This is a genomic window from Bacillus sp. SRI_025 (assembly GCF_057592095.1).
The window spans coordinates 1-57,239 of the sequence record NZ_JBYEGB010000005.1 but is presented as its reverse complement, the minus strand read 5'-3'; the positions used below and the strand labels follow the sequence as shown (position 1 = coordinate 57,239).

The 57,239-nt window shown below is 41.3% G+C and carries 59 protein-coding genes and 2 pseudogenes; 42 read left to right on the top strand and 19 right to left on the bottom strand.

The window, feature by feature from the left end:
- Positions 1-695 precede the first annotated feature (695 nt).
- From AC20OE_RS14805 to AC20OE_RS14790, 4 genes are all read left to right on the top strand, one after another.
- Positions 696-6,839 (top strand): SpaA isopeptide-forming pilin-related protein, encoded by a 6,144-nt coding sequence (locus tag AC20OE_RS14805; RefSeq protein ID WP_487268933.1) that lies wholly within the window; start codon positions 696-698, stop codon positions 6,837-6,839.
- A 21-nt stretch (positions 6,840-6,860) separates the two neighbouring features.
- Complete coding sequence (locus AC20OE_RS14800; RefSeq protein WP_058837499.1) at positions 6,861-7,463, top strand: class D sortase; 603 nt, start codon at positions 6,861-6,863, stop codon at positions 7,461-7,463.
- Complete coding sequence (locus AC20OE_RS14795) at positions 7,456-7,782, top strand: hypothetical protein (protein WP_059377662.1); 327 nt, start codon at positions 7,456-7,458, stop codon at positions 7,780-7,782. Before AC20OE_RS14800 ends, AC20OE_RS14795 begins: the two co-directional genes overlap by 8 nt.
- A gap of 286 nt (positions 7,783-8,068) precedes the next feature.
- A complete protein-coding gene (locus tag AC20OE_RS14790; RefSeq protein WP_487268932.1) occupies positions 8,069-8,881 on the top strand; it encodes a leucine-rich repeat domain-containing protein in 813 nt (270 codons plus the stop codon).
- 40 nt (positions 8,882-8,921) lie between these two features.
- On the opposite strand, the gene AC20OE_RS14785 is transcribed toward AC20OE_RS14790, so the two are convergent.
- The 3 genes from AC20OE_RS14785 to AC20OE_RS14775 form a co-directional block, all read right to left on the bottom strand.
- A complete protein-coding gene (locus tag AC20OE_RS14785) occupies positions 8,922-9,236 on the bottom strand; it encodes a DMT family transporter (RefSeq protein ID WP_025093486.1) in 315 nt (104 codons plus the stop codon).
- A gap of 1 nt (position 9,237) precedes the next feature.
- Positions 9,238-9,582 (bottom strand): DMT family transporter, encoded by a 345-nt coding sequence (locus AC20OE_RS14780; protein WP_024425239.1) that lies wholly within the window; start codon positions 9,580-9,582, stop codon positions 9,238-9,240.
- 80 nt (positions 9,583-9,662) lie between these two features.
- A complete protein-coding gene (locus tag AC20OE_RS14775; protein WP_059377721.1) occupies positions 9,663-10,241 on the bottom strand; it encodes a TetR/AcrR family transcriptional regulator in 579 nt (192 codons plus the stop codon).
- 176 nt (positions 10,242-10,417) lie between these two features.
- Between AC20OE_RS14775 and AC20OE_RS14770 the strand changes: the two genes are divergently transcribed.
- From AC20OE_RS14770 to AC20OE_RS14740, 7 genes are all read left to right on the top strand, one after another.
- On the top strand, positions 10,418-10,963 hold the full coding sequence (locus AC20OE_RS14770; protein WP_059377654.1) for a VanZ family protein: 546 nt from the start codon (positions 10,418-10,420) through the stop codon (positions 10,961-10,963).
- Complete coding sequence (locus AC20OE_RS14765; protein WP_041087307.1) at positions 10,964-11,428, top strand: DUF6884 domain-containing protein; 465 nt, start codon at positions 10,964-10,966, stop codon at positions 11,426-11,428.
- Between the two features lie 152 nt (positions 11,429-11,580).
- Positions 11,581-12,210, top strand: coding sequence for a rhamnogalacturonan acetylesterase (locus tag AC20OE_RS14760; RefSeq protein WP_059377652.1), 630 nt, complete (start codon positions 11,581-11,583; stop codon positions 12,208-12,210).
- Positions 12,211-12,364: 154 nt separating this feature from the next.
- Positions 12,365-13,405 (top strand): NAD(P)/FAD-dependent oxidoreductase, encoded by a 1,041-nt coding sequence (locus AC20OE_RS14755; RefSeq protein WP_487268931.1) that lies wholly within the window; start codon positions 12,365-12,367, stop codon positions 13,403-13,405.
- Positions 13,406-13,474: 69 nt separating this feature from the next.
- Positions 13,475-15,079 (top strand): helix-turn-helix domain-containing protein, encoded by a 1,605-nt coding sequence (locus AC20OE_RS14750; RefSeq protein ID WP_064497751.1) that lies wholly within the window; start codon positions 13,475-13,477, stop codon positions 15,077-15,079.
- 110 nt (positions 15,080-15,189) lie between these two features.
- On the top strand, positions 15,190-16,116 hold the full coding sequence (locus AC20OE_RS14745) for an ABC transporter substrate-binding protein (protein ID WP_039177229.1): 927 nt from the start codon (positions 15,190-15,192) through the stop codon (positions 16,114-16,116).
- Between the two features lie 12 nt (positions 16,117-16,128).
- Entirely contained in the window at positions 16,129-17,844 is a 1,716-nt protein-coding gene (locus AC20OE_RS14740) for an ABC transporter ATP-binding protein (RefSeq protein ID WP_059377648.1), read from the top strand.
- 62 nt (positions 17,845-17,906) lie between these two features.
- Here AC20OE_RS14740 and AC20OE_RS14735 read toward each other — a convergent pair.
- Positions 17,907-18,233: pseudogene (locus tag AC20OE_RS14735) on the bottom strand (YnfA family protein).
- 336 nt (positions 18,234-18,569) lie between these two features.
- On the opposite strand from AC20OE_RS14735, the gene AC20OE_RS14730 reads away from it, so the two are divergent.
- The 6 genes from AC20OE_RS14730 (at position 18,570) to AC20OE_RS14705 (ending at position 22,416) form a co-directional block, all read left to right on the top strand.
- A complete protein-coding gene (locus tag AC20OE_RS14730; RefSeq protein WP_041087311.1) occupies positions 18,570-19,136 on the top strand; it encodes an RNA polymerase sigma factor in 567 nt (188 codons plus the stop codon).
- The gene (locus AC20OE_RS14725; RefSeq protein WP_487268930.1) at positions 19,133-19,879 is read left to right on the top strand and encodes an anti-sigma factor; all 747 of its coding nucleotides are present in this window, start codon (positions 19,133-19,135) and stop codon (positions 19,877-19,879) included. The genes AC20OE_RS14730 and AC20OE_RS14725 overlap by 4 nt, the downstream gene beginning before the upstream one ends.
- Positions 19,880-19,978: 99 nt before the next feature.
- A complete protein-coding gene (locus tag AC20OE_RS14720) occupies positions 19,979-20,482 on the top strand; it encodes a hypothetical protein (RefSeq protein ID WP_487268929.1) in 504 nt (167 codons plus the stop codon).
- A gap of 90 nt (positions 20,483-20,572) precedes the next feature.
- Positions 20,573-21,598 carry a zinc-binding alcohol dehydrogenase family protein gene (locus tag AC20OE_RS14715; protein ID WP_487268928.1) on the top strand — a complete coding sequence of 342 codons (1,026 nt, stop codon included), beginning with the start codon at positions 20,573-20,575 and terminating at the stop codon, positions 21,596-21,598.
- Complete coding sequence (locus AC20OE_RS14710) at positions 21,595-22,122, top strand: YfiT family bacillithiol transferase (RefSeq protein ID WP_099663060.1); 528 nt, start codon at positions 21,595-21,597, stop codon at positions 22,120-22,122. Before AC20OE_RS14715 ends, AC20OE_RS14710 begins: the two co-directional genes overlap by 4 nt.
- Before the next feature lie 12 nt (positions 22,123-22,134).
- Complete coding sequence (locus tag AC20OE_RS14705) at positions 22,135-22,416, top strand: hypothetical protein (RefSeq protein ID WP_099663061.1); 282 nt, start codon at positions 22,135-22,137, stop codon at positions 22,414-22,416.
- A 24-nt stretch (positions 22,417-22,440) separates the two neighbouring features.
- Here AC20OE_RS14705 and AC20OE_RS14700 read toward each other — a convergent pair whose 3' ends face one another.
- On the bottom strand, positions 22,441-22,920 hold the full coding sequence (locus AC20OE_RS14700) for a MarR family transcriptional regulator (protein ID WP_024425228.1): 480 nt from the start codon (positions 22,918-22,920) through the stop codon (positions 22,441-22,443).
- 169 nt (positions 22,921-23,089) lie between these two features.
- On the opposite strand from AC20OE_RS14700, the gene mprF reads away from it, so the two are divergent.
- The 3 genes from mprF (at position 23,090) to AC20OE_RS14685 (ending at position 27,102) form a co-directional block, all read left to right on the top strand.
- A complete protein-coding gene (mprF, locus tag AC20OE_RS14695) occupies positions 23,090-25,660 on the top strand; it encodes a bifunctional lysylphosphatidylglycerol flippase/synthetase MprF (protein WP_099663062.1) in 2,571 nt (856 codons plus the stop codon).
- Positions 25,661-25,752: 92 nt separating this feature from the next.
- Complete coding sequence (locus AC20OE_RS14690; protein ID WP_487268927.1) at positions 25,753-26,301, top strand: thioredoxin family protein; 549 nt, start codon at positions 25,753-25,755, stop codon at positions 26,299-26,301.
- Between the two features lie 333 nt (positions 26,302-26,634).
- Complete coding sequence (locus AC20OE_RS14685; protein ID WP_039177256.1) at positions 26,635-27,102, top strand: thiol-disulfide oxidoreductase DCC family protein; 468 nt, start codon at positions 26,635-26,637, stop codon at positions 27,100-27,102.
- A gap of 36 nt (positions 27,103-27,138) precedes the next feature.
- Here the strand turns inward: AC20OE_RS14685 and AC20OE_RS14680 are convergent, their stop codons facing one another.
- A complete protein-coding gene (locus tag AC20OE_RS14680) occupies positions 27,139-28,395 on the bottom strand; it encodes a transcriptional regulator (protein WP_039177258.1) in 1,257 nt (418 codons plus the stop codon).
- Between the two features lie 275 nt (positions 28,396-28,670).
- On the opposite strand from AC20OE_RS14680, the gene AC20OE_RS14675 reads away from it, so the two are divergent.
- On the top strand, positions 28,671-29,258 hold the full coding sequence (locus AC20OE_RS14675; protein WP_058837447.1) for a nitroreductase family protein: 588 nt from the start codon (positions 28,671-28,673) through the stop codon (positions 29,256-29,258).
- A gap of 38 nt (positions 29,259-29,296) precedes the next feature.
- On the opposite strand, the gene AC20OE_RS14670 is transcribed toward AC20OE_RS14675, so the two are convergent.
- The 3 genes from AC20OE_RS14670 to AC20OE_RS14660 all read right to left on the bottom strand — a co-directional run bounded on the left by AC20OE_RS14670 (position 29,297) and on the right by AC20OE_RS14660 (position 30,573).
- On the bottom strand, positions 29,297-29,452 hold the full coding sequence (locus AC20OE_RS14670; RefSeq protein ID WP_041087330.1) for a YfhD family protein: 156 nt from the start codon (positions 29,450-29,452) through the stop codon (positions 29,297-29,299).
- A 61-nt stretch (positions 29,453-29,513) separates the two neighbouring features.
- The gene (locus AC20OE_RS14665; RefSeq protein ID WP_017358836.1) at positions 29,514-29,624 is read right to left on the bottom strand and encodes a YfhE family protein; all 111 of its coding nucleotides are present in this window, start codon (positions 29,622-29,624) and stop codon (positions 29,514-29,516) included.
- 52 nt (positions 29,625-29,676) lie between these two features.
- Complete coding sequence (locus tag AC20OE_RS14660; protein ID WP_058837446.1) at positions 29,677-30,573, bottom strand: TIGR01777 family oxidoreductase; 897 nt, start codon at positions 30,571-30,573, stop codon at positions 29,677-29,679.
- A gap of 94 nt (positions 30,574-30,667) precedes the next feature.
- Here AC20OE_RS14660 and recX point away from each other — a divergent pair, with 94 nt between their 5' ends.
- Together recX and AC20OE_RS14650 are read left to right on the top strand one after the other, a co-directional pair.
- Positions 30,668-31,459 (top strand): recombination regulator RecX, encoded by a 792-nt coding sequence (recX, locus tag AC20OE_RS14655; RefSeq protein ID WP_058837445.1) that lies wholly within the window; start codon positions 30,668-30,670, stop codon positions 31,457-31,459.
- A 3-nt stretch (positions 31,460-31,462) separates the two neighbouring features.
- On the top strand, positions 31,463-31,777 hold the full coding sequence (locus AC20OE_RS14650; protein WP_039177269.1) for a YfhH family protein: 315 nt from the start codon (positions 31,463-31,465) through the stop codon (positions 31,775-31,777).
- 23 nt (positions 31,778-31,800) lie between these two features.
- Here the strand turns inward: AC20OE_RS14650 and AC20OE_RS14645 are convergent, their stop codons facing one another.
- Both AC20OE_RS14645 and AC20OE_RS14640 read right to left on the bottom strand, forming a co-directional pair.
- Complete coding sequence (locus AC20OE_RS14645) at positions 31,801-31,974, bottom strand: YpzG family protein (protein ID WP_008360604.1); 174 nt, start codon at positions 31,972-31,974, stop codon at positions 31,801-31,803.
- Positions 31,975-31,999: 25 nt separating this feature from the next.
- Positions 32,000-32,149: a small, acid-soluble spore protein K gene (locus AC20OE_RS14640; protein ID WP_003217849.1), complete on the bottom strand. Its 150-nt coding sequence runs from the start codon at positions 32,147-32,149 to the stop codon at positions 32,000-32,002.
- Between the two features lie 116 nt (positions 32,150-32,265).
- Between AC20OE_RS14640 and AC20OE_RS14635 the strand changes: the two genes are divergently transcribed.
- From AC20OE_RS14635 to AC20OE_RS14625, 3 genes are all read left to right on the top strand, one after another.
- Positions 32,266-32,538, top strand: a complete 273-nt coding sequence (locus tag AC20OE_RS14635) for a YfhJ family protein (protein WP_024425219.1) — start codon at positions 32,266-32,268, stop codon at positions 32,536-32,538.
- 298 nt (positions 32,539-32,836) lie between these two features.
- Positions 32,837-33,820, top strand: a complete 984-nt coding sequence (locus AC20OE_RS14630; RefSeq protein WP_024425218.1) for a glycosyltransferase family 2 protein — start codon at positions 32,837-32,839, stop codon at positions 33,818-33,820.
- An 87-nt stretch (positions 33,821-33,907) separates the two neighbouring features.
- Positions 33,908-36,502, top strand: coding sequence for a YfhO family protein (locus AC20OE_RS14625; protein ID WP_341083350.1), 2,595 nt, complete (start codon positions 33,908-33,910; stop codon positions 36,500-36,502).
- 63 nt (positions 36,503-36,565) lie between these two features.
- Here AC20OE_RS14625 and AC20OE_RS14620 read toward each other — a convergent pair whose 3' ends face one another.
- The 3 genes from AC20OE_RS14620 to AC20OE_RS14610 all read right to left on the bottom strand — a co-directional run bounded on the left by AC20OE_RS14620 (position 36,566) and on the right by AC20OE_RS14610 (position 38,478).
- Positions 36,566-36,985, bottom strand: coding sequence for a regulatory YrvL family protein (locus tag AC20OE_RS14620; RefSeq protein ID WP_041087342.1), 420 nt, complete (start codon positions 36,983-36,985; stop codon positions 36,566-36,568).
- Between the two features lie 69 nt (positions 36,986-37,054).
- The gene (locus AC20OE_RS14615) at positions 37,055-38,218 is read right to left on the bottom strand and encodes an oxalate decarboxylase family bicupin (RefSeq protein ID WP_341083354.1); all 1,164 of its coding nucleotides are present in this window, start codon (positions 38,216-38,218) and stop codon (positions 37,055-37,057) included.
- Positions 38,219-38,313: 95 nt separating this feature from the next.
- Positions 38,314-38,478 (bottom strand): YvrJ family protein, encoded by a 165-nt coding sequence (locus AC20OE_RS14610; protein ID WP_073204399.1) that lies wholly within the window; start codon positions 38,476-38,478, stop codon positions 38,314-38,316.
- 166 nt (positions 38,479-38,644) lie between these two features.
- Between AC20OE_RS14610 and AC20OE_RS14605 the strand changes: the two genes are divergently transcribed.
- Both AC20OE_RS14605 and rsoA read left to right on the top strand, forming a co-directional pair.
- Positions 38,645-39,247 (top strand): sigma-70 family RNA polymerase sigma factor, encoded by a 603-nt coding sequence (locus AC20OE_RS14605; protein ID WP_059377628.1) that lies wholly within the window; start codon positions 38,645-38,647, stop codon positions 39,245-39,247.
- Positions 39,195-39,416 (top strand): sigma-O factor regulator RsoA, encoded by a 222-nt coding sequence (rsoA, locus tag AC20OE_RS14600; RefSeq protein ID WP_039177285.1) that lies wholly within the window; start codon positions 39,195-39,197, stop codon positions 39,414-39,416. The genes AC20OE_RS14605 and rsoA overlap by 53 nt, the downstream gene beginning before the upstream one ends.
- 25 nt (positions 39,417-39,441) lie before the next feature.
- Here rsoA and AC20OE_RS14595 read toward each other — a convergent pair whose 3' ends face one another.
- Entirely contained in the window at positions 39,442-40,422 is a 981-nt protein-coding gene (locus tag AC20OE_RS14595; protein ID WP_034623275.1) for a metal-dependent hydrolase, read from the bottom strand.
- A 191-nt stretch (positions 40,423-40,613) separates the two neighbouring features.
- Between AC20OE_RS14595 and mutY the strand changes: the two genes are divergently transcribed.
- A complete protein-coding gene (gene mutY, locus AC20OE_RS14590; RefSeq protein WP_099663067.1) occupies positions 40,614-41,714 on the top strand; it encodes an A/G-specific adenine glycosylase in 1,101 nt (366 codons plus the stop codon).
- Here the strand turns inward: mutY and AC20OE_RS14585 are convergent.
- Positions 41,701-41,925, bottom strand: coding sequence for a hypothetical protein (locus AC20OE_RS14585; protein WP_003217808.1), 225 nt, complete (start codon positions 41,923-41,925; stop codon positions 41,701-41,703). The two genes, mutY and AC20OE_RS14585, sit on opposite strands and share 14 nt — an antisense overlap.
- An 81-nt stretch (positions 41,926-42,006) precedes the next feature.
- Between AC20OE_RS14585 and fabL the strand changes: the two genes are divergently transcribed.
- The 10 genes and pseudogenes from fabL (at position 42,007) to AC20OE_RS14535 (ending at position 51,554) form a co-directional block, all read left to right on the top strand.
- Positions 42,007-42,759, top strand: coding sequence for an enoyl-[acyl-carrier-protein] reductase FabL (fabL, locus tag AC20OE_RS14580; protein WP_024425211.1), 753 nt, complete (start codon positions 42,007-42,009; stop codon positions 42,757-42,759).
- 75 nt (positions 42,760-42,834) lie between these two features.
- Positions 42,835-42,984: pseudogene (locus tag AC20OE_RS14575) on the top strand (gamma-type small acid-soluble spore protein); the annotation flags it as partial.
- A gap of 174 nt (positions 42,985-43,158) precedes the next feature.
- The gene (locus AC20OE_RS14570) at positions 43,159-43,419 is read left to right on the top strand and encodes a YgaB family protein (RefSeq protein WP_039177303.1); all 261 of its coding nucleotides are present in this window, start codon (positions 43,159-43,161) and stop codon (positions 43,417-43,419) included.
- Positions 43,420-43,566: 147 nt separating this feature from the next.
- Positions 43,567-44,097, top strand: coding sequence for a nucleoside tri-diphosphate phosphatase (gene ntdP / locus AC20OE_RS14565; RefSeq protein ID WP_024425209.1), 531 nt, complete (start codon positions 43,567-43,569; stop codon positions 44,095-44,097).
- Positions 44,098-44,192: 95 nt separating this feature from the next.
- Positions 44,193-45,935, top strand: a complete 1,743-nt coding sequence (locus AC20OE_RS14560; protein WP_099663068.1) for an ABC transporter ATP-binding protein — start codon at positions 44,193-44,195, stop codon at positions 45,933-45,935.
- A 112-nt stretch (positions 45,936-46,047) separates the two neighbouring features.
- The gene (locus tag AC20OE_RS14555; RefSeq protein WP_039177320.1) at positions 46,048-47,070 is read left to right on the top strand and encodes an ABC transporter ATP-binding protein; all 1,023 of its coding nucleotides are present in this window, start codon (positions 46,048-46,050) and stop codon (positions 47,068-47,070) included.
- Positions 47,039-48,016 carry an ABC transporter ATP-binding protein gene (locus AC20OE_RS14550; protein ID WP_099663069.1) on the top strand — a complete coding sequence of 326 codons (978 nt, stop codon included), beginning with the start codon at positions 47,039-47,041 and terminating at the stop codon, positions 48,014-48,016. The genes AC20OE_RS14555 and AC20OE_RS14550 overlap by 32 nt, the downstream gene beginning before the upstream one ends.
- Entirely contained in the window at positions 47,991-49,577 is a 1,587-nt protein-coding gene (locus AC20OE_RS14545; RefSeq protein WP_099663070.1) for an ABC transporter substrate-binding protein, read from the top strand. The genes AC20OE_RS14550 and AC20OE_RS14545 overlap by 26 nt, the downstream gene beginning before the upstream one ends.
- A 61-nt stretch (positions 49,578-49,638) precedes the next feature.
- A complete protein-coding gene (locus AC20OE_RS14540; protein ID WP_024425205.1) occupies positions 49,639-50,640 on the top strand; it encodes an ABC transporter permease in 1,002 nt (333 codons plus the stop codon).
- A 17-nt stretch (positions 50,641-50,657) separates the two neighbouring features.
- A complete protein-coding gene (locus AC20OE_RS14535; protein WP_041087363.1) occupies positions 50,658-51,554 on the top strand; it encodes an ABC transporter permease in 897 nt (298 codons plus the stop codon).
- A gap of 229 nt (positions 51,555-51,783) precedes the next feature.
- Here AC20OE_RS14535 and AC20OE_RS14530 read toward each other — a convergent pair whose 3' ends face one another.
- On the bottom strand, positions 51,784-52,857 hold the full coding sequence (locus AC20OE_RS14530) for an FUSC family protein (protein ID WP_039177329.1): 1,074 nt from the start codon (positions 52,855-52,857) through the stop codon (positions 51,784-51,786).
- A gap of 247 nt (positions 52,858-53,104) precedes the next feature.
- Positions 53,105-54,400, bottom strand: a complete 1,296-nt coding sequence (locus AC20OE_RS14525; RefSeq protein ID WP_059377610.1) for a glutamate-1-semialdehyde 2,1-aminomutase — start codon at positions 54,398-54,400, stop codon at positions 53,105-53,107.
- A gap of 129 nt (positions 54,401-54,529) precedes the next feature.
- On the opposite strand from AC20OE_RS14525, the gene bcp reads away from it, so the two are divergent.
- Together bcp and perR are read left to right on the top strand one after the other, a co-directional pair.
- A complete protein-coding gene (gene bcp, locus AC20OE_RS14520; protein ID WP_024425791.1) occupies positions 54,530-54,997 on the top strand; it encodes a thioredoxin-dependent thiol peroxidase in 468 nt (155 codons plus the stop codon).
- A gap of 157 nt (positions 54,998-55,154) precedes the next feature.
- Complete coding sequence (gene perR / locus AC20OE_RS14515; protein ID WP_003217782.1) at positions 55,155-55,592, top strand: peroxide-responsive transcriptional repressor PerR; 438 nt, start codon at positions 55,155-55,157, stop codon at positions 55,590-55,592.
- Positions 55,593-55,628: 36 nt separating this feature from the next.
- Here the strand turns inward: perR and AC20OE_RS14510 are convergent, their stop codons facing one another.
- The gene (locus AC20OE_RS14510) at positions 55,629-55,976 is read right to left on the bottom strand and encodes a YgzB family protein (protein WP_047203845.1); all 348 of its coding nucleotides are present in this window, start codon (positions 55,974-55,976) and stop codon (positions 55,629-55,631) included.
- 189 nt (positions 55,977-56,165) lie between these two features.
- Between AC20OE_RS14510 and AC20OE_RS14505 the strand changes: the two genes are divergently transcribed.
- The gene (locus AC20OE_RS14505; RefSeq protein ID WP_024425790.1) at positions 56,166-57,044 is read left to right on the top strand and encodes a nucleotidyltransferase-like protein; all 879 of its coding nucleotides are present in this window, start codon (positions 56,166-56,168) and stop codon (positions 57,042-57,044) included.
- Positions 57,045-57,239 lie beyond the last annotated feature (195 nt).

The following is a 57,239-nucleotide window of genomic DNA, read 5'->3' as shown; positions in this document are numbered from 1 at the left end:
ACAACTAACTCCTTCCCTTGGCTTGCCTCTATATTATGAAGTTCACTTAAAGAACATTTGATTTTCTAAATAGGCATAAAATGATTTTAATGTTTAGGCTAAATCGTTTTGTCTTCACTTTTCATGATAAAAGAGAAAAAAATTAGACGAAAACAAATATTATTCGTTAATTCTCCATATTTTTCTTTTAAAAGGTGATAATTATGCCATGAATCCTATAAAAATGGATCATTTTAGATATTTTGTTTATTTTTTTGCTGTTGAAACGGTAAATGAAAGAATAAAATGCAGCAGATTTTTGATTACCATATGAAAGGGAGTAGAAAGGAATGCGGTCTATATGATGCTGAACTGTCTAACCATACATACCATATGATACATGCTTGTTTCATATGAACGAACTATATGTGAATACATGCTTATATATGCATGTACACATCGTTTATTGTTCATTCAAGTATCAATAGAAAAATTCATATTTATTCTTTCATGATCCCTCTCACTATTCCCCATTTCTATGGACCCCAATCCAGTTATTGAATCCACTATCATGATTGATCAACTCATTTTATTCATAGGGTCGTAAGGTGCAATTTTTTAGAAAATATTTGATCAGAAGCGGAGTGATTGATCGGACAGTATACAACTGATTTTTTATCATTGCTGAAAATTAATTTTAGAAAAGGGTGGATGTATTGAAAAGAATATTGTCGCTGGCACTCATTACAGTGCTAGTCATACAGTCTAGTATATTAGGAGTCTTGCCTTTAGCAGGGGCACAAGCAAAAGAAATTCAAGAAAATATTTATGGGGATATTGAGTTTGCTGATAGCGAAGGCAATAAGTTATCAAGCATGGAAGATCAGCAAGTAAGAAAGGCCACTGTGCATTGGTCAATAAAAGGAATTGATCTAAAAAAACAATATCCGTATGTTCTCACTCTTCCTTCAGCCATCCAGGTAGAGAAGGAGCAGAAGGAACCCATTACTGTAGGTGACATACCTGTTGGCGAGTATACCGTTTCAAAACAAAATGAAGTGACGGTAAAATTTAAAGAAGATGTTGAGATCGATCCAAATTTAGAAGGATCAATTGACATCGATGTCACCAGTATAACTCAGCAAGAAGAGAAAACAAAGCAAAATGAGGGTGAAGAAAGCCTTCCAAAAGATGACTCAACCTCATCTGAGAAAGATAAAGCTTCTAACAATCAAGAAGCCGCTCAAACGAAACAAAATGAAGAAGATGAATTACTAAAAAATAAAGTGAGCGTGTCTAAGCGTGCAGGGCTGCAAAGTGTTACAAAACAAACGCTGATACAAGAAAATCTCCTCACTGATGCGAAATTAATATTTGAAGATCCGGAAGGAAATTCAATTGAGAAACCTGATATCAACTCGCTGATTTCCATTAACTATGAGTGGGCCATCCCGAATGGGCATAGCTATAATGGCGGAGATGAATTCCATTTCAAGGTTCCAGAGGAATTAGTGATTTACGAAAAAATCGATCGTCTCGAGATGAAATTTAATCAGGCAACCGTTGGTTATTTCTCTGTAGATGAGAGCGGAAATGCCTCCATCGAGTTCACCGATTTTATTAAACAATATTCAAATATCCATGGAACACTTCAAGTTTGGACGCAATTAGATCAACAAACAGTCATCACGGAAGAAAAAGATGTCATCATTACCCCGATTGAAGGCAAGGATACGGTATCTATTCCGATTCAATACATTCCAAATGGTCCAAACGTCTCTAAAAAGGGAAAACCAAATCGATCTTACAATGCTGAAACCATTCAATGGACAGTAGATTTTAATATGGACTTAGACGATGTGAAACAAGCGAAGCTATTAGATCCGATTCAAGAAGGTCAGGCATTGAAAAAAGATTCAATCAAGCTTTATCGTATTGATACAAAGCTAAATGGGGAAACATCGATTGGCCAGCTGATTGACGAAAACCACTACACAATCGGCCAAACAGCAGATGGTCAAGATTTCACGATTGAATTTAAAGATGACGTGCATCTAGCTTACCGTTTAATGTATGAAACGGACATTACAAATCAAGATCAGTCTGCATTTCGTAATAAAGCGTCCCTAGTTTCCGGTGATAAAGTGATCAGTTCAGCAGAAGGCACAGTGAATGTGACAAGAGGCAGTCCTTTAAATAAAAAAGCCGCTCACTACGATCCAGTCACACAAACGATTACTTGGGAAATTCGATATAACTATAACGAAAAAAAGCTGGCTCAAAAGGATGCTTTGTTAGAAGACTACTTTAATGGCACACAGGCGCTGATTTCTGATTCATTTCAAGTCAAAGAAGTCACAATTGATCAAAATGGCAACGAAGCAGGGACAAAAGCGTTTGAAAATTATGTAGTTCAACCTCAAAAAAAGGATGAGAAAAACGGGTTTACCTTGCAATTCAATCAAGATATTCAATCAGCTTATCTCATCACCTATGAAACAAAAGCAACCGAGCGGGTTTTTGAAGCTGAAGAGATCATCAATACCGTAACAGCTGGCAAAGAGAGCAAACAAGGGAAGCAAAGAATTGACCAGCAAATCCTAACGAAAAATCATGGAACACCAAATTACAAGACCAAGACTATTCCATGGCGTATCACCTTCAACAAAGATCAACAAACGATGAACAATCTAATATTAAAAGATACGTTTACAAACGAAGGATTGACGCTGCAAAAAGATAGTTTAAAAGTGACGACAGGCAATTCAGTGCTTGAAGAAGGCACAGATTACCTAATAATTGAACATGAAAATGGATTTGATATTCAATTTACGAAAGAAATTAAGACAGAACATATCGTCACATATACAACGTCTTTTGATTATGAAAAAAGAGCAGATAAAGACCAAAAGAATCTGCGTAATCATGTAAAGCTTGAATGGATAAATGAAGATGGCAAGGATTTGACGAAGGAAAATCAATCTGTCTTCACGCCTGACACATACACGCAGTCAAATGGTTTTAAGAACGGAACTTATGATGCAAAGAAAAAAGAGATCACATGGAATATCGGTGTGAACTATAATTTGAAACATCTAGAAGAGGCGAGAATCGAGGATTTCATTCAAGGAAATCAGCGTTTGCTTAAAGATTCAATCATCGTCTATTCGCTTGATTTACAAGGCGGGGAAAATGGAGCAGAAGAAAAAGAGGTATTAGCGAAAGAACATTATGACATCAAATTCCTTGAAAATGAAAAGGGAGAAACAGGCTTCGAAGTCATCTTCAAAAAAGCCATTGATTCCCCATACAAAATCACGTATCAAACAAGTGTTGAAGGAATGGATTTAGTACAGAAAACCTACGAAAATAAAGCGACCCTTTATGATGGACAGACAAAAGAATCAGATGTGAATGCTGTGGTGTCCATTCCAAATGGAGGGAAATACACGAGCAAATCAGGAAATCAACAAGGGAAAGTTATTGATTGGAAAGTAAATATCAATTTTGGTCAATCAACAGTCCAAGATGCGACGATTATAGACCATCCAAGCAGTAACCAAGCCATAATTGAAAACTCATTTCATCTCTATTCGACGACAATAGATGAAAAGGGGCAAGTGACAAAAGCAGAAGAGCTGGAAAAAGGGAAGGATTATGAACTAGACCTTGAATTCGACCCAGATTCTTTTCAAATCAAATTTAAAGAAGAAATCACGAGACCATATATTTTGGAATACCAATCTCTCATTTTAGATAAGGTGGGAAGTACACTTCAAAACGAAGTAACGTTTAGAGGTGAAAATGTAAAAGAAATCAAAAAGGAATCCGAAGCCTCAATTGTGGTCAAACGCACAGCTGGCATGGGGGACGGCACAGGAGCGATTGGTGCTTTAACCGTTAAAAAGGTAGATGCGAGTACTGGAAAAGCGCTAAAAGGAGCAACCTTCTCTCTGACAGATGCTGCGAGCGGCATCGTCATTGGTACAAAGACAACAGATGAAGAAGGATCTCTTCGATTTGATCGTCTTCTGTATGGTGATTATATCGTGACAGAAGAGAAAGCACCTGATGGTTATATTAAAACCAAGGATCCGATCCATATAACGATTGATCAGCCTTACGAATCTGGAGATCAAGCGAAAACAGGAAATAGCATGACGGTGCAAAACCAAGAAATCCGCCAGCATGTCAAGTTAACGAAAAAAGACAAAGAGACGGGTGCAGCATTAGAGAATGCAGAATTTGAACTGAAAAATGAATCTGGAGATACCGTCCAAACCGATTTGAAAACGGATGAAAAAGGAGAAATCCTTTTCAAACATCTTGAGCCAGGTTCCTATTATTTTGTTGAGACAAATGCACCGAAAGGCTATCAATTAAATCAGCAAAAATGGCCGTTCACCATTAAAGAAAATCAAACAGAAACAACAATTGTAACTGCAGTAAATGACATCATCAAAGGCTCAGCAGAATTGAGCAAAATAGGTGAAGGCGGAGAGCGACTAGAAGGTGCACAGTTCAAGCTTTTAGATCAAGATGGGCATGAGCTAAAAGGTTCGCTTGTCACAGGAGAAAATGGCAAGATCACGATAAACGAACTAAGGCCGGGCACGTATCAGCTCATTGAAACAAAAGCACCCGATGGTTATGTATTAGATGAAACGCCAATCAAATTTGAAGTACCACTTGATCCAAAGGAACCAGTCGTCATTTCGCAAAAGAACTTCTATGAAACAAGTGCATTAGAAGTGAAAAAAGAAGGGGAAGATGGCAAGAAGCTTCAAGGTGTTCAATTTGAAGTCTTGGATCAAAATGACAAAGTCGTACGTAAAGATTTGACAACAGATGAAGATGGGAAGCTTTTGGTTGATGACCTCAAACCGGGCAAATATCAGCTCGTGGAGACAGAGAGTATTGATGGTTACCAAAAGAAAAATAAATCTTATCCTTTTACCATCGAAATCGCACAAAAAACACCGGCAGAAATCAAAGTGATCAATGATCTCAAAACTGGATCTGTCCAGCTCACGAAGCTCGGTGAAAAGGATGATGTGCTTGAAGGAGCAGAATTCAAGCTTGTAGATGCAAATGGAAAAGAGATGAAAACAGGTCTTGTCACTGATCAGAACGGGAAGATCATCGTCAACGATCTGAAGCCTGGAACCTATCAGTTTGTTGAAACGAAGGCGCCATTTGGTCACGAGCTTGACGAAACACCTGTCACTTTTGCTATTCCATTTAACCCTGAGAAGCTGGTCAGTGTGACAAAAGAAAATAGCCGCAAAACAGGCGGAGTGCTGCTCCACAAAAAAGGCGAAGATGGGAAATCATTAGAAGGGGTTGTCTTTGATCTATCTGATGATAAAGGAAAGATAGTGGCAGGAGGAGAAGGAATTACAACCAATCAGGATGGAAAGATCACCTTCACAGGGCTAAAACCTGGAACCTATCAATTTGTTGAAAGAAAGAGTCTTGAAGGCTATGAATTGAGTACGAAACCACTTGTCTTTGAAGTTGAATTAGGTCAAAAAGAATTGATTCAAGTGGAGGCAATCAATCAGCTTAAGAAAGGTTCTGTAGAACTCACAAAAATAGGGGAAGAAAAAGAAAGATTGAAAGGCGCAGAATTTACACTTTTCAATGACGATGGCAAAGAAATGATGTCAGGTTTAACAACAAACGAGAAAGGCATCATCACTGTCAACGATTTGAAACCAGGCGCTTACCAATTGGTTGAAACGAAGGCTCCGTTTGGACATAAACTAGATGCAGAACCAGTAGAATTTAAGATTGATTTCAACCCAAATCAACTGGTGAAAGTGACAAAAGAAAATATTCGGACGACAAGTGCTGTGAAGCTTCAGAAAAAAGGAGAGGATGGTCAGTTGCTGGCTGGGGTGACCTTCGATCTGATGGATGAGCATGATCAGCGTATTCAGAAAGACTTAAAGACAGACAAAAACGGTCAACTGACAGTCGATCAACTGAAGCCAGGAACCTATCGATTTGTCGAAACAGCAAGCATTGCCGGCTATGAATTGGATCAGACACCTGTCTCATTTACGATTCGTTTAGGTCAAGACAAACCAGCAAAAGTAGAAATGATCAACAAACTGACGCCGGGAGCAGTGGAACTGACCAAAATCGATGATGAGGGACATCCGCTGGAAAATGCAGAGTTTGCTCTTCTGAGTAAAGAAGGAAAAACGTTGAAGAAATCACTTGTAACGGATCAAAAAGGAAAGCTTCACATCAACGATCTAAAACCGGGAGAATATCAATTCGTTGAAACGAAAGCACCTCATGGTTATGAATTGGATAATAAGCCGATCCTGTTCACAATTGAGAAAAATCAGCAGAAGCCGCTTCAATTAACAGCGAAGAATCACTTGATCTTAGGAAGTCTGCGTATCATAAAGGTAGACCAGCAGACAGATAGAACCTTAAAAGGGGCAGCCTTTGACATTCGTACAAAAGCTGGGAAAACCATAAAATCTGTGACAACAGGAAAAGACGGAGAAGCCATTGTCAAAGGGCTTAAACCTGGAGAGTATCTACTCACAGAGACGAAAGCACCAGATGGTTATGTAGCTTTAAAGAAACCGCTCGCTTTTACAATTCAAATAGGCGAAGTGGAGATCAAGACAATGATTGTGAAAAATGCACCTGTGAAGAGTGAAGAGGACCACACGAATCCTCCAGCCTCAGATAAAGGGGATCAACATCCGCCTCATGACTCAAACGGAGAGCTGCCAAAGACTGGAGAAGAATGGCTGCGTTACTTGATGTATGCAGGGATTTTACTAGTAGCTTCTGGAACTGTTCTTCTTGTTCTTAGAAGAAGAACCATTCAGTAAGAGGAAGGAACGAGTGTATTGATGAAAAAAAGAACCTTATTAGGCAGCTTTTTGGTGGTCACGGGGCTGATGCTCATCTCCGTTCCTTTTCTATATGAGTGGCGAACTTCTCAAGAGACAGCAGCAATGGAACAGGCATTAAAGATGATTGAAGAAAATGAAAGTGATGCCCTTTCTTCAATTCCACATTTAACTGTGTCAGAAGAAGACCTGCGAGATGTGATGGAGCTAGAGATCCCGTCAATTGATTTAAACGAAAAAGTGCTGCCTGTTACAACAAAAGAAAATTTAGGCATTGCACTGACTCAAATCAAATCTCATCAAATGCCAGGTGAAGGAAATTTCACGATTGCAGGCCATAGAGGGTATAGAGGCGACCGGCTTTTCCGGCAGCTGCCAGAGGTACCTAAAGGAGAAAAAGTCGTCTTACATCATCAAGCTGAAACATACGAATATAAAATTGTCAGCTCTGCTACGATAGAACCGACGGATGTGGATGTATTAAAGGATCGCGGGAAAAATGAACTGACATTGATCACTTGTACACTTGATGGTCAGAAACGCTTTGTCTTAAAAGGAATACGAATCAACGCTTCAAAGGGTGAACAGCTGTCGGATGTATAACACCAACATAATAAATGATGGATGCGATGGAAAAGCAGCGCTCACGACCGATATGTTACACCAATTGTTATCAGAGCAATATCCAACTTTAAAAAACGAATGTTGGGATGTTGATGTAGATACAATTCGGGCTTCACCTATTCTTCACCCTTTATTAAAAAGAAAGCTGCCAGTTGGTATTGAAAAATTCACATGTGTTTTGTTCACGCAACAGACAGCAGCTTTTGGAGAACCTTTGATTGTGTACTTTCTGTTGGATGAGAAAGGCGAATCGATTTACGCAATGGATCTATTGCTTGAGCAGCAAGATACCCATTAAACGAGAAAGATTTTAAGGTAGAAAAATAAAATCAGTCATATCATGAGGACTCTAATTCGTATACGAATTAGAGTTCTTTTATTTGTTTATATATAGGCGTTTTACTAACTTTATTATCTACTAAAATTAGCATATCAATTGGTAGAAGTCCGCTGACTAGCAGGTAGTCTCCAATGACTGCATCATAAGAAATAGTAGAAAATGCTAAAGATCATAATGTGTTGACTCCTAAATACTGATAAAATTTATTTGGATATTCCTTAATTATAGGTGTGGAGGTAAAAGCATGCGAAAAGAAGACCCCCAATATATTTTTCATCATGATAAACGACCAGAAGTTGTTCATGATTTAGCCGATGTAGATGAAAATTCTACTGACTTGTTAATTACAGGGAAAACAATAAACATTGAAAGGTTAAAATCTTTTTCTAACCTGACGAAATTGTGGATTTACAAAGTGGACCAAAAGGAATTCAATACGATCTTGAGTTTAGTTAATCCAAAAATGCTCTTTGTGCATGAACTGAGAGTAGAAGATTTATCAATGATAAGTTCTCTTAAAGATGTTGAGGTATTGGCACTTGAATGGAATACAAAGGCACAAAGTTTATGGGATCTATCAAAAAACACGTTTTTAAAAGCTTTATCCATAACAGATTTTTCAAAGTTGAATGACATAGCCCCTTTGCAAAAAAACACTGGTTTAGAATTGCTGCAATTGTCAGGCGGGGTTTGGAATTCATTAAATTTAAATACGCTTCAACCTTTAAGATACCTCAAGAATTTAAAATATCTGTGCTTATCAAATATAAAAGTGAAGGACGAGTCTTTAGAGCCAATATCGGAATTAGACGGACTCAAGGAACTTGAAATCTCGAACCAATTCCCGACAGAAGAATATGCTAGATTATCCGTAACCCTCCCAAATACGAAGTGTGATCGTTTTGCACCGTACATCTTTTTATCAAGTCCTATTGTAGATAAAGATGTGATGGTAATTGGAAAGCGAAAACCGAAATTAAATTCAAAAGTGGATGGAGCAAAGTTGCAAAAATACGAAGAACAATTTAAAGCGTACCAACAAAAGTATATAAATTAACTCAAAAAGCAATGGGAAATCAATTCCATTGCTTTTTCTATTACGCAAACAACTTCAGCCCAACCACACCAATCACTATCAGCAGCAAGCTGAGTATACGAATCATGTTTTTCGGCTCTTTAAATAGAATCATATTAAATAAGACAGAGCCCGCCGTTCCAAGCCCGATCCATACCGTATAAGCGATGGATACTTGAACGGACGAGAACGAGGCGTATAAAAACAAAAAGGATAACGCAAACCCGCCGACAAATAAAATGCCTGTCGTGATTTGCTTTTTCTTACTAAACATATTGAGGCCAATGGTGCCGCCGATTTCGCAGGCAGAGGCTAACAGTACAAAAAACCAGCCCATGTTATACCGCTTCTCCTTTCTGCTCATGTGCATCTCCATCAGACACTTTCAGTCCAATAATTCCGAGAATTAAAATACCCATAAATAAGAGCTTTTCTAATGAAAATGAACCGCCAAACAGGGCATAATCCATCAAAGATGTCCCAATCGTTCCAACACCGGCAAACACGGCGTACACGGTCCCTGTCGGCAGCTTTTCGCAGGCCTTCATTAAAAAATAAAAATCAACCGGGATCAGGCAGATAATGATGGCCCACTCCCACAACGCATCTGCTCTATTTAAACCAAACACCCAAAGTAATTCGAATAAACAAGTGAGTGCAACATACATCCAGCTTTTTTTCATTGTATTTCCTCCTAAAACTCAAAACTGACGATTCGTCATTTTAAAGCCAAAAAAGAGCGTACAGCAAGTGCTGTACTAAGTTAAGGTGTCTCTATGCCAAGTGCGTAAAGAAGAAATTGCTTCACCTCTCGCTTTTGAATCAGAACCTCTTCTGTATCTGTTTCCGTAAATAAGTACATTTGCTCAGCAGACGATTCGAGTAAACCGATAATGAATTTCGCCGCGTAATGACAGTTCAAATTCGCACGGACTCGTTTGTCCTGCTTTGCTTTTTCTAGAAAAGCAGCGACCCATTTGTAAATCGGCTCATAAATATCTTCCCATTCCTTTAAATGCTCGGTGGCGGCTAAGCCTGAGTAGGTGAGGGCAAGGACATCACGGTATTGCCTTGTAAAAGCAAAAATGAATTCAACAAGTGCATCTGCTTGATCGAGGACATCTGCATGCTGAGTGAGTTCCTTTTCGATCGCAGGCACCATCTGAGCGATCAGATGTTCAGCGATCGCAGGCATGACGGAAAGCTTTGAAGGAAAATATAAATAAAACGTTCCTTGTGCTACTCCTGCTGCTTTCACAATATCCGAAATGGTCGTCTTTTCAATGCCTTTTTCTTTAAACGCATCAATCGCAGCAAGCATAATCTTTTGTCGTTTCGACATATCATCACCGACCTTAAATGACTGAATGTCATTCAGTCTAGCGAGAAAATGACGATTTGTCAATATGGTTTTCTCTTCATTGAATGTGAGAATAAGTGATGAATAGATGCGGGCAAGCCTGAATAAGCTGTAAATATGGTCAAGCATCATCATGTGAGAAAGGGGCAGCTTTCTGTATGACATCCAGTGCTATGTTTTCCATTGCTTATTTTCTCCTGCTCGTCCCGCTCTATTTACATATGAGATACAGACAGGCAAAAAAGCAACATCGTTTTATCTATTTACGAACAGAGTTGGTCCTTGCCTGCCTGTTTATTTATACGAATGTTTTATTATATTTGACGGTCTTTCCAAATCGTTTTTCCGCCCCAAGGGATCAGGTGAGTGTGAATCTCATGCCTTTGCAGTCCATTTATCAAAATCTTCACGCCTACCATCACGGCTATCCAAATCTCGTCTTTTTAAATTTAGCAGGGAACATATTGTTATTTGTTCCACTCGGTTTTTTTCTTTATCAAGCCTTTCGAACGATGCGCTGGCAAAAGGCGGTTCTTGGCGGCTTTCTCCTGTCAACCATGATCGAAATGCTCCAATGGATGTTCTCGCAATCTGGTATCATTACAAGAAGCAGCGATATTGATGATATTCTTTTAAATACACTTGGCACAGCGCTAGGCTGTATCGTGTTTCAGATCTATCGAAAAAGGAAGGAGAAAACCTGAGTGAAGCGAGTTTGTATCATTCCATGTGGCGCGAAGAAAATTTGGGACGTCGATCCAGAGGCGGGGAGCCAGCCAGCGAACCTTGTTTATTTAAGTCCCCTGCATCAGCGTACGAAAAGCTATGCTCAAACGTTCTTTTCAGACTGGATGATCTTATCAGCGAAGCACGGATTCTTAAAGGCAGATGATATCATACATGAAAATTATGATGTGGCTTTTGGTATACCGCATGCTAAGCAGATCACACGAGAAGAACTGAGCCAGCAATTTCATCAAAAAAATCTTTTCGCATATGATGAACTGGTAGTACTAGGTGGGAAGAAATATCGAAAAGTGATCGACCCTTTATTACATCCTCATCAAAAAGCGAATTACCCGCTGGCTCCATATAAAGGAATTGGCTATATGCTTCAGGCGTTACATCAAGCAGTGGAATCAAAAATAGAACTTCCGCCGCATATTTAACACATTCACATCTATCGGTAAGCAGGGTTTTGATCATTAAAAAGAGAATAATTGAAATAGCGATGCTGATTGTTTCATATCTTTTCAGCAGGCACTAGGATGCCCGTATCGCTCGGGTGAAGTGGCTCAATGAAAAAGGGAGGCGTATGAACATGACAACCATCTATTTAGCTGGTGATTCGACCGTTTCATCTTATCCAGATCGTCCTGTTCAAGGAGGATGGGGAGAGTTTTTACACCGCTATACAGCGCACGGCGTTCACGTCGACAATCGTGCCATTGGTGGAAGAAGCTCAAAAACATTCATTGAAGAAGGACGCCTTGATGACATATTGGCTGACATTCAGCCTGGAGACTGGCTTTTCACACAAATGGGGCACAATGATGCTTCCAAGGAGAAGCCCGAGCGCCATACAGATCCTTTCACGACGTATAAAAGCTACCTGTCTCAATATATTCACGGAGCAAGGGCAAAAGGGGCAACACCACTTTTACTCACTCCAGTCGGCCGTTTTCATGAAAAAGACGGAGAATATATCAACGATTTTCCTGATTACTGTGCCGCTATGAAAGAATTAGCCGATGAAGAAGAAGTTCTTCTCGTCGATTTAAATACCGCAAGTCTTCAGTTTTATCAAATTTCCGGCATAGAGAAAACGACCTCTTACTTTATGCTGTCAACAGGAATTGAGGATCGCACGCACTTTACAAAAGAAGGCGCAGATGCGATTGCAAGACTTGTTTCTCTTGAATTAAAAGACCTTGGTTTAACGATCGTGTGATGAATGACAGGACGAGTGAGCGCTCGTCCTGTTCTTTTTTTTGCAGAAAGCTATTGATTCCCTTCACTAGAGTAGACTACAATAGATACATATGATAATGAGAATCAATATCACTGATAAATAGATCATTCGATGGAAAACTGGAGGGACTCAAATGTCAGATCAGCTTGAATTGTTTGACGTCACCATTATTGGCGGCGGGCCAGCAGGCATGTACACCGCCTTTTATAGTGGGATGCGGGACTTAAAGACGAAGGTACTTGAGTACAACGAAAGCCTTGGCGGGAAAATCCTTCTGTATCCTGAAAAGGTCATTTGGGATGTCGGCGGTTTGCCGCCAACAAGAGGAGAACAGCTGATACAGCAGCTGGAAACTCAGGCGAAAACATTTGAACCAGAGATTGCACTGAATCAAAAAATCACGTCATTCGAGCGAGATGAACATAATCATATCCTACTGACGGCTGAAAATGGTGATCGTCATTTGACAAAGACCCTCATATTAGCGATGGGTCACGGCATTCCAGTTCAGCGGAAACTTGAAATCGAGCATGCAGACCGCTATGAAGTGACAAACCTTTATTACACTGTCCAGGAGCTCAAGACATTTGCAGGGAAGCGGGTTGTGATTTCTGGAGGCGGCGACTCAGCGGTTGACTGGGCCAATGCCCTTGCTCCAATTGCTGAAAGTGTCACCGTTGTGCATCGCCGTGACATGTTTGGCGGACATGAGAAAAACGTCGCCAATATGAAGGCGACTTGCAAACGAATTTTAACCCCGCATGAACTGACAGAACTGCATGGTCAAGGTGACAAAATTGATGCTGTCACCATTCAAAACATAGAGACAGGTGAAAAAGAACGAATCGAAACAGATGCTGTGATCGTTAATCACGGGATGAAAGGCGATTTAAGCGTGCTATCAGAATGGGGTCTCAAGCAAAGTGAATGGGGACTGATCGAGGTCAATGAAAAAATGGAAACCAATTTACCGGGCGTCTACGCAGTAGGCGACTTGTGTACACATAAAAGCAAGGTCCGCTTAATTGCTGGTACGTTTGTTGATGGAGTCAATGCGCTGAATAGCGCAAAGCTTTACATCGAACCAGAAGCCGAAAAAGTGGCATACGTTTCCTCTCATAATGAACGCTTTAAGGAGAAAAACAAAGAATTACAAACAGCTGGAGCTCGCTGATGAATATCCAGTCAAACATTGAAGTGCTAAAATTTTAGCACTTTTTTTATATGGAAGGAGAAAGAGAAAATGACAACCCGTACTCATACCATTCTGCGCATGAAAGAAAGTAAAGAGCGATCTCTTTCTGTCAAACAAACAGTCTCCTGGCATACATCTTTCCCTATGTTCTTGACATGCGACGGATCTGTGAGAATTGAAATGGAAGGATTGCAATATCAGCTAAACGCAAAAGACAGTATGTTGATCCGCTCAGGTATCAATGTCATGCTCCAATCTTTATCCAACGAACAGGTGGCGATTTATACGATCACATTTGATCAGTTTATCCTGACAAATGATGCGCAAAATGAATTGGTTTTTAAGATGAGTTATGATGATCTGCCGGATAATGGAGCAATGGTCAAAGGCTCTGCCGTGCTGTTTTCTTACATCAAACAAATGAAGGTGAGTCAGTGCATCCGAGAACAGGAGAAAAGGCTGGAGGACATCATGCACATTTTTCACCGTCAATCCAAGCCATACGCTGAGAAGGTGCATTATTCAATTGAAATGATTTTGCAGTATATGGCGCAGCATTATGAAAAAAAGCTTACGAGAAAAGACTTAGCCCATAAGATGGGTTTTCATGAGAGTTATTTTTCGACCTTTTTCAAACAAAGTATGGGACTGAGTGTGAGTGACTATATTGCACAAATTCGAATAGATGAAGCAAAAAAACGGCTTCTGCAAACAGATGATCAAATTCAAATGATTGCGCGGCAAGTGGGCTATACAGACAGTTTATATTTCAGCAGGAAATTCAGGCAGAAGACAGGAAGGTCCCCTAGTCAGTTCCGAAACAATCGAAGACCAGAGCGAATTGCTGCTTTTCAATTTGTCGGGTTATTGGGCGCGCTAGGCATTCGCCCTGTCTGCATTGACCAAGATACCTTTCACCATTCAGATATACTCAAAGATCAGCTGGCCGGTACGCTGGTCATAGATGAACACACGCCTGATGACGTATTCAAATCACTTCAACTAGATTTAATCATTATTCCTAACTATTTTTATTCGAAGCCTGCGTTGATCAAGCGGTTTGAGCGAATTGCCCCTGTCCTTGTTCTGCCATATGCCGGTGGTCATGTTGTACAAGAGGTCTTATCTACAGGGCGCCTGTTAGGAAGAGAGAAAGAGGCAGTTGATTGGGTGAAACGCTTTGAACATCTGAGTCAAAAGGCAAGAAATGATCTATCTTCCTTTAGGGAAAAAGGAGAGACAGTGGCGATTTATGAAATGAGAGGACATGACAAAGTGTACATGTGGTCCTATGATGCTAGAGGTGCCTTCTACCTTTACGAAACGCTTGACTTAAAGCCTCCGAAGACGATTCTAGAAGAAGTTCTTCTCCCCAATCAACATACAGTCATTCCTTTAGAAAGGTTAAGAGAATACGAGGCGGATCACATGTTTTTTATTGTAGGTGTTGAACATGGGTGGTATGAACAAATGGATCAGCGGATGGAGGAAAGCGATGTTCTTCGTCAATTGTCCGCTGTGAAAAATGGAACCTTCTACCCATTAAAGCTAGAGGATTTTCGATTTGATGAAGGGGAGCGGGCTCTTCATTTGATTGACCGTTTTGTCTCCCGATTGACTGCGGCAGCCAATCCAACAATTATCCATATGTAAGTTGCGAGAATCCTCCATAGACCACTTCGTATGAGGTTGGTAGAATACATGAGACTAGTAATTGATAACTATTCTCATTTGTATCTAGGAAATGAAGGAGGAATACTCATATGAAAAAGACATATTGGATATGTGCTGTCATCTTCATGCTGGTATTGTCAGCCTGTGGCAAAAAAGAAGAAGCCAAAACGGCAGAAACAGAGCAGCAAACGAAAACCATTGAGACTGTTAAAGGAAAAATCGACATTCCAGCAAACCCAAAACGCGTTCTCATAGATGGATATTTAGGCAGTGCAATTGCATTGGATGTTCACCCTGTAGGTGCAACGACTCAAGATTTAAAGAATGTACACTTGAAGGACAAGATCAAAGGTATAGAGGACATTAGTGACGAGCGTTCAGCTGAAAAAGCACTCAGCTTAAAGCCTGATCTAATTATCACCGCAGTACAGGATGAAAAAGTCTATGATGTGTATAAAAAAATAGCACCAACACTCGTATATCCTTACAATTCATTCAAAGACGCACATGAAGAAATCACAACTTTGGCCAAGGTGTTAAACAAAGAAGAGGAAGGAAAGGCGTTTCTCGCCTCCTTTGACAAACGAATCGAAGCAGCTCGAAAAAAAGTAAAATCTGTATTAAAAGAGAATGAAACAGTTTCTATCATGGGCGCATTTAAAAATGATGTGTTTGTGTATGGGAACGGAATTTACCGAGGTGGACAAGCACTATATCAACAATTGAAAGTGAATCCGCCAAAAGAGGTCAAAGATACAATTTTAAATAGTAAAACAGGCTATGAGGTACTCTCCTATGAAACCCTTCCGAAATATGCAGGGGATTATATATTCATTGATGAATCCAATGGCGGGACATTTGATAAAAATAATTCTATCTGGAAGAGTTTAAAAGCTGTCAAAAAGGAACAGACCTATCAACTGGATGCAGAATTCTTTTGGCCTTATGATCCCATTGCAGTCATGAATCAAGCTGAAAAGTTTGCTGATTTATTGACAGATTTATCTCATCATTAGGAGGTCTGTCAATTGTTCAAACGTTTTTTTTCATACTACAAACCCTATATGGGGCTGTTTATATTAGATTTTTCCTGTGCGGTACTAGCGGCCTTACTCGAACTATCCTTTCCGCTAGCCATCAGTAAAGTGATGGACGATTTACTGCCAAATGGTGATTGGGAAGCCATTTGGTTCTGGGGCAGTTTGCTGCTCATTTTATATGTCATCAGTTCCACCATGCATTACGTTGTGACTTATTTTGGCCATAAGCTGGGGATCAATATTGAGACCGATATGAGGAATCAACTATTCTCTCATGTACAAAGAATGTCCTTCCGTTTCTTTGACCAAAAGAAAACAGGCAAGCTCGTTTCCCGCATGACCAATGATTTAATGGATATTGGAGAGATGGCACATCACGGCCCAGAGGATTTATTTATCGCCATCATGACATTAACGGGTGCGTTTGGCCTCATGCTATCGATTAACTGGCAGCTTGCGGTTCTCACATTTATTGTCGTTCCATTCCTGATCGGATTATCTGTCTACTTTACGAAAAAAATGTCTGCTGCTTTTGATAAAATGTTTTCAAGCATTGGACAATTCCATTCACGTGTGGAAAACAATATTAGCGGCATTCGTGTGGTGAAAGCATTCGGGAATGAGTCACATGAAATGGATCGGTTTATCGAGCATAACGAGCAGTTTAGAAAAACAAAACTGACCACATATCAAATGATGGCACTGCATACAGCAGTGAGTCATTTACTCATTAAAAGTGTCACCGTATTTGGGCTCGTGTGTGGTGCATGGTTTGTGCTGCAAAAAAATATGACATATGGTGAATTTGTTTCATTCGTCCTTTTAACAGGTATTTTCTTAGGACCCATTCAGCAAATCAATGCAGTCATTGAAATGTATCCAAAAGGTGCAGCTGGCTTTAAACGATTCGCATCACTGATCGATCAAACACCAGATGAAAAGGATGATGAGGATGCAATCGAAGTCCATGAGTTAAAAGGGAATATCACTTTTGAGCATGTATCGTTTCAATATGAACCAAACAAACCTGTGCTGCATGACATCAATCTTGAGGTCAAACAAGGAGAGAAAATTGCCATCGTCGGTCCATCTGGTGCCGGGAAATCGACCCTTTGCAATCTGCTTCCCCGTTTTTATGAATGGCAGGAGGGGAGCATTACAATTGATGGCATAGAAACGCGAAAGATGACACTTGCATCGCTGCGCGCACAAATTGGTGTCGTGCAGCAGGAGATTTATTTATTCCATGGGACGATACGTGAAAACATCCTATACGGCAAACTGAATGCATCTGAAGAAGAGATTTGGCAGGCAGTAGAGAAGGCTCAGCTGACGGACTTAGTCAATAGTTTGCCAAAAGGACTTGATACGATGATCGGTGAGCGTGGGATGATGTTATCTGGAGGACAAAAACAGCGTATCTCCATAGCACGTATTTTCTTGAAAAATCCGCCGATTTTCATTTTAGATGAGGCGACCTCTTCGCTTGATACTGAGACAGAGTCATTTATCCAAGCATCATTAGAAGAGCTGGCTGAAGGACGAACGACCTTTATCATTGCTCATCGTTTAGCGACAATTCAGCATGCCGACCGCATTATTGTTCTCACAAAAGAAGGCGTAAAAGAGCAAGGAAAACATGAAGAGTTACTCAAAATAGATGGTCTGTACCGTCGTTTATACGAAACACAATTTAGAATGTAAGGTTCGAAAAGAAGACAAAGGGCTAAAATAAACATCATTTTAGCCCTTTTTGATGTTAGAAATTAACTGCGCGGCGCAAATAATATCACACTGACTCCAGCCAAACAGATCAAAGACCCCATCCAGTCATATAGATCAGGTGTTTTTCGATCGACCCACCAGCCCCAGAATACAGCAAGAATGACAAAAACACCGCCATAGGCAGCATAAACCCGTCCGAAAGTCGGAAACTGCTGAAAGGTCGGAATGACGCCATATGCGACTAGGATAAGGCTGCCGGCGATCCCGAAGCTGACAGGCTTTGCTTCACGGAGCCAAAGTCACACCAAATAGCCGCCGCCAATTTCTGCTAAACCTGCTAATAAAAAAAGAACTATCGTCACCATCATATATGGACACTCCAATTTCTCCAATTTACACCCTATTATGACATGCGGAAAGAATGCGTTCTACCTCAATTGAATGGAGAGATCAACTGATTAGAGAGTGGTCACACATGGATTCTTGACTTTTGTACCATGAGTGATCCAAATGGTCTGTTATGTCGTAAAGTAAGTACATTCTCATGAGGAGCACACTTCCTTTTTCAGCGCTCTTTTTTTCTCCTTGAAAAAAGAGTAAAGTACAAGGTAGGCTTATTTCAGTAAATCGAGTGATAAGCAATACGTGAAGGATTTCATGATGGATGCGCATGCTCTTTCTCATGAAAAAGGAAGGAGATGACCATGGACACACTGAAAGATTTTGAGCTGTATCACAAGATCAAATATGATCGTCACAAGCCCTCGCTTGAAGTGCTGTACGATCGCTATGAACGTGTATTATATTCGTTTATTTATAAAATGACTGGCAACCGTGAGCTCGCGGAGGAAGTGCTTCAAGAGGTCTTTATCAAGCTCTGGCGCGGCATAGGAGAATATCATACGGATAAAGGGAAATTCTCCTCGTGGTTATTCATGATGTCACGCAACACGGCCATTGATCTTTTAAGAAAGCACCGGAATGAAACGGCTTTGGAAGATGAGCATATTGAATATTTAGCCGATCATCAAGAAGATGTATCAAAAGAAGTGGAATGGAACGAGGAAAAACAGATCATACGTGAAGCAGTATCTACATTGTCAAAAGAACAGCAGACTATTATAGAAGATGTCTATTTTAAAGGGATGACACAAAAGAGCATCGCGGAAAAGCTGGGCATCCCTATTGGTACGGTAAAGGGAAGGGTTCGATTGTCATTGAAGCATTTGCGATCAAAACTGTCTCGCGGAGGAAAGGAGGAAGAGGCATGACTCAGTGTAAACATCAAGTGATTGATTATTTCAACGGGCATTTACAAGGAGAAGAAAAAACGCAATTTGAAGAGCACATCAAGCACTGCCCAGCTTGCAAAGAAGAGCTTGAAGAATTGACAGCGCTCATGTCTGACATTCCACTTCTAGCCGAAGACCAAACACCTCCGGCAGGGATGAAAGATCGTATTTTATCTCAGGTGTTTGAAGAAGAGACAGTCGAAGAAAACAATAGCGATAGAAAAGAGCTCAAGTCTGCACCTGAGCCAAACGAAATCAAACCGCTGCAAAAGAAACGAAACCAATGGCTCTTACCGCTCGTTGCCGCACTGCTTCTTATTTCAGCAGCTGGAAATGTGTATTTATTATCGAATGGAAAAGAACAAGCGGAAGAACCTGTCAGGGTTGTTGCCACAAAATCACTGGCTTCTGCCGCATCACCAAAAACGACAGGTGCTTTCTCAGTGATAGAGCATAACGGCAAAAAAGAACTTGTTGTGAGTGCAGACGGCTTAAAGGGTCAGCTTGATTCATCTGCTGTTTATCAAGTGTGGCTCATTAAAGGAGATCAGCCGGTGCCAGCCGGTGCTTTTAAAACAGATAACAAAGGGGAAGGAACCGTCACCTATGCGTTATCTGAAAAAGAAGCAAACGAATCATGGGATACCGTGGCTGTTACCCTGGAACCAAAAAAGGATAACAAGCTTCCGCAAGGTCCAGTCGTACTAAGCGCTGCTTTTTAAGTTTGATTCATCAAGGATGCCTTTTTAGGGGTATCCTTTTTTTATAGGTTTGGGAAACTTTTCGGCAAATGAAACGTAGTTCATATGGAGGTGAAACAGATGAAAACATCTATGGAAAAAGTCCTATTTCTCTTATCTGTCAGACACGCATTGATTGCCTGTTATTTTTTAGTCTTTCCGTTCGTTGCACAAGTCCTTTATACCCCATCACCTTTATTGCTCGTCCTCATCGCTCTTTTTATGATTCATAACCTAACAGAAAGTATTATTTGGTTCTACAAATCGAGAAGGATCAGAAAGCACCAGTCTGGTGATCTAACAAAACGCGGGCATGTCTTTAGCCAGCTCGTGCAAAGAGTTGAACAGCTCCTCATCGTCGGTTTTGTGATTCTTTTGATCAATGAATGGATACAGGGAAGAGTAGATCTAACTACTCTCTCATTCACTCTTTTTCTATTAATCATCGTTTTTCTGCAGCACATTCAGTTTTACTACGTTCAGCTATTTTTTAAATCCAACAGCTGGTTCACTTATGTTCCTTCTTTGCAAAAGGCACGTCCTTCATACATGGCGAGAGAGCGAAAGGCCCTGAAGAGGTCATAAATGTGCCATCACTCGTTTGACCCAGCCATAAACATCAGAAAATTATGATAAAATGTGGAAAGAAAGAATGGAGAAAGGGAGTGCGAGCGAGTGAAAGCAGTTGGACTATTGGAGTATTTACCGATTGAGCATGAGCAAAGCCTGATGGATCAAGAGGTTGAAAAGCCTAAAGCGTCTGGCAGGGATGTACTGGTGAAGATAGAGGCTGTGTCCGTGAATCCAGTTGATACAAAGGTGAGATCACCGAAGGATCAGAAGGAAGAAAAACTGAAAATTCTTGGCTATGATGCAAGCGGTACGGTTGTTGAAGTGGGCGAAGCGTGTACATTATTTCAGCCAGGCGATCACGTTTACTATGCGGGAGATATTACGCGTCAAGGCTCGAATAGTGAATACCAGCTTGTGGATGAGCGTATTGTGGCGAAAAAGCCTGCTAATCTATCCTTTGCAGAAGCAGCCGCGATGCCCCTTACAACAATTACGGCTTATGAGGCTTTATTTGACCGGATGCATATGAAGCGGAATGCAGAAGGCTCAACCTTGCTGATCATTGGTGGTGCAGGCGGGGTTGGTTCAATTTCCATTCAACTAGCCAAATTAGCGAAGGCAACTGTGATCGCAACCGCATCAAGACCAGAAACAAAAGAGTGGTGTCTGTCATTAGGTGCCGATCATATCATTGATCATCATCAGCCGCTTCTCGCGCAGCTCGAGGAAAAAGGAATCGGCGAAGTGGATTTTATTTTATGCTTAAATGATACAGATGGACATTTCAAAGGCATGGCTGAAGCTATCAAACCGCAAGGCACGATCTGTACCATTGTCGAGAACAAGCACAACCTAGACATTCAGTTACTCAAAAATAAAAGTGCGGCATTTGTATGGGAATTCATGTTCACACGTTCTATGTATGAAACAGCGGACATGATCAAACAGCATGAGCTTTTGACAGAGGCGAGTGAGTTATTTGAGCAAGGAAAAATAACGCATACCTTAACAAAGGTTCTCAGTCCGATCAATGCTGCTAACTTGAAGCAGGCACATCAAACACTTGAGCAAGGAAAGATGATTGGAAAATTTGTTCTTGAAGGATTTGAGAGAGGAGAGAACGTATGACGTCATTACAATATCCGATTGGCTTATATGAACCAGTAGAAACAAAAACGAAAGCACAGCTGGAAGCATGGACTGATGAGCTGGCTGCAATCCCCGAAGAGTATGAAGCAGTGACTGCACCGTTGACAGATGCTCAGCTTGATACACCTTATCGGCCGGGAGGATGGACTGTTCGTCAGCTCATTCACCACGTAGCAGACAGCCATCTGAATGCATACTTACGATTCAAACTTGCTCTCACAGAAGATACACCGGACATACGTCCATATGATCAGGAGGGATTTGCCTCACTTCCTGACAGCAAGGCGCCCATCAGTTTATCCCTGCCTTTGATCAGCAGTCTGCATCGCAGGTGGGTCACTTTACTGCGGGGAATGTCAGAGAAAGACTTCAACGCTTCTTATTATCACCCTGCCGATCAACAAACGGTGTCCTTATATGATGCAACGGGAATGTACGTCTGGCATTCAAAGCATCACCTTGCCCATATTACGGAATTAATCAAAAGAAATCAGTGGAAGTAAAGGAGTAAACGCATGTCTGGAAGGAGAATTGTCGGCGCCATGTTTATCTGTATGGCGGCATTGTTTTATATAGCGAAATATGTTCTTTTTGAGATACGCTATAGTAACAGCTTAGGCTCAGAAAGAACGATTGAGGAACTTGAACAGCTGATTCCTGGCGGTACGTGGATCAGTATCCTTTTTCTCATTATCGGCTTAGCCTATCTTTTATGGGATGACAGGGAAGTCATTCGTAAAAATCTTTTCACCCCAGATCGACAAATAGAAGAAACAAAAAAGACGGACCTCAAGTGACCGTCTTTTTTCTTTTTTACTTTTTTAGCCGCGTTCAGGACGCAGTGCTTTTTCTAAGATAGCAAGGCCTTCATTGACTTTTTCTTTTTCCTCGTCATTGAGCCGTTGCAGGGAATTTTTGATTTTTTCGTGTCCTTTTTGATAAATACTTCTGAAAATATTTTTCGCTTCCTCTGTCAGCTCTACGACAATGATTCTCCGGTCACGCTCAGAGTGCTTTCGCACGACAAAGTTAGACTGTTCTAACCGGTCAAGCAGACCTGTCATATTGGACAAAGAAGCGCCCATTTTTTCAGCGATTTCGGATACTTTGAGAGAGCCATGGTTATTGAGCAGCATGAGCACCTTCATTTGAGGCATACTCATATCAAGCTTCATCCATTCAGAAACATCTCCAAGACCTGCAGCTGTGAGCACTTTCATATAAAGAACCCATGTCTTTTTTTCCTCTGGAGATAGAATCTCTTCTTTTAATACGGTGGTGTCATGAATATTATATTCCACGCTTGTTCACTTCCTTTAAGCGGCTCTTTTTCTTTATATTACTGATTTTTACTTCTAATTGAAAGGTTCGTCAAGCTTTTGAATGTTAAACTGCATGAATCAAGTGGTATTTGTTGTATAATAATGTTCAGTTGAAATAATTGAAGCAACCTAGAAAGTTGGGAAAAACATGTGGAACAAAAAAACGGGTATGACGATCTTAAAAATGCTTTTTCCGATCGTGATTATCCTTGTATTGATCTTTGTCGCGAAGCAGGAGCTAAGCGGACTTTCCATTAAAAAGACGTTTTATATTATTGACAGCTTGAACCGAATGGATTTGTTTATTCTTGTCTTTCTTGGACTTGTTGCGGTTTTATCGATGTCCTTATATGATTTTATTTTACGAAAAAGCCTAAATATGCCGATCAGCGGTTGGAAAACGATTCGCATTTCCTGGATTGCAAACTCCTTTAACAGTGTTCTTGGATTCGGCGGTCTATCAGGAGCAGGGCTTAGAACGCTTCTCTATAAGGAGTACATAACAGATACGAAAAAACTGCTGAAAGGCATTGCCCTTTTGACTTCCTCTGTCCTTTTGGGCTTATCTATTTTCAGTGATCTGATCTTGGTCAGGGTGCTTCCTGTTGAAAGTATTATCAGCCAGGAGCCGTGGCTATGGGCATTTGTCATTATCTTTGCCTGTATTGTACCAATATATATCGTCATGGCATCTATTCGAAAAAGCTCGATTGAGAGCGGTGAAAATGGACTAAAGCATCCAATTTACGCTTATATCGGTGCATCATTTTTAGAATGGCTGGCAGCTGGACTTGTTATGTACATGGCTGTCGTCTCTATGGGAATGAATGTCGATGTCCGAATTGTATTAGGTGTATTTGCGATTGCATCAATTGGCGGTTTAATCAGTATGGTTCCGGGCGGATTTGGCTCGTTTGACCTCATCTTTTTACTGAGCATGCAGTACATTGGTTTTGATAAAGAGATGGTTCTGACGGCGCTCGTCTTGTATCGCTTCGTGTACTCAATCTTCCCGTTTATCCTAGGGCTTTGTCTAGCTGCTTACGATTTAACGGGCACGACGCTTAGACGTCTTGAAGGCAATCCGAAAATGGCACCTGCCATTGAAACAACGAACGTCTTAATTGTTTTGCACCGTGCTTTATTAATCCGGTTATTGTACGGATCTTTATCGATTTTAACCTTTGGAAGCGGCTTGCTTATCATGGCATCTGTTGTGCTTCCAGTCGATCGATTAGGTGTGATTACCAGCATTCCGCGCTTTCTTTTATCAGGATTTAATGGTCTTTCTTTAATGTTCGGAATCATTCTCATGATTTTGTCCATTGAAGTGTATAAAAGAACGAAAAGATCGTACGTGCTGACAATGATCTCCTTAGCAGGCGGTTTTGTGTTTACTTTGTTAAAGGGATTTAACCTCAGTCTGATCTTTATTTTGCCAGTCATCATGGCTGTGTTTTTCTCTCTTCGAAATCAATTTGTGAAGCAGCAGGCACCTTATTCTTTGAATCAGTTTGTGGCGGCTGCCGCTGGATATTTATTCGTGCTCTTTAACTATAATGTCATTGGCAACTATATTTGGACAAAAATAGGGCATTTCTTGAGTAAGGATTATCTCGTTCACAATGAACGGCATATCACGATGACAAGCATGATTGCTCTCATCGGTGTCCCGCTTTTCTTCTTCATTAGTAAATTGATTTTTAATAAGAAAGCATTTCCGATTGGAGAACAAGCAGATGAGGAAAAATTAAAAACGTTTTTAGAAGAAAAAGGCGGAAATGCCCTCAGTCATCTTGGCTTTTTAGGCGACAAAAAACTATTTTTCTCAAGTGATGGAGAAGCGATGCTTCAGTTTGGACGAATTGGCCGCTGCGTCATTGTGCTCGGAGATCCATCTGGACGTGAGGCGTCTTATCCGCTTGTACTTGAAGAGTTTTTACAGGAGACAGAAAAAGCCGGCTACCGCGTCGCTTTTTATCAAGTAGAACGAGAAGGGATGGCTCTTTATCATGACTTAGGCTTTCACTTCTTTAAGCTTGGGGAAGAAGCCATGGTCGATTTAGAAACGTTTACTCTGTCAGGTAAGAAAAAATCAAATTTACGAGCTGTGGCGAATAAATTTGAACGAGAAGGCTACACCTTTGAAATGCTGGAACCTCCCTTTTCAAATGAGTTGATCTCAACTTTAAAACAAATCTCTGACAGCTGGCTCGGAAAGAAAAAAGAAAAAGGGTTTTCGCTCGGTTATTTTCAAGAAGACTATCTTCAAAAAGCACCGATTGCGATTTTAAAGGATGAACAAGGGCAAATCATTTCCTTTGTATCATTAATGCCGATGTATCAAGAAGGGGAGATTTCCATCGATTTAATGCGTCATATGCATGATGCACCGAACGGGATGATGGATGCGCTGTTTATCCACCTGTTTCAATGGGCGAAAGAAAAAGGCTATAAATCGTTTAACATGGGAATGGCACCTTTATCGAATGTGGGGACGTTCCATCAGTCCTTTCTCACGGAGCGTTTGGCGAGTGTTATTTTCAACAATGTCAGATATATGTACAGCTTCAGCGGTTTACGGTCGTTTAAACAGAAGTATAAGCCTGAATGGCGTGGGAAATATTTAGCGTATAAAAAAAATACGTCACTGCCTGTCACAATGGTGCTTGTCACCAAGCTGATTGGGACGGACCCAAATCGAAATCGGCGTCGATAAACCAAAAGACCTTTACCTTTCACTAGGTGAAGGTTTTTTTAGACAAAAGAATAGCAAAAGTGGTAAAGTTGAAGGGTAAGGGGGATGTTCATATGACATTAAATGAATGGTTTACAAAGGGATTAGCTGAACGTACATATGTACACAACATGGAGAAAAACCGGGGAAATCTACTCACGGTGTACAACCAGTACGCAATTCATCAAAAAGAAAAAGAGCTGCTTCAAAAGCTGCAAAAGAAAAAGCTCAGAGCACTTGTCATCACAGCGGATTGGTGCGGGGATGCAATGGTCAATGTCCCGATTTTCATGCGTATTTCAAATGAAGCACTCATTGATGCGCGCTATTTCATTCGGGATGAGAATCTAGACCTGATGGATCAGTATTTAACGAACGGGACCGCAAGATCGATTCCGATTATCGTCATCATTGATCAGGACGGGAATGAAGTGGGGAAATGGGGACCTCGCTCAGCAGAAGCACAGCGCTTTGTGGACGAGAAAAAACCGGACAAAGATGCACCTGATTATGAAGAAGCTTTTCAAGTATTTGCGAAAGAAGCCGCACATCACTATACGACAGACCGTTACTTATGGAAAGATATTGAGAAAGAAATAGTAGAAGTTTTGGCAAAAATATAAACCAAAAGACTACTTCGCCGCAATGGGAAGTAGTCTTTTTTTATCTTGTTTTTGCGTTTTACCTACAAAACCACCGCATAAAGGTGTAGAAAACCGCAGAATTCTATCAAAAACCGCAGAAAACCGCAAAGCACCACGATTTTCCCAACCACTTTTAGTTGAAAAACCTCATATATGCCATGAAATCAATGATTTTGCCCTTATCCAAAGGCTCATATAACGCACAAGGGTTGGCTTTTTCCCAATACAAGAGGCCCAGCAACTATAGTAATCTAGTTGTAATCTCCTTTGAACGAACTAAAAAAATGACAGAAAAGGACAGGCGATCAATTTATGAAAAAAATCATTTATCTCGATCAAGAAAAAAAGAAGCTCGCTGAATCGAAAAAAAGAGAACAGCGTTCCATCAAATCACTGAGACTGCTTGTGTTTTATGATGGACAAAGTCCTTCATGTGCAAAAATGATTGATTTGTTAAAATCACTCGATTGGAAAAATCGGATTCACTTTGAATCCTTTAGACACTCGCAGCTGCTCAGGCTGAATAAAATCAGTGAAGAGAAGGCGGAAAAACGAATTGTGTCTATTTCCCTAGCCAAAAACCAAAAGAATTCAGGGATCTATACTTGGCTGCGTATGGCTTGCCATATCCCTGCATTATGGGGAACGGTCCCATTCATCATGCTCAGTATTTGGCTTGGCTTTGGACAGCATGCGTACGATTTTTTTGCAAAAAGACGGTATATTCATTCTGTCAAACGGATGAACCATCATGACACAGATCAACAAAAGACTATTTAATAAATAGAAAAAGCATGACCTTCGATCGGCAGAAGGTCATGCTTTTTTGTAATAGGGAAGATATACTGTTAAATGATCTAGCAGCTTCTTTGTGTAGAACTTATAGGCCTGATCATCAAGCTCAGCACCTGCATAGGTAAGCAAGGTTCTAAGCGCAAACAAATATTCACTGTGCAGCTCATTGTGTTCAAAGTAAGGAAGGGCTGCTTCGATCAAATAGGTTTTCAAATCAAGAGGATTTTCCTCAATCATCAATTTATAGATTTTGATCATATATAAACAGTTTGGCTGAATACGAGGCTGTTTTAACAGCTCATGTATGTAGGGAAGTGCCTTTTTGCGGTCATATTCAGCATATAGTGTCGCAATTTCATATAGCGTTTCACAGTAGCGATCTTCTATCTGTTCTTGATTAAAGTAATTGAGTGAATCTAGTAAATAAGGCACAGCTGAAGAGAAATCGCCTTCACGTTTTAAAAGCACCCCGTAATAAAAATAAGCGGACATTTTAATATAGGCATCAGGGTAAAGGGAAGTGTGCAAAATCACTTCCTTTATATATTTCTTCGCAGTTTGATAGGCTTTTAGTTCAAGTGAGATCACGCCGTGAATAAGTGTACAGTGAATAATCCGCTTGAAATTGTTCTTTTGTCTATATAAATCCATCGCTTGATGTGTCGCTTCAAGCGCGTCACCGAGCTGTCCCATGTTTCCGAGTGCTTTTGCATAGTGATAATACAAATCACTTTGTTCAACTGAGGCGTAGGAAAAGCAGCTTTCAAGCTTTTTCAGCCCATCCTCAAGCTGACCAATTTTAATTTGATGAATACCGTCTAGATATTCAAAAATTTCTTTTTCCGTTTCAATAAACGTTTTTTCGAATTTTTTGAGCACGCGGTGTGTTTTTAAGGCAAGCGGCTGTTTTTCCGTTAATAAATAAAATTGAAATAAAGACAAATGATACTGAATGCCTAAATCCAGTGAAAAGAACTGCTCCTCGTGCTGAATGATCATTTCTGCATTTTGTTCAGCCTGATCGAGAGCATAGAAGTACATATTCATTTGAAACTCATCCAAAAGTGACAGCAGATGACGTGCCTTTTGTGACAGCTTTTCTTGGCTGATACCAAGCCGTTCAAGCAGCAGATTGATCGTATCTTGATTGGCCTCCTTTGAGCCATTTTCAATTTTACTTAAATGAGAGACAGAACAAATTCCTTCTGCCAATTCAGATTGGGTCATATTTTGTTTATAACGATAGAGTTTAATGATTTGTCCAATATTAATTTTCATTCCATCCAGAAGCCTCCCTTCCAATCATGGTTGAAAGCCTTTTGACAAAAAAACTGAATCAGACAAAATGGGAATACTTGAAAATCATTTCATCATCTTGGCTTTTTTCTCAAAATTTGTTTAAAACGTAATATGATTGTAACATTACTTGAAAAAGTCAAACAACTATTTAGCAGACGGGGAGGAGAGATACTTGATTTGCAACTGCACGCGATGATGTTTATAATGTGAATGAGAATCAATTTCAATTAAGGTTGATTGAGAGGATGACATATATGCCAGAAACGAAACAACAAACAGACGCGTTAACGGTTCGAGACGCTGTCAGATATAGACGATCGATTCGCAAATTCAAAGACACACCGGTGACGATTGAACAGCTTCAGCCGCTATTAGAGGATGCAGTCTATGCGCCGAACCATAAAATCACGGAGCCGTGGCGCTTTTTATATGCGGTGACGGATGAAGCCAAAGCCACATTTGTAGAGCGCTTCATTGCTTTCTTTCAGCGCAACAACCCAGATGCAAAAGAAGAAAAGATCAATCAATACAGAGATTACTTTTCTAAGGTCCCAGCGCTTTTACTTGTCGTACTAAAAGAAGACGAGAACCCTGTGGTGAGAAATGATGATTTTGCCGCCGTGAGCGCGCTTATTCAAAATCTCCAGCTGCTTGCATGGGATCAAGGAATCGGTATGGTATGGAAGAGCGGACGTATTTTATACGATAAAGGCTTTCAACAAGACATGGGATTAAAGGAAAACGAACGGTTTGCTGCGATCCTTCATATAGGTTATCCAGAAGAGGTGCCTGAGGAAAAATCACGCCAGAAAGCATCAAGTCTTCTTACTGAAATCAAATAAAAGAAAAGCAGACCGCTGAATAAGGTCTGCTTTTTTACTTATTGTTTTTTGGCGCGCTGATCGGCTGCTTTCATACGTGCCATTGCTTTTAAGTCATTCGGATCTGCAAGTTCTTTGGAAAATTCAACATATTCGCCATCCGTCTCTTGTGCTGCGAGCTCGTGGTTGGATTTTTTGTGTTGGTCTTTTTTCAAAGCCTTTCCCTCCTTTACAAGATCACTTTAGTTATGTGCTTGTTGGAGGGGAATATCCGTCTTATTTGTTTCTTTTTTCTGCTGCTCTTTCCGCTTTTTTGAATTCCTGCTGATACAGGACTTCCTGAGTTTTTTTCAGCTTTGAAGTTGGCTGGTGTTCTTTTTTCTTCATCAAAATCGCCCCCTCATATCATTTCTAATAGGATGGGTGTTTTTGACAACATTTATTCCTTAGAATGCAAAATCGCTTCTTTTAGTTCAGGGTGCAAAAAGTCATAAGAAGAGAGCAGTGCTTTTTTTGGCAGAGCACGCTGGCCTTCTAAAACAAGCAATGACATTTCACCGAGTGCCGTTTTGATCACAAACGATGGCACCTTCAGCCAATGGGGACGGTGAAGGGCAGAAGCAATGGTTTGTCCAAGCTGTTTCATTTGAACAGGATTCGGTGATGTCACATTGAGCGGGCCTGAGAGGTCGTCATTATGAATCGCATAGGCAATGAGATGTGCTACATCCTCAACATGCACCCATGAAACCCATTGCGAGCCAGCGCCAATTGTCCCGCCGGCAAACAGCTTGTAAGGAAGTGTCATCAGCGGCAGTGTGCCTTTTTCTCCTAACACGACGCCAAAGCGTGTGTAGACCGTACGAATGCCGAGGGCTTCAATCTTTTGCCCCTCAGCCTCCCAAAGTTTTGATGTATGACTTAAGAAATCAGTATCTGCAGGAGGTGACTCCTCCGTAAAATCTCCTGTTTGAGATGTGCCATAAATCCCGACAGCACTTGCTTGAATCAGCACAGATGGTTTTGATTCCTGCGCTTCTATAATGCGTCTTACCTCTTGTGTTGATTTGAGACGGCTGGAGAGGATGCCTTCTTTTGCCTTGTCTGTCCAGCGTGTGAAAATGGATTTTCCAGCAAGGTTAATCCATACATCGATGGCAGGCAATTCATGCTCAGGCGCAGCACCTTCGGTCAGCCACTGCACATAATGTAAATGATTTTGTTCGGATTCCTTTGGATTTCTTGTTAAAATATATAGATGATGTCCCTCAGCAGCGAGCACTTTTTTAACATGCTGGCCGATAAAACCGGTTCCTCCGGTAATGGCGATATTCAATTGACATCTCTCCTCTCATATACATACCTATATCTTTCACGATTTTGAATCAGAAGAAACATCCTGACTGTTTTGGAAAAGGAGTGATCACAGGATGCCCTATATTACAAAAATTTCTGCTCAGAAAAACAATACAGAGCGGGTCAACATCTTTCTTGATGAAAAGTACGCCTTTAGTGTTGATTTAGATGTGCTCGTCCAGCACGATTTGAAAAAAGGCAAAGAGCTGGACGAAGCAGATATCATTGAGATTCAATTCGGTGATTCGGTGAAAAAAGGATTTCAGCAGGCCGTTGATTATTTATCCTACCGTATGAGATCAGTGAAAGAAGTCACCGATTATTTAACGAAAAAAGAAATCCCGGCACCTGCTATTAGTGAAATTATACACAAATTAAAGCATTATAAGTATGTAAATGATCTTGAATTTGCAGAAGCCTATGTCAGCACCCATCGCAAAACGAACAGCAAAGGACCGTCCGTCCTAAAAAAAGAATTGAAGCTCAAAGGTATAGACGATGACACGATTGAACGGGCGCTATCGCAATACCCTGATGACTTACAGCTAGAGGAAGCTGTTAAGCAGGTTCTCAAGCTTGTTAAAAAAGAAAAAAATCGTTCTGCAAAAGAGATCGAGCAGCGCATTAAGCTGCAGCTGCAGCGAAAGGGTTTTTCGTTTGAGATCATTGATAAAGCCCTTCAAGAAGCCTATGATGGACAAGAAGAGGAAAAGGAAGAAGAGGCCCTCCTTTATATGCTGGAGAAGGCAAAACGCAAGGTAGGATATGACGGATCATTTGAAAAGAAGATGAAAGTGAAGCAATTTTTATTCAGAAAAGGCTTTGATCTCGATACAATTGATCACGTTTTAGACAAAGGGGAATGACAGATGGAAAAACGCTATAGTGAGATGACAGAATACGAATTGAAGCAGGAGATTGCCGCCCTTTCTGAAAAAGCACGAAAGGCTGAGCAGCTTGGCATTGTAAATGAATACGCAGTTTTAGAACGAAAAATCGATATGGCAAAAGCCTATTTATTAGATCCAGCCTCGTTTCAAACGAAAACGACTTATCAAATCAAAGACACAGAAGAAGAGTTTTATGTGGAATATTTAAATGGCGTGTTTGCGTGGGGATACAGAGTATCGGCTCCAAATAAGGAAGATGCCCTGCCGATTTCAATGCTGACGCAAAAGGACTGATCCAAAGAGATCAGTCCTTTTCTTTACTTCGAACGTTGTTTACGGACGTTGTTCTGAAGTACGATGTCGTGCTGCGTTTGCTGCGTTTCTCCGTTGACCTGAGAGGCAGAATGCTTTGCATTTGCCCATGGTTGAGGGTAAGCGGTTGTCCTTAATTGAACAAAGTCTGCCATATACGATTTCCCATTTGAACTCATATCTCAAGCACTCCCTTTGGAAAAATTAGCGTTTCCCTGATGCCCTCATACGTTCCTGTGGACGTGTATTCGTTTCACCATTCGGCCGTTTAGACGCATAAGCATCTGTAGCGCCTGGTTCGCCTTCAAACTTGTGATTTACCTGATTTGGAAAGCCTTTTGCTTTATTACGCATATCGATTCCCTCCAAACAATACAAATCATTTGCGTCTTTTGAAGACGTAAGGGTAGTATATGAAAAAAGAAGTTTTTTTAAAAAGGCACTTTCTGCTAGATGAAGGAGGAACAAGCATGGAACAATACTTTGAGCGATTAACAGAACAACTTATGGAAAAAAACAATATGCTGACATATGACGAAGCACGTACATGGGTAGAGCTGCTTTGGAGTGATTTTGAAACGACTTATGCAAAGGCTGGCCGCAAGTATAAAGGACAGGAAACAACAGAACGAATTGTCCAAGAGTGGATCGAGAGCTACGGCGCACAGCTGCATCTATTTCAAAATAAACAATCAAAGGCAAACGAGCATCTGCAACAAAACAATCGAGGGCTGCTTCATTAAAAGGTTGCCCTTTCACTTCATTCATCTTTTTCAATAAATAGGAAAATATACAAATGAACAAATAACTTTATGAAACAATACCCAGTCTGTGATCGAAATTACAGGCTTTTTACAATGATTAAACTTAAAATTACATTAAATTCATCCTGCTGAAAATCACTGGAAATAAAACTCTGATATAATGAAACGATTAAAGAGACATGTAATTTATGGATAATAAAAAAGGGTTTCGTTTTCTGACAAAAAAGGAATAATGAACATATCAGACTATGTGAAAAAAGTGAAGAGAAGGTGCGATATGGAACGGGAATTGCTCTCTGTGATAATTCCTTCTTACAATGAAGGTGAAAACATCAGACGAATCTTTGAGGCACTCGAGGAAGAGTTTCGCGATTTTCATTATGACTTTGAAATCATCTTTGTGAATGATGGAAGCAAAGACAATACGCTTCAATACATGAGAGAGCTCTCTCGCAAAAGTGCAAAGGTCAAATATATATCCTTTTCGCGTAACTTTGGAAAGGAAGCCGCTATTTTGGCAGGTCTTGAACATGCAAAAGGAGCAGCTGCGATTATTATGGACGCCGATCTGCAGCACCCGACGTATTTAATTCAGGACTTTGTCAGAGGGTATGAAGAAGGCTACCATCAAGTCATTGCCAAACGGAATCGTAAAGGTGACAGCAAGCTGCGCTCTTACCTGTCATCCATGTACTATAAGGTGATGAACAAGGTAGTAGAAGTGGACTTGCGTGATGGCGTCGGGGATTTCCGTTTAATTTCACGCCAAGCCATCGATGCACTGCTTCAGCTGAAAGAGGGAAATCGTTTTTCAAAAGGGCTTTTTTGCTGGATTGGGTTTGAAGAAAAGGTCATCTATTATGAAAATGTAGAAAGACAGCATGGTGATACAAAATGGTCACTGAAAAAATTATTTAACTATGGCATAGATGGCGTCATTTCTTTTAACAACCGCCCGCTGCGAATTTGTTTTTATACCGGCATACTGATCTTATTTCTCTCATTGATTTACATCGTGGCCACCTTTATTCAAATCGTCAGAACGGGCATTATGGTGCCGGGTTATTTTACTTTAATATCAGCTGTGCTGTTCCTCGGAGGTGTCCAGCTTTTGAGTCTAGGCGTGATTGGAGAATATATTGGCCGTATCTATTATGAAACGAAAAAGAGGCCGCATTATTTAATCCAGGAATCAAATGTGATGGAACAAGAGACAAGCTCAAAGGAACAAGACCGAGTGTTAACGCAGTTATTTAAATAACGTGGAGTCAAATAACCGGCAAGCACGAATCGCTTGCTGGGTTGTTTTGTTTCAAAGAACAGTGGATCTTTTGTGGAAAGGATTTAGATGATGAAACGTAGATGGATAATCATAGGAATGTGCCTCATTCTCGCTTTATTAGGACACTCCTTTTTCTTATATGAATATACGCAAGGCCGGTATATGACAGGAGATGGAGACGGGATCTCACAAATGCTCCCATTTAAAAAGCTGCTGTACGATGAATACGTCAAAGGGAACTTCTTTTATTCCTATCAATTCGGTCTAGGCGGCGGTACATATACGCAATTAGGTTATTATTTCACAACGTCGACTGTCTTTATGGTCACGGTCGCTGTCGTCTGGCTGATGAATGCACTTCATCTTATCCAGTCAACGGACATCCATTTCTGGGCAAATGCCGTCATTTGGCTGAGTGTGATCAAGCTGACACTTATTCTGTTCATCGCTTACCGTGTGCTTCTTTCAATGGTTCAGCATAGGCTGAGCGCATTAACAGGAGCCGCAATTTACGGATTGTCTATTGTGTATTTTCGGCATCAAACGTTTTGGGAGTTTTTCACCGACAGTATGATGTGGCTCCCGCTGCTTGTACTTGGGGTTGAACGGATTTTCAAAACGGGTAAGCCGGCTTGGTTTATTGCGAGTTGCAGCCTGATGCTCATCAACAATTTTTACTTTGCTTATATTCATTTTATCTTTTTAGCGATCTATCTTGTCTTCAGATATATCATCAAGCTGCGAAGTGAGGAGAACGGGTGGAAGGTATTCTGGACGCTGGCGGTCTCTACGCTGTTATCCTTTGGTATCAGTGCTGCCTTTTTTGTCCCGTCTGTCTATGGATTTCTTAATAATATAAGACCGCCATATGATCAATCTATACCTTGGTTTGATCTGCATGATCATCTGCTGTTTACAAGCAGGGTGTATTTATTACCTGTGATCTTTCTCATTTGTATGTTCCTCGTTCCGCTCTATCGGAACAGGTGGTTTTTTATGTTTACATCGATCAGCGTTCTGCTTATTGTTTTTCACTACAGTCCAAAGATGGCGAGCGTGTTTAATGGTTTTTCAGCACCGCAGTACAGATTTGAATACATTCTTGCCTTTACAGTTGGAGCGGTCGTAGCCATCACCATCAAGCATTTCTCGCAAATCGAGTGGAAGTGGAAAAAGCGTGCGGTCTTAGGCACTTGGATCGTGTTTCTTCTCGCAGTCATCTTATCAGAACGAGCAAAGGGAAATATGGATGTTGTTGTATTTACAGCCATAGGACTGCTTGTGATCAGCGTGTTTTTCCTTGTGATTCATGCGGAAAAACGCCAGCACCTTCGTCTCTTTTCAGCTGTGCTCATCGTTGTCAGCTTACTGACAGCAGGCGTGTATCAGCAGGGCTACTTATCTGAAAGAAGCAATATTAAGAGCGTATCAGATACGTATCTGAATAGTGAGGCATATGCTGGACATGAGCAAATGAAGCTCATTCAGCAGATTCAAAGCCGCTCTTCAAAAGATCCGCTTGCCCGGATTGATTGGATGAATGGCGTGCGCAACAATACCCCGTTATTTGAAGGCTTTCAAGGCATGAGTGCGTATTCAAGTATATTGAATCAGCATTTGCTCAATTTCTACTGGAATGACCTGCAAATCGATATGGGACGTGAAAGTGTCAGCCGTTATGCAACAATGGGGGACAGGGTGAATTTATACAGCCTGACCTACGGAAAGTATTATATGAGAGACAATACGATGCCTTACTCACCACCAGCTTATTTTAAGCCAATATTGGAAAGCGAGCATTATAAAGTGTATGAAAATACACGGCCGCTGCCATTTGCAAGAACAACAAGCGCCGTTTATTCAGAAGAATCCTTAAAAAATGCCTCAGCGCTTGATAGAGAGCATGCAATGCTGCAAGGTGTGATTTTAGACAAAAAAGGAAACGCTGAAATTGAGCGCACGCCAAATCGAGTCAAGGATACAAATATTCATACCGAACAAGCTATATACGAACATGGTGTGCTTGATGTATACGGAGAAACAGGCGGCCTGAATATCACGCTGCCAGATGATATGGCCCGCGCTGGAGATGTGTATGTGAGCTTTTATGTGAAGCGGACAGACCGAAACGAAGGATTTCAGTTATCCGTTGACAACTACGTCACCTCACGAAAAAGCAATACATCCATCTACAAAACAGGCGTCAATGAAGTGACGATTCGAGTCCCTGCGGAAAAAATCCTTTCCATTCGAGTACCAAAAGGGACGTATGAACTCGATCAACTGAAGCTGTACCAAGAGCCTTACCGCATTCTAGAAAAAGCATATGAAAAAGAAAAACAGGACAATGGCAGCCAGCAAGTAAAGCTCGAAAACAACCGCTTTACGATTTCATATGATAACAAACGCGGCGATGATTATATGATCTTGCCAGTACCATATGAAAAAGGCTGGGAGCTCACGGTAAACGGAAAGCATACCGATATTGAACAAGCCAATTACGCCTTTATCGGTTTTCCAATAGAAAAAGGCAAAAATGAGATTGTGCTAACCTACTATCCGCCTTATATCAGAATTCTCGCGTTGATTTCACTCGTCAGTTTGATCGGTGCGATCCTATATGCACGAAGAAAACACAAGAAACACCACTTTTCATCATAAGTGGTGTTTTTTTATCTTCCAAGGACTTATCGAGCATGATATCCATCATATGAAGCAAAATCACTAAGCTTCCTTCTCAAACGAAAACGTCGCATAATCAAACAAAAAATGAAACAACCAAAGGCTTAGGGCAAAGAGAATTTCCTCAGAAGTAGACAGTAAAATGCCGCCCACCAATTCATCTGATAAATAGACAGCACCCCAAATAAACAAAAGATGCATTGAAATGGCATAGAAAACGATGGAGCGTTTTTTGGAACGGCACTTTCTAACAACCCTAATGAGCATATGCTCCACATGCTCAAAGGATATCCCAAGTACCACATAGATGCCCATAAATAAAAGCATCGATAAAATCGATTGATAAAAAGCACCAGTTAAATGAAAGAACAGTACACAAAACAACAAAAATATGTAACAGACAGCCGACGCCGCCATGAACCATTTCAGCCCTTGCCATAAAGCGTGAACAGATTGCTGCATAGTTGAACAAACACTCCCTTACATGAAGATACCTGCAAAAAGGACAGCCTTTTTGCAGGAAGTCATACGTTAATCCTCTTTTTTAGGTGCAGCGATCACAGGATGTTTTTCAGCATCAAGCAGTTTTAAGAAATCTTCGCCTTGATCTAAATGATCAAGAACAAGCTGTTTCGGTGTGACCGCAAGCCACTGATTAAGTGAGATATCTGCATAATGATCGCTCTTAAAGATTTCTAAGAAATAAAGCGGTTCGTCGCCTGTATTTTCTACATAATGCCCCATCGCAAATGGGACATATCCAACGTCTCCCGCCTGATAGTTGAAGGTTCTCGCATGTCCATCAGAAGCAAATACCGTCATTCGTGCTTTTCCAGAAATGAAATATTGCCATTCATCCGTATTTGGATGCCAATGCAGCTCGCGAATGGCACCTGGATCAACTTTCACAAGAGCGGATGCAATCGTTTTAGACGCTTTGAAATTGGTAGAGTCCGCAATCCACACTTGTCCGCCGCTTGACGTAATCGGCTCCTGTTTTAACAGCTCATATTTAAAGGAATTCGGGACTTCTCCTTGCTCTGTTTTCACCTTGTCACATTCAAGGGAACCAGGAATTCCTTTTTGGAAAATATATTTTTCTTTCTCTGGCAGCTTGTCAAACTGCTCTTTTGTGATACCGAAGTTCTTGAGCACGACTTCCTCTGGCGTGTGGGCAAGCCAATCGGTTACTTGGAACGTACTATTTTCTGAGAATGACCCATCATCAAACACAAGCAAGAATTCAGCTCCCGGTTCAAGTGCTTGGATAGAGTGCGGCAGGCCAGAAGGGAAGTACCACAAATCACCCTCTGTTACATCCTCTGTAAAATTGCGCCCCTCTGCATCAACCGATGTAATCCGGGCTTCCCCATAAATCATGTACGCCCATTCTGCTTCCTTATGCCAGTGCAGTTCACGAATCGCACCAGGCTTTAGCCGCATATTGACAGATGCAAGACTTTTAGAGATCGGCAGTTCGCGGACTGTTACCTCACGAGCGTAGCCGCCTTTTTCTAAACGATTGTGTGTATCAGAGAAAGAATATTTCAGATTGGAGACCGTTCCATGATCGGTTTCTGGCGGCGTGAGCATATCTGGGTTTTGTCTATCCCGCTCGAGATTACGTGGAATTTTGACCGTTGCTCCTTTTTCTCCTCGAATCGGCTGTGGTATTCCATTTTGCTTTTCACTCATGATAAAATCCCCTTTCAACATCGTATTGTGTGAGGTGACCAAAAGGCCTTTCATTTCGCCCTCGTTTTCATAAGGTGAAACGAATCAAGCAGATGTCAATCTGATTCATCATTTTTTTGAGCAGCGACTAATCGTTGGATGAGCTTGCTTAATTCATCAAACTTTCGTTCAAAGCGTGTCAGCAAGTAAACCGTCAAAATGGCAGGGAAGCCAGCCTGACCGAGCTGCTTCAACCATTCCTCTGAAAAAAAGGTCTCCATTTGTCTCACCCCCCAGCGGATACTCGTCTTCTATATAAGTGGTATGAAAGAAGAAAAAGGAAAGCAGAGGGGGATAAAATGAACCATTAGACCCGTTTCACGAAGTTTACTTTTTTTAACTTTTGTCCACTTAATGCTAGTAGAGGGAACAAAGGGGAGGATGCACATGGATTATCGGCTGTTATTGAAAGCAAAATGGAAAGAAATCATTGATCACCCGCTCATTCAGCAGTTTTTAAGCAACCCGAAAAACGAGCAGCTGCTCCGGCAAGTCATGGAAGAGCCAAACGAGGAAAATGCCAAAAAACTAGATTCCGAGTTCAAACAGTTCTATCAAAAAATCCGCATCATCAAGTATATCTCCACAATGATACGCATCTTTTCAGTCGACTTTGACAAACGAGTAAAAAAGAAACAGCAGCGCTTTCCGCTCATACTCGATCATCCTGATACGCAAGAAGTGAAAGACCCTGTTCAAACAGATACGTATGAAGCCGTGCTCTTCAACCAGCAAGACCTAGGGGAGCATCTGCAAGACCAAACATTGTACAAGGCCTACCAGCAGCTCACAGAAAAACAAAAAATGGTCTTAACCCAAATCTATGTCGAAGGCCAGACGATGAAAGAAATAGCCGATCAGTTAGGCGAAACAAGACAAAACATCTCAAACATTCACAAAAAAGCACTCAATAAACTAAAAGAAAAAACAGGGGGAGATGTCCGTGCACGAAGACAAAATGACCAATGGAGAAATGGAAGAACTCATTGAAACCTTCACACCCATGATCAAAAAGAAACTACAAAACACGGCATATCAAGAAAGAGAAGACCTCGAACAAGAACTCTATATCAAACTCATCGAAAAAGTAGACCGGCTGATTTACCAAGAAGGACCTGGCTTTTGGGAGTTTATTGTGGAATATATGACGAAGTTGTAAAAGTGAAGCACAAAAAAAGACTCGCTCACACAGAGCCGAGTCTTAATTTTTTTTGCAGTTTTTCTTCACTGAAAATCCAGCCGGTATAGGAATTTTTGATTTGGTGGTCCATGTCGATATGGCAGATCGCGACAAAAGGATAATGACCTTTGCTGCGGTAGCGTAAATCAATGAACCGCACCTCATAATGATCCTTGTATTTATCCACTTCCCACCGGTAGACAGGGGAGAAGGAGAGAAAGGCTGAAATATTTTCATCTTGCTTAGCAATTTTCATAATTTCAGTATCAGGGACCGGCACTCGGTTAAAGGTGTCTAAAATGACGACTTCTCCATTCATGCTGCGCCCAACATGGAAAGAGGATTTACATTTCACGGCAATGCGCCATTGTCTGAACTTCATTGTAGGCGAAATGATAATCTCTTCAATTTCATCGAATCGTGCACGCAGTTGACGTTTAATTTGTAGCTGCATAATGACCCTGACGATATAGTAACAGAAAATCACCGCATACAGCGTAATAAACGTATAGCCGGGATGTCCGCCAATCGCCCAAACGACTATGGCGACAAGGTGTGTAAAAAAGATAAACGGATCAAACGTATTAATGATCCCTAGCGCTACCCACTTCTTCGAAAATGGACGAATGGCCTGCGTACCGTATGCGTTGAAAATATCAACAAACACATGAAGCACAACAGCTAATAATGTCCATAACCAAAGGTGAAGTAAATTCGCCCCCGGCACAAATGGAAAAATCACAGCCGGAATCAGCAATGACCAAAACAGTACAGCCGGAATGGAATGTGTAAATCCTCGGTGATTTCTTATATAAACCGCATTATTTTTTAGTTTTAGCACAGTATCAATGTCTGGTGCTTGGGAGCCGGCGATGGTCGCGATCATCACGGCGTGTGCCATGTGTGGATCTGCGCTGACGGCTGGATCTAAAAGTGCAAGTCCCCCAAGAGAAATGCCCATTACTACATGAGTACCAGTGTCCAATTGATTACCTCCTAGTTGTCATGCTTAGGAACAATCATACAAAGTATACGTCTCCAATCAAGACTATGTGCAAAATCACTTTTGCTTTATCCCGATTTAATGTAACATGTTAACGTATCTACAAACAGTATACAACAAATAAGGTTCTATTCAGAACGTTAGCCCTCGGTCCAATGAGAAGGAGTATAGATATGAAAGACATTCAAGAAAAGCTGGACCGCAAAGATATTGCGGGCTTTCAGCATGATTTAATTGATTGGTATGAAAAAGAACAACGAACATTGCCATGGCGTGAAAATCAAGATCCATACCGCGTCTGGGTATCAGAAGTCATGCTCCAGCAAACGAGAGTGGATACGGTCATTCCGTATTTCAACCGGTTTATGGAGCAATTCCCGACGGTGAAGGATCTCGCTTTAGCTGATGAAGAAAAGGTCATGAAAGCATGGGAAGGTCTTGGCTACTACTCAAGAGTGCGTAATTTACAGGCAGCTGTGAAAGAAGTATATGAATCCTACGGTGGCATTGTCCCTGATACGAAAGAGCAATTTTCAAAGCTTAAAGGTGTAGGCCCGTATACGAGCGGCGCAGTGCTGAGTATCGCCTATAACAAGCCGTATCCTGCGGTAGACGGCAACGTGATGAGGGTCATTTCTCGTATTTTGTCCGTATGGGATGATATTGCAAAACCAAAAACGAGAAATATTTTCGAATTTGCGGTCGATCAGCTCATTTCCCGGGAAAAGCCGTCAGAATTCAATCAAGGGCTGATGGAGCTTGGTGCGCTCATTTGCACTCCAACTTCCCCTGCCTGCCTCATTTGCCCTGTGAACATGCATTGTTCGGCACTCGAGGAAGGCGTTCAGCATGAGCTCCCAGTGAAAAGCAAAAAGAAAAAGCCGACTGCAAAATCAATGGCAGCAGCGGTGTTATTTGATGACGCAGGCAACCTATATATTCATAAGCGGCCAAGTACAGGCCTCCTTGCGAATTTATGGGAATTCCCTAACATTGAAACCATGAAGGGAAGAAAAACGGAAAAAGAGCAGCTGATTGATTTCTTAAAAGAGGAGGCGGGTGTACAAGCGGAGCTTGGTGATTTAGAAGGCACCATTCAGCATGTATTTACCCACCTCATCTGGAATATTTCTGTTTTCTTTGGACGAGTTACCTCTGTATCTGATGACATGATGCTGAAAAAAGTCACAACAGAAGAATTTGAGGCGTATGCTTTGCCAGTCTCACACCAAAAAATTTGGAAACTGGCACTTGAGCAGCCTAGTCGTATTTAACCGTTGTACCGTGGGTATAATCAGCTTCATTTCGGTGCAGACCCCCGCGGTCTTCGATTTCAGAAATGATTTCTCGATACTTAGATTGCCCTTCTTCGTTCAAATAAGGTAAAATTTGTTGGAAAGCATGATGAAAGTAAGCAAGCTCAGTATCTTTCCATTGATCCTTGGACATCATGCCAAGCTGGCTTAAATCGCGTCCGACATACATGAATGTAACCTCCTAATAGGAACTTTCCTATTAGTGTGAAGCGAATGAACGAAAACTATTCAAATCAGGAGATGAACCATAATGAGTCAACGTAAATGTGCATTAATTACAGGAAGCAGCAGAGGAGTAGGGAAAGAAGTGGCCCTTCGCCTCGCTGAAAAAGGATATGACATTGTCATTAACTATGCGAGAAGCAAAAAAGCCGCACTTGAAACAGCGGAAGAAATTGAAGCGATGGGCGTTAAAACATTGGTTGTTAAAGCCAATGTTGGCCAGCCTGAGAAAATCAAAGACATGTTTCAGCAAATCGATGAAACCTTTGGCCGTTTAGATGTATTTGTGAACAACGCGGCATCAGGGGTTCAGCGTCCAATTATGGACCTTGAAGAAAATCATTGGGATTGGACGATGAATATCAATGCGAAAGCTTTGTTATTCTGCGGACAAGAAGCGGCGAAACTAATGGAGAAAAACGGGGGCGGACATATCGTCAGTATTAGCTCTCTTGGCTCTATCCGCTACCTTGAAAATTACACAGTAGTCGGTGTATCAAAAGCAGCACTAGAAGCTTTAACACGTTACCTTTCAGTGGAGCTTTCACAAAAAAATATCGTCGTCAACGCTGTATCAGGCGGCGCGATCGATACAGATGCACTTAAGCACTTCCCGAACCGTGAAGAGCTTTTAGAAGATGCGAAGAAAAACACACCTGCCGGCCGAATGGTGGAAATTAAAGACATGGTCGACAGCGTGGAATTCCTTGTATCAGGCAAAGCAGACATGATTAGAGGCCAGACGATTATTGTCGATGGCGGACGTTCTTTGCTTGTTTAAAAAATTCATGAATAGGATGTACACCTTCTGCACAAATTAATGTGCGTGGAGGTGATAATGATGGATCAACAACAAAACAAAACAAACGCACAACAAGTGAAGAAACAAAACCAAGCTGCTGCACAAGGTGGTCAATACGGCACTGAATTTGCTAGCGAGACTGACGCACAGCATGTAAAAAAATACAACCAAAAAGCTGAGCAAAACAAACAACAAAACAGCTAATCACTGAAACAAAGGAAAGCACTTCATATACGAATGAAGTGCTTTTCTTTTTGCCTCGCACCACCATCCGACAAAACCTGTAAAACCTCTACATAAACAGTCAAAGGATTTCCTCCTTCTTTCAAGAAATGGTATACATACAAAAAGTGGATTAGATGAAAAGGGAGGAGTTAGATGTCTGATTTCGATCAGCTTGTAAAAGAACAAATGCAGCTCATGGATCAGCTGCTCGACGTGCAGGGAGAACTCGATCTATGCTTAGAAACAGAAAAACAATTGCTGCAGGATGAAAAAAAAGAAGAGTGGCATAGGCTTTGTGATCAGATCAAACAGAAACGTGAGGAACTGCAAAAAGTGCAAACCTTATTTACAAAACAGACAGAAGAGGTCATCAATTCATATAAACAGATGGAAAAGAGTTCTAGCGTGATGTAAATCAGTGTGCCGTTCAATTGGGTTGAATGGCTTTTTCATTTCATTTTTTAATGATGTAACGGTATAATATAATAGAGACATGTTTAGTTGGGAAATTAGGTCTTTGGACTGTTAGGTTTGTTTGTTATAGAAAGTAGGGGAGAAAATATGGGCTATCCCAAGGAAGGAGAAACCATCCAAATTCAAAGCTATAAACATAATGGCTTGATCCACAGGATTTGGAATGAAACCACCATTCTGAAAGCAACGGAATTGTGTATCATTGGTGCAAACGACCGTACAATGGTGACTGAATCCGACGGCCGTACTTGGATGACGAGAGAACCGGCTATTTGCTATTTCCATGCAAAACAATGGTTTAATGTAATTGGGATGCTTAGAGATGATGGGGTATATTACTACTGCAACATCAGCTCTCCTTTTGCGACAGATGATGAGGCAATTAAGTATATTGATTACGATTTAGACGTCAAAGTCTTTCCAGACATGACGTACAATATTTTGGATGAGGACGAATATGCAGATCATAAGAGGCAGATGAATTATCCAAAAGAAATCGATAGTATCTTAAGAGAGCATCTAAATACATTACTGCATTGGATTCACCAGCGGAAAGGTCCGTTTGCTCCTGAATTTGTGGATATGTGGTATGAACGTTTTTTACATTATACAAAATAAGCAAGAGCATCAAAAAACCTGTTTGGCTTTTTAGGCTAACAGGTTTTTGACTGCGTACGGATAAGAGGCACTGATAGATTGGGAAGGAGATTTACATGGGGGTCATTAAACGCTACATGGCTTTTGTAACACCGTATAAAAAACAGATTGCATTGACAATGGTCATCGGGATGATTAAATTCTCGATTCCGTTAACATTGCCTCTGCTTTTAAAGTATGTCATTGATGATGTCATTCAAGGCTCGGGGTCGCCTGAAGAAAAGACATCAACTCTACTGATCATAATGGGAATCATGCTCGTATTATTTTTAGTGATGAGGCCGCCTGTTGAATACTATAGACAATACTACGCGCAGTGGACAGGCAGTAAAGTATTGTTTGATATTCGGGAGAAGCTGTTCTCGCATATTCAAAAGCTAAGTCTTCGTTATTATGCCAACACGAGAACAGGAGAAATTATTTCAAGAGTGATCAACGATGTGGAGCAGACAAAGGAATTTGTTATCACAGGTCTCATGAACATTTGGCTGGATATGATGACTGTACTGATCGTGATCGCCATTATGTGTACACTGGATCTGAAGCTCACGATCGTGTCTGTCATTATTTTTCCACTATACGCGTTTGCAGTAAAGTATTTTTACGGACGGCTGCGCAAGCTGACAAAAGAGCGGTCACAGGCGCTGGCTGAAGTGCAAGGACACCTGCATGAGCGGGTACAAGGAATGCCGGTCATTCGCAGCTTTGCGATTGAAGAATATGAACAAGAGAATTTTCATGATGAAAACAAAAATTTCTTAAACAAAGCAATCAACCATACGAATTGGAACGCCAAAACATTTGCTGTCGTCAATACCATCACCGACATTGCGCCGCTGTTAATCATTGCATTTGCGGGCTACACAGTAATTAACGGATCGCTGTCGATCGGGACCATGATCGCCTTTGTCGGCTATATTGACCGGATGTACAATCCGATTCGCCGTCTCATTAACTCATCTACGACGTTAACCCAGTCCGTTGCGTCAATGGATCGGATCTTTGAGTTTATTGATGAGCCATATGAGGTCACAGACCGGCCGAATGCAAAAGAAGCCAATCATTTAAAAGGAGAGGTCGAGTTTAAAAATGTGTCGTTTCGTTATGAACACACGCAGGAAGAGATTCTGCACAATATCTCCTTAAAAGTAGAAAAAGGACAAACGGTTGCCCTTGTAGGAATGAGTGGCGGAGGAAAATCGACACTCGTCAGCTTAATTCCAAGGTTTTATGATGTCACAAACGGGTCACTTGAAATTGACGGCATTGATATAAAAGAGTACAAAGCAAGAAGTCTTCGAAATCAAGTCGGAATGGTGCTGCAGGATACATTCCTATTCAGTGACACGATTAAAGAAAATATTGCGGTTGGTGACCCTGAAGCACCTTTTGAAAAAATCGTGTCGGCTGCAAAAGCGGCAAATGCGCATGATTTTATTATGTCTCTTCCTGAAGGATATGACACGAAAGTAGGAGAACGGGGCGTAAAGCTGTCAGGCGGACAAAAACAGCGGATTTCGATTGCAAGGGTATTTCTAAAAAATCCACCGCTGTTGATTTTAGATGAAGCAACGTCTGCACTTGATTTAGAAAGTGAGCATTACATTCAAGAAGCGATGCAAAAGCTGGCGAAGGATCGCACAACTTTTATTGTCGCACACCGCTTATCAACCATTACACACGCTGACCAAATTGTGGTCATGGAACAAGGCGAAATAGTGGAAAAAGGAACACACGAAGAATTAATGAACCAAGACAGTCACTATCGTCATTTATTTACCATTCAAACATTAAATTAGTAGAAGCCTATCCAATTCTAGCGGATAGGCTTTTTTATGCTTGTCAAAAACATGACATATTTCCCAGCTTGTCTCAATACAATTTTAAAAAGTATGACGGGGTGGTGAATATGTGAAAGAACAAGACGTGCTGCTAGATGTCAAACAGCTGTCCATTGCGTTTCAGCAGAAAAAGCAAAAAGTGCCCATCGTCCATCACATATCGTTCTCGATACAAAAAGGGGAAACGTTAGGAATTGTGGGCGAATCTGGCTGCGGGAAAAGTATCACAAGCATGTCATTAATGGGTCTGAATCAGCAAACAGATACAACGGGCGAGGTTCATTTCGAAGGACAAAATCTGCTGTCACTTTCAGAGAAAGAGTGGCGAGAGATAAGAGGAAATGACATTTCGATGATTTTCCAAGAGCCCATGACCTCTCTGAACCCATTAATGACCATCGGCAAACAAATGACGGAAGCCCTTTTCACACATCAATCAATCGGTCAAAAAGAAGCAAAAGCGAAGGCGATTGATCTGCTTCAAACAGTTGGGTTGAAGCAAGCAGAATCGCTGCTGAAAAAATATCCACATGAATTATCAGGCGGTATGCGCCAGCGTGTGATGATTGCAATGGCAATGCTTTGTCACCCAAAGCTCATGATCGCTGATGAACCGACAACTGCACTTGATGTCACCATCCAAGCGCAAATCCTTCGTCTGCTCAAAAAGCTGAACGAAGAGATGGACACTGCTATTTTATTTATTACTCACGATCTAGGCGTGGTGCGGCAAATATGCCAGCGAGTCATGATTATGTATGCCGGTCGAATTGTAGAAGAAGGAACCGTTGACCGTATTTTTCAAAAACCTCTGCATCCCTACACGAAAGGTCTTTTCGCCTCAGTTCCATCGTTTAAAGAGAAAAAAGAAAAACTCATCTCTATTGCAGGTCATGTGCCTAAGCCAGGTGCCATCCGGTCCGGCTGTCAATTTGCACCACGCTGCCCATATCAAATGGCGCAATGTCTTGAAAAAGATCCAGCCTTACAATCCATTGAACAGAATCACCGCGTGGCATGTTTTCTAATGGAAGGAGGAGAAGACACTGAGTCACCCACTTTTGCAAGTGAATCAGCTGACAAAACGGTATGACACAGCTGCTTTTTTTTCTAAACATAAACAATCGACTTTGGCTTTAAATCAAGTCTCCTTTTACGTGAAGGAAGGAGAAACGCTTGGCATTGTTGGTGAATCAGGCTGCGGGAAATCAACACTTGGAAAAAGCTTGATGAGATTGACTGAACCGACGTCAGGCTCTATTCAATTAAAAGGGCAGGAGATCACCCTTCTGAAAGAACAAGACATGCGTTCCTTAAGAAAAGATATTCAAATGATCTTTCAAGATCCTTATGCTTCTTTAAATCCGAGAATGAAAATCAAAGATATTTTAGAGGAACCGCTGATTGTTCATCATCATGGGACGAAAGCAGAAAGACGGAAACGGGTTAAAGAGATGCTGCACATTGTTGGATTTGATCCTTCCTACGGGGAACGTTATGCGCACCAATTCAGCGGCGGACAAAGGCAGCGTATTGGCATTGCTAGAGCGCTCATTACGCACCCAAGTCTTGTCATTGCCGATGAACCAGTTTCGGCTTTAGATGTATCCGTTCAAGCGCAAATTTTGAATTTGATGCTTGAATTACAAAAGACGCTTTCTCTGACGTATCTATTTATTTCTCACGACCTTGGGGTTGTCAGATATATGAGCGACCGGATCGCCGTCATGTATGCTGGGCGCATTGTCGAGATGGGGCCTGCCGAAGAGGTGTTTCACAGCCCGCTTCATCCCTATACGTCGCTGCTTCTGAAATCCATTCCACATATGGATCACGTACTAGAGTCGCAAGATGTGGCAGCAGAAGAGACCACAATGGCGGAACGCGGCGGCTGTCCTTTCTACAAAAGGTGTCCAAAAAGATGGGAGAAATGCCTGAAAGCAGTTCCTGCTTTGTATGAGAAGGAATCGGGACATGCGGCTGCATGTTATTTATATCAAAAGGAGGAACACAATGAAGAAGACATGGTTATTCAGTAGTTTCATTTTTGTGCTGGCACTGGCGCTCTTTTTAGGGGGATGCTCATCATCACCGACATCGGAAGAAAAAGCAACAAAAGATACCCTCGTATTTGGCAGAGGGGGAGATTCCACTTCACTAGATCCAATCACAACGACAGAAGGCGAAACCTTCAAGGTCACAGAGAATATATTTGAAAAGCTTTTGAATTACGGTGAGAAAGACACGACCATCCATCCTGGCCTCGCAACAGAATGGGATGTTGCAAAGGACGGAAAATCATACACGTTCTACTTAAGAGAAGGTGTGAAATTTCATGATGGCACAGATTTTAACGCAGAAGCAGTGAAATTCAATTTTGAACGCTGGATGAATGGAGACGCAGAAAAATTTCCTTACTATGGCATGTTTGGCGGCTATAAAAAAGATAAAGGGCATGTCATTAAAGACATCATCGTCAAAGGCGAGCATGAAATTGAATTTCAGCTAAAGCGACCGCAGGCGACATTCCTCAAAAACATTGCCATGTCACCATTTGGCATTGCCAGTCCAGCGGCCGTTGAAAAAAGCGGTGATTCATTTAGAGAAAATCCGGTGGGGACAGGACCATTCAAGTTTAAAGAGTGGAAGCAAAACGACCGTATTGTGTTAGAAAAGAACGAGGATTATTGGCAGAAGGGTAAACCGAAACTGAATCAAATCATCTTCCGCTCCATTCCAGAAAACTCTGCTCGTTTAAATGCCCTTAAAACAGGCGAGATCGACTTAATGGATGGCGTGAATCCGTCAGATTTAGATGGCATTAAAACCGACAAAGCACTCCAGCTCATTGAAAGACCATCGATGAACGTAGGCTATATCGGACTGACCGTCACAAGAAAGCCGCTCGATAACAAGCTGGTTCGTCAGGCACTCAATTATGCGGTCGATAAAGAATCCATTATTGAGTCATTTTATGGAGGACTTGCTGAGCCAGCAAAAAATCCATTGCCGCCAGCTTTAGAAGGCTACAACGACGACATTGAGCCATATCCGTATGATCCAGAAAAAGCGAAAGAACTATTAAAAGAAGCGGGCTTCCCTGATGGCTTTCGCATCAAACTTTGGGCGATGCCTGTACCACGTCCATACATGCCAGATGGGATGAAGGTAGCAGAAGTCATTCAGTCAAATTTTGAAAAAGTCGGTGTCAAAGCAGAAATTGTGACATATGACTGGGCGACCTATTTAGATAAAGCAAGTAAAGGGGAAGCAGATGTGTTCTTATTAGGCTGGACAGGAGACAATGGCGATCCTGATAATTTCATTTACACACTGCTGGACAAAGACAGCATTGGCGGTAACAACTATACATTCTTCGAAAACGATAAAATGCATGACATCCTCATTGAAGCGCAAACAGACACAGATCAAAAGAAACGAAATGAGCTGTATAAAAAAGCGCAGGAAATCATTCATGACGAAGCGCCTTGGATTCCATTGGTGCATTCAATCCCAATGCTTGCCGCATCTAATGATTTAAAAGGCTACCAGCCGCATCCAACTGGTTCAGAGGCTTTAACTGACGTGTATTTCGAATAAGCAAATAAGGGAGATCTTGTATCTCCCTTATTCAAACAAAGATGAAGGCGGTGAAAGCTGTTTGTTTGCTTATTGTATGAAGCGGGCAGGAATGCTCATCCCAGTACTGATCGGAATGACATTGGTCGTGTTTTCAATTATTCGTTTTATACCTGGAAATCCAGCGCAGGTCATCTTAGGACAGCGGGCAACGAAAGAGGCAGTAGAACAATTAACGATCCAGCTCGGTTTAGATCAGCCATGGTACGTTCAATACGGTCATTATATGCTTGGCCTTTTAAAAGGGGATTTAGGGACTTCCATTCGAACAGGAGCGGCTATTGCCCAGGAAATGAAGCCTTACTTATTTGCGACGTTAGAATTGACCTTTTTTGCCATGGTGCTGGCGATTGTTGTAGGAGTGAATGCCGGAATCATTAGTGCTTGGTTTAAGCATTCTTTCTTTGATTATGCCGCGATGTTTATTGCACTTATCGGAGTGTCCATGCCGATTTTCTGGTTAGGCTTAATGGGGCAGTGGCTGTTCTCGATCGAATTAGGTATTTTGCCGACAACGGGTCGAGAAGACGTAAGAAATCCAGTCGAATCGATTACGTATATTCACACACTGGACACGCTTTTGCAAGGCCGGTTTGATCAATTCGCTGACAGCATCAAGCATTTGATCTTACCAAGTACAGCACTCGCCACAATCCCTGCTGCGATTATTGCGAGAATTACAAGGGCAAGTATGCTGGAAGTGCTTCATTCCGACTTTATTCGAACAGCAAAAGCAAAAGGAGTACGTTCATTTTTTATCATTTATCAGCATGGCCTGAAAAATGCGCTCATTCCGATCTTGACGATTATTGGTCTTCAGACAGGCCTCTTACTTGGTGGAGCGATTTTAACAGAAACCATTTTTGCTTGGCCGGGAATTGGCCGGTATATATATGATGCCATCAGTTATCGTGATTACCCAGTCATTCAAACAGGCATTCTCGTCGTTGCGCTTATATTTGTCCTAATCAATTTCATTGTGGACATCTTGTATGCGGTCATTGATCCAAGGATTAAATATTAGGGAGGGAGAGTGACAATATGGAAGCACAAAAAGAGCTTGACTCACCTCAGCCAAAAGATGAACGCCCTCAATCATTGATTCTTGAATCGATGAAGCAGTTCTTTCAGCATAAGCTGGCGGTCATTGGCAGTGTGATTGTCTTTTTATTTCTCATCCTAGCGATCTTTGCACCGCTCATTGCTCCTTATGGAATCAATGAACAATCACTCGGTGAGCGATTTAGTGCCCCTTCAGCTGCACACTGGTTTGGTACAGATGATTTCGGTAGAGATATCTTTTCAAGAGTTGTGCATGGAGCACGGATTTCCTTATGGGTCGGTTTCTTCTCGGTTCTCGGGTCTGTCATTTTAGGCACACTGCTTGGATTGATAGCTGGCTATGGCGGAAGAGTGCTAGATGCTGTGATCTCGAGATTGTTTGATATTTTACTTGCTTTTCCTAGCATTCTCTTAGCGATTGCTATTGTCTCCATCCTAGGCCCCTCCTTACAAAATGCCCTTATTGCCATTGCGATTATTAATGTCCCAACCTTTGGACGGCTCGTTCGTTCAAAAGTGCTGAGTATTAAACAAGAAGAATACGTGCTGGCAGCAAAGGCGGTAGGAATGTCACACCGCCGCATCGTGCTGCGTCACATTCTGCCAAATAGTATGGTGCCAGTCATCGTACAGGCAACGCTTGCGATCGGAACGGCAATTATTGAGGCAGCCGCTTTAGGCTTTTTAGGATTGGGTGCACAGGCGCCAAGTCCAGAATGGGGGAAAATGCTCGCCGACGCGAGACCTTATCTCGTTCAAGCCCCTTGGACATTATTCTTCCCAGGGATAGCAATCATGCTGACGGTTCTAGGCTTTAACCTGATGGGGGATGGATTAAGAGACACACTGGATCCTAAAATGAAGAAAATAAAATAAGACCGATTCTCAGAATCGGTCTCAGCGCACTGACAAACCCTCGCATTCGGTGTCAGTCCTGCGTGCCGGTGCTCACGAATACTCAATTCGCTCCGCTCCGGTACTCGTTCTTCCTAGGGCTGCAAAGGTTTTCAGGTCACGCTGAAAAGAAGACAAAGAGCTTAAATCAGAATCATTTTAGCTCTTTGTCAACAATTTAAGACCGATTCTAGGAATCGGTCTTTTCTGTTTATGCTTCTTTTTCTTCTGTCTCGATTTCACTATCTTTTGGGTGATATGTCTGGAAGCTTGTAATCAATGTATCTAAATGCTCTAATTCATCACGGTATTCAATGATGCTGGACATGACATTCAGCATGTTGTAATCGAGCAGGTCATTTTCTTGGTTTTGCTGATGCTGAATAAATGATTTCGTTAACGTCTCAAGGCGAAGAGAGCATTCATTTTGAAATTCATCGTCCTGCGGCTTCATTTTTCCGACGAATTTCATCAAGGTGCGCTCATGCCAATACAGTAAATAATCAATTTCATCCGTTAAGCTTTCCCTGAAATGCTCTGGCATCAAATGAATCTCATTTTCTAATTTATGAAGCTTTTTCAGCAAATATAGCGCGCGATTTGATGCCATAATGGCCTGCCTGAACAAAACAAGCTTTCTTGATTTGACATAGGTGGTTTTCTTTAAATAGCTTCGTTCTTCTTTGTATAACAAGTAAATGTGATCTAATTTGATCATGCGTTCTTTTATTTGATCGATGTCATCCTTTAAAGTGGAATGATCAGTAGACTGTCTGGAGGTCAGACGGATCCATTTTAAAATCTCCTCCGTATTTTCCATAATGTGATGAACAAGCTTTGTTTCATACTTTGGCGGCAGGAAGATTAAATTCACTAGAAATGAAGAAAGAACCCCTAACACCACAGTAGCTGTTCGAATTAAGGCAAAGGAAAGGAAATGATCCCCTGCACTTTCTAAAATAGCGATGACGGTTACAAGTGCAATTGGAATGGTGTGTTCAATCTTCAGTTTTAAATTAATGGCGATGACCATGACGGCCGTTAAACCGATAATGACTGGTCCTGTGCCAAAAAGCAGACCGAACGTAATGGCAAGCGCTGCACCAATAATATTGGCTTGCACTTGATCAACAATGGTTAAAAAAGATCGATAAATAGATGGCTGGATAGCAAATACAGCTGCAATTCCCGCGAAGACGGGCGTTGGCAACCCAAGCCATGTTGCCAGGTAAAGCGCGAGTACAATGGCAATACCAGTTTTTAAAATACGGGCTCCAAGTTTCATTGGTTTTGTCCCTGCATTCCTTTCTTTTCGATAATAGATGATCACTCGTCATTTATCATTCATATTTTGATGAAACAACTAAGTAATATACAGCGGTCTTCCGAAATATTCAAGTGATTTTTGAAAGTTCATGAAAACATCTAAAGAAGGTATTGAGAAGAAATGTAACAGATTCGCACGCTTTTGACAAACAAGAGCTGGTCAATAAAAAAACAGGCGCATGTTTTTACGCCTGTTTTGGACTTCATTATGATTGTTTTAGCTGTGCAAACGCATGATCTACTGCTTGCAGCGTCTCGGAAATATCTTTTTCAGTATGTGCGATTGTTAAGAACCAAGCTTCATATTTAGAAGGAGCGAGGTTAATGCCTTGCGCTAGCATTAATTTGAAGAAGCGGGCAAACATTTCGCCATCCGTATTTTCAGCCTGCTCGTAGTTCACAATCGTTTCTGTTGTGAAATAAATTGTGAGAGCACCTTTTAAGCGATTTACTGTAATATCTACTTCATGCTTTTTGGCATGGGCTAAAATGCCTTCTTCTAACATAGCGCCAAGCTGATCAAGACGTTCGTAAACGCCGTCTTCTTTTAACACTTCCAAGCAGGCAATACCTGAAAGAATGGATGCAGGATTTCCTGCCATTGTGCCAGCTTGATAGGCTGGTCCAAGCGGAGCCACTTGCTCCATAATTTCTTTTTTACCGCCGTAAGCACCGATAGGAAGTCCGCCGCCAATAATTTTTCCTAATGCAGTAAGGTCCGGTTTTACTTGAAGCAAGTCCTGTGCACCGCCATACATAAAGCGGAAAGCGGTAATGACTTCATCATAAATCACCAGTGCGCCTTTTTCATGTGTGAGGTCATTGACCTGCTGCAGGAAACCGTCCTTAGGTTCCACGATGCCGAAGTTCCCGACAATTGGCTCGACAAGGACAGCAGCTACTTCATCGCCCCAGCGATCTAATGCTTCTTTATAGCTGTCAATATCATTAAATGGAACGGTAATGACTTCATTGGCGATACTCTTTGGTACACCCGCGGAATCAGGTGTTCCTAAAGTGGAAGGACCAGAGCCTGCTGCCACTAGTACAAGATCAGAGTGGCCGTGATAGCATCCGGCAAACTTAATAATTTTTGTTCTGCCTGTATATGCGCGAGCCACTCGAATCGTTGTCATCACCGCTTCTGTACCTGAGTTGACAAAACGAACTTTGTCCAAAGCAGGCATGGCTTCCTTCAGCATTTTAGCAAAAGTGACTTCATGCTTCGTTGGTGTTCCGTAAAGGACACCTGTTTCAGCCGCTTTCGTGATGGCTTTTGTAATATGCGGGTGGGCGTGTCCTGTAATAATTGGACCGTATGCTGCTAGATAGTCGATATAGCGGTTTCCGTCAACATCCCAAAAATAAGCGCCTTCTCCTCTTTCCATCGCAACGGGTGAACCGCCGCCTACTGCCTTATATGAACGAGACGGGCTGTTGACACCTCCAACAATGTGCTCCAGCGCCTCTTGATGTAATTTTTCTGATTCTGTGAATTTCATAAATAGCCTCCTATCTCAACGTATCACGTCGTCTATCATTATTTTAACATGCCGATGCAAGCGTCCTTAGTTGAATATCCTCTCAAAATTGGATAGGCTAATTAAAAAATAGGTTGGAGGGATTGTGTCATGACAATCGAAGTAGGGCAGCAAGTACCTGACATTGAATTAACCGGTGACAATGGGGAGAAAGTAAAGCTTTCTGATTTTAAAGGAAAACATATTGTTCTTTATTTCTATCCAAAAGATATGACACCAGGCTGTACAACAGAAGCATGTGATTTCCGCGACCGCCATCAAAGCTTTGCAGAACTAGATGCTGTCATTATCGGCGTAAGCCCAGACAGTCAGGACAAGCACCAAAAGTTTAAAGAAAAACATGATTTGCCGTTCCTGCTTCTTGTAGACGATGAACAGAAATTGTCTGAAGCCTTTGGCGTATGGAAGCTGAAAAAGAACTTTGGCAAAGAATATATGGGAATCGAGCGTTCAACGTTTCTTATTAATAAAGAAGGCACGCTTGTGAAAGAATGGCGAAAAGTAAAGGTGAAAGACCACGTAGAGGAAGCGCTTGAGGAATTGAAAGCTCACGCTTAATATCCTAACAGGATGAGATCGGCAGTCATGCCGGTCTTTTTTGTAAGGAAGAATAGGTAAAAAAGAGGATTGTAATTGACAAAGTTTCGGCTCTGGGGGTACACTATTTATAAAGATTACAATATAAGAATATTTTTGAAGAGAGGTGCATGATGAAATGGCTGCTCACGAACTAAAAGACGCTTTAGATGCTCTAAAAGAAACCGGTGTTCGAATTACTCCGCAGCGCCATGCCATCTTGGAGTTTCTCGTAAATTCTATGACTCACCCAACCGCAGACGATATATATAAAGCACTTGAAGGAAAATTTCCAAATATGAGTGTCGCAACGGTTTACAATAATTTACGAGTTTTCCGGGAATCTGGATTAGTAAAGGAATTAACGTATGGTGATTCCTCAAGCCGATTTGATTTTGCGACATCTGACCACTACCATGCGATTTGTGAAAACTGCGGAAAAATCGTGGACTTTCACTATCCTGGCCTTGATGAAGTTGAACAGCTTGCATCCCATGTGACGGGCTTTACAGTTAGTCATCATCGCTTGGAGATCTATGGAACTTGTCAAGAATGTGCGAAAAAAGAAAATCATTAATGAAAAAAGCTGACCGGTTAAATGGTCAGCTTATTTTTATGACTTTTTTCGATTGTAGGATTCATCAAACTCTTTACCTTCTAATGTTGGATCAAGTGTAAGCGGCTCCCTGCAATGCATGCACATGTCCACACGCCCAAGCACTTTTGTTTCTTTCTCACAGCCTGGACAAACGACACGTACTGCCTTCGTAGAAAGCATACCAATCCAAAAGTAAACGGCTGTACTTAATCCAATCGATAAGACGCCGAGCAGCATGAAGAAAGTCGACAGCCAGATCGATTCCTTGAAGAACACACCGATATACATGATCAGAAAGCCAACAAAAACCAAACTAAGTGCAAATGTTCTGATTTTATTAATCTTACTGGAGTATTTCGCCATCCCTAGTCCCCCTTGTCTCCAATATAGCACATTTTACCTTTCCGTTTGAATTAGTTATAGAGTTTTGTGAATAAATTGCTTATAATGATTCAATGATCTTTTTTCATGTATTGAAGGAATTTTGATTCTATGAGGAGAAATACATAGCATTAGAGAAGAACTTTACACCCGAGTATTGGAGGAATCACTATGGAAAATCTTCTCCGTCCTATTTATCAAGAGAGAGCAAGCCATCCAGATACATTAGCTGTGATTATAGTAGAAAGAAGACATAAAGTATCTTCTGAGACGGATAACTTTGATGCAGCACTTTTAGTCATCGTAAAAGAAGCGGAAGAGCCGTTATTTATCAAGCACTATGAATCCGATCACCAAACAGCTTCTTTAAACGTTGTCACAGATGATCAACTGAAGGAATGGATTACCCTTGGTACTAACCGACGAATCATCGATTGGATTTTGAATGGAAAAGTCCTGTTTGATCGAAATGAATATATTTTCAACTTAATTGATGAACTAAGTACATTCCCGTTTTCAAACCGCAAGCTCAAAATCGGTTTAGAATATGGCAAGCTCATTCGCAGATATATAGAAGGAAAAGCATTTTTTGAGTCAAATCAATTCCTTGATGCATATAATTCCATTGTGCATGCCCTGCACCACTTAGCACGTATTGAAGTAATTGATAAAGGCTTCCACCCAGAAGTGACCGTTTGGAACCAAGTGCGTCATATGGAGCCCGAAGTATACAAACTTTATTCAGAACTGATTGAAAGTCATGAAAGTCTGCATAAGCGTTTAGAACTTTTATTTTTAGCAAATGATTTTTTGATCCATTCAAAAGCAGAAATTGGTGCCGCTCATTTGCGTCATGTCATGGAACAGAAGGATATATGGCTTTTTGGTGAGCTTCTTGCACACCCTGATCTAAAGTATTTCACGCCTGACCTTAGCGTGATGATTGATTTCTTTGTGGAAAAAGGAATTGTTCAAGTAGAGCCGATTGAGACAAAGGGACAAAAAATCTATCATCGAGGATATTTTGTGAAAAAAGATATTGACGCATGAATATTATGATGGTATATTATTAAACGTCGCTAACGAGCAACTGAGTTGCTTTGAAAGAAAAGCTGACAAAAAGAAATTCTAAAAAACACTTGACGCACACGGTGCTCAAATGTTATATTAAGAAAGTCGCCTCTGAGCGATAACGAACATGATCTTTGAAAACTAAACAAGACAAAACGTACCTGTTAATTCGAT

Coding starts and splice junctions, on each gene's coding strand:
- AC20OE_RS14645 (WP_008360604.1), bottom strand. CDS start 31,974: ATGAGTTCAAATGGGAAATCGTATATGGCAGACTTTGTTCAATTAAGG.
- recX (WP_058837445.1), top strand. CDS start 30,668: ATGCCCTATATTACAAAAATTTCTGCTCAGAAAAACAATACAGAGCGG.
- AC20OE_RS14705 (WP_099663061.1), top strand. CDS start 22,135: ATGTCTGGAAGGAGAATTGTCGGCGCCATGTTTATCTGTATGGCGGCA.
- AC20OE_RS14680 (WP_039177258.1), bottom strand. CDS start 28,395: ATGAAAATTAATATTGGACAAATCATTAAACTCTATCGTTATAAACAA.
- AC20OE_RS14640 (WP_003217849.1), bottom strand. CDS start 32,149: ATGCGTAATAAAGCAAAAGGCTTTCCAAATCAGGTAAATCACAAGTTT.
- AC20OE_RS14525 (WP_059377610.1), bottom strand. CDS start 54,400: ATGAAATTCACAGAATCAGAAAAATTACATCAAGAGGCGCTGGAGCAC.
- AC20OE_RS14760 (WP_059377652.1), top strand. CDS start 11,581: ATGACAACCATCTATTTAGCTGGTGATTCGACCGTTTCATCTTATCCA.
- AC20OE_RS14690 (WP_487268927.1), top strand. CDS start 25,753: ATGACATTAAATGAATGGTTTACAAAGGGATTAGCTGAACGTACATAT.
- AC20OE_RS14615 (WP_341083354.1), bottom strand. CDS start 38,218: ATGAGTGAAAAGCAAAATGGAATACCACAGCCGATTCGAGGAGAAAAA.
- AC20OE_RS14635 (WP_024425219.1), top strand. CDS start 32,266: ATGGAACAATACTTTGAGCGATTAACAGAACAACTTATGGAAAAAAAC.
- AC20OE_RS14775 (WP_059377721.1), bottom strand. CDS start 10,241: ATGTCGAAACGACAAAAGATTATGCTTGCTGCGATTGATGCGTTTAAA.
- AC20OE_RS14625 (WP_341083350.1), top strand. CDS start 33,908: ATGATGAAACGTAGATGGATAATCATAGGAATGTGCCTCATTCTCGCT.
- AC20OE_RS14665 (WP_017358836.1), bottom strand. CDS start 29,624: ATGAAGAAAAAAGAACACCAGCCAACTTCAAAGCTGAAAAAAACTCAG.
- ntdP (WP_024425209.1), top strand. CDS start 43,567: ATGGGCTATCCCAAGGAAGGAGAAACCATCCAAATTCAAAGCTATAAA.
- AC20OE_RS14730 (WP_041087311.1), top strand. CDS start 18,570: ATGGACACACTGAAAGATTTTGAGCTGTATCACAAGATCAAATATGAT.
- perR (WP_003217782.1), top strand. CDS start 55,155: ATGGCTGCTCACGAACTAAAAGACGCTTTAGATGCTCTAAAAGAAACC.
- AC20OE_RS14790 (WP_487268932.1), top strand. CDS start 8,069: ATGCGAAAAGAAGACCCCCAATATATTTTTCATCATGATAAACGACCA.
- AC20OE_RS14800 (WP_058837499.1), top strand. CDS start 6,861: ATGAAAAAAAGAACCTTATTAGGCAGCTTTTTGGTGGTCACGGGGCTG.
- AC20OE_RS14605 (WP_059377628.1), top strand. CDS start 38,645: ATGGATTATCGGCTGTTATTGAAAGCAAAATGGAAAGAAATCATTGAT.
- AC20OE_RS14560 (WP_099663068.1), top strand. CDS start 44,193: ATGGGGGTCATTAAACGCTACATGGCTTTTGTAACACCGTATAAAAAA.
- AC20OE_RS14545 (WP_099663070.1), top strand. CDS start 47,991: ATGAAGAAGACATGGTTATTCAGTAGTTTCATTTTTGTGCTGGCACTG.
- AC20OE_RS14570 (WP_039177303.1), top strand. CDS start 43,159: ATGTCTGATTTCGATCAGCTTGTAAAAGAACAAATGCAGCTCATGGAT.
- AC20OE_RS14685 (WP_039177256.1), top strand. CDS start 26,635: ATGAAAAAAATCATTTATCTCGATCAAGAAAAAAAGAAGCTCGCTGAA.
- AC20OE_RS14620 (WP_041087342.1), bottom strand. CDS start 36,985: ATGCAGCAATCTGTTCACGCTTTATGGCAAGGGCTGAAATGGTTCATG.
- mprF (WP_099663062.1), top strand. CDS start 23,090: ATGTGGAACAAAAAAACGGGTATGACGATCTTAAAAATGCTTTTTCCG.
- bcp (WP_024425791.1), top strand. CDS start 54,530: ATGACAATCGAAGTAGGGCAGCAAGTACCTGACATTGAATTAACCGGT.
- AC20OE_RS14630 (WP_024425218.1), top strand. CDS start 32,837: ATGGAACGGGAATTGCTCTCTGTGATAATTCCTTCTTACAATGAAGGT.
- AC20OE_RS14650 (WP_039177269.1), top strand. CDS start 31,463: ATGGAAAAACGCTATAGTGAGATGACAGAATACGAATTGAAGCAGGAG.
- AC20OE_RS14755 (WP_487268931.1), top strand. CDS start 12,365: ATGTCAGATCAGCTTGAATTGTTTGACGTCACCATTATTGGCGGCGGG.
- AC20OE_RS14745 (WP_039177229.1), top strand. CDS start 15,190: ATGAAAAAGACATATTGGATATGTGCTGTCATCTTCATGCTGGTATTG.
- AC20OE_RS14610 (WP_073204399.1), bottom strand. CDS start 38,478: ATGGAGACCTTTTTTTCAGAGGAATGGTTGAAGCAGCTCGGTCAGGCT.
- AC20OE_RS14535 (WP_041087363.1), top strand. CDS start 50,658: ATGGAAGCACAAAAAGAGCTTGACTCACCTCAGCCAAAAGATGAACGC.
- AC20OE_RS14780 (WP_024425239.1), bottom strand. CDS start 9,582: ATGAAAAAAAGCTGGATGTATGTTGCACTCACTTGTTTATTCGAATTA.
- AC20OE_RS14675 (WP_058837447.1), top strand. CDS start 28,671: ATGCCAGAAACGAAACAACAAACAGACGCGTTAACGGTTCGAGACGCT.
- fabL (WP_024425211.1), top strand. CDS start 42,007: ATGAGTCAACGTAAATGTGCATTAATTACAGGAAGCAGCAGAGGAGTA.
- rsoA (WP_039177285.1), top strand. CDS start 39,195: ATGTCCGTGCACGAAGACAAAATGACCAATGGAGAAATGGAAGAACTC.
- mutY (WP_099663067.1), top strand. CDS start 40,614: ATGAAAGACATTCAAGAAAAGCTGGACCGCAAAGATATTGCGGGCTTT.
- AC20OE_RS14725 (WP_487268930.1), top strand. CDS start 19,133: ATGACTCAGTGTAAACATCAAGTGATTGATTATTTCAACGGGCATTTA.
- AC20OE_RS14795 (WP_059377662.1), top strand. CDS start 7,456: ATGTATAACACCAACATAATAAATGATGGATGCGATGGAAAAGCAGCG.
- AC20OE_RS14720 (WP_487268929.1), top strand. CDS start 19,979: ATGAAAACATCTATGGAAAAAGTCCTATTTCTCTTATCTGTCAGACAC.
- AC20OE_RS14750 (WP_064497751.1), top strand. CDS start 13,475: ATGACAACCCGTACTCATACCATTCTGCGCATGAAAGAAAGTAAAGAG.
- AC20OE_RS14510 (WP_047203845.1), bottom strand. CDS start 55,976: ATGGCGAAATACTCCAGTAAGATTAATAAAATCAGAACATTTGCACTT.
- AC20OE_RS14585 (WP_003217808.1), bottom strand. CDS start 41,925: ATGTATGTCGGACGCGATTTAAGCCAGCTTGGCATGATGTCCAAGGAT.
- AC20OE_RS14785 (WP_025093486.1), bottom strand. CDS start 9,236: ATGGGCTGGTTTTTTGTACTGTTAGCCTCTGCCTGCGAAATCGGCGGC.
- AC20OE_RS14710 (WP_099663060.1), top strand. CDS start 21,595: ATGACGTCATTACAATATCCGATTGGCTTATATGAACCAGTAGAAACA.
- AC20OE_RS14770 (WP_059377654.1), top strand. CDS start 10,418: ATGACATCCAGTGCTATGTTTTCCATTGCTTATTTTCTCCTGCTCGTC.
- AC20OE_RS14505 (WP_024425790.1), top strand. CDS start 56,166: ATGGAAAATCTTCTCCGTCCTATTTATCAAGAGAGAGCAAGCCATCCA.
- AC20OE_RS14530 (WP_039177329.1), bottom strand. CDS start 52,857: ATGAAACTTGGAGCCCGTATTTTAAAAACTGGTATTGCCATTGTACTC.